55 protein-coding genes, 3 tRNA genes and 1 riboswitch (1 of these 59 running past the window's edge) are annotated in these 57,671 nt (G+C 43.6%); of the genes, 30 read left to right on the top strand and 28 right to left on the bottom strand.

Features of this window, described 5'->3' with window-relative positions; genetic code table 11:
- From lpxB to J3U64_RS09075, 4 genes are all read right to left on the bottom strand, one after another.
- On the bottom strand, positions 1 to 375 hold the 5' portion of the coding sequence (gene lpxB, locus J3U64_RS09090) for a lipid-A-disaccharide synthase (RefSeq protein WP_267409002.1). The gene continues 798 nt to the left of window position 1, outside the view; only the first 375 of its 1,173 coding nucleotides appear in the window; its start codon is at positions 373 to 375; its stop codon lies beyond the left edge, outside the window.
- Between the two features lie 134 nt (positions 376 to 509).
- A tRNA-His gene (locus J3U64_RS09085) sits at positions 510 to 585 on the bottom strand.
- Positions 586 to 604: 19 nt separating this feature from the next.
- A tRNA-Arg gene (locus tag J3U64_RS09080) sits at positions 605 to 681 on the bottom strand.
- 38 nt (positions 682 to 719) lie between these two features.
- A tRNA-Pro gene (locus J3U64_RS09075) sits at positions 720 to 797 on the bottom strand.
- 220 nt (positions 798 to 1,017) lie between these two features.
- Between J3U64_RS09075 and folD the strand changes: the two genes are divergently transcribed.
- From folD to murA, 16 genes are all read left to right on the top strand, one after another.
- Positions 1,018 to 1,881, top strand: coding sequence for a bifunctional methylenetetrahydrofolate dehydrogenase/methenyltetrahydrofolate cyclohydrolase FolD (gene folD, locus J3U64_RS09070; RefSeq protein ID WP_267392013.1), 864 nt, complete (start codon positions 1,018 to 1,020; stop codon positions 1,879 to 1,881).
- A 285-nt stretch (positions 1,882 to 2,166) separates the two neighbouring features.
- On the top strand, positions 2,167 to 2,745 hold the full coding sequence (locus J3U64_RS09065) for a hypothetical protein (RefSeq protein ID WP_267409001.1): 579 nt from the start codon (positions 2,167 to 2,169) through the stop codon (positions 2,743 to 2,745).
- A gap of 138 nt (positions 2,746 to 2,883) precedes the next feature.
- Positions 2,884 to 3,912, top strand: coding sequence for a type I glyceraldehyde-3-phosphate dehydrogenase (gene gap, locus J3U64_RS09060; RefSeq protein ID WP_267409000.1), 1,029 nt, complete (start codon positions 2,884 to 2,886; stop codon positions 3,910 to 3,912).
- Positions 3,913 to 4,132: 220 nt separating this feature from the next.
- Complete coding sequence (locus J3U64_RS09055; protein ID WP_267408998.1) at positions 4,133 to 5,899, top strand: M61 family metallopeptidase; 1,767 nt, start codon at positions 4,133 to 4,135, stop codon at positions 5,897 to 5,899.
- A 48-nt stretch (positions 5,900 to 5,947) separates the two neighbouring features.
- A complete protein-coding gene (locus tag J3U64_RS09050) occupies positions 5,948 to 6,922 on the top strand; it encodes a hypothetical protein (RefSeq protein ID WP_267408997.1) in 975 nt (324 codons plus the stop codon).
- Positions 6,919 to 8,616, top strand: a complete 1,698-nt coding sequence (gene recJ, locus J3U64_RS09045; RefSeq protein WP_267408995.1) for a single-stranded-DNA-specific exonuclease RecJ — start codon at positions 6,919 to 6,921, stop codon at positions 8,614 to 8,616. Before J3U64_RS09050 ends, recJ begins: the two co-directional genes overlap by 4 nt.
- Positions 8,617 to 8,815: 199 nt before the next feature.
- Complete coding sequence (gene pilB, locus J3U64_RS09040) at positions 8,816 to 10,495, top strand: type IV-A pilus assembly ATPase PilB (RefSeq protein ID WP_267408994.1); 1,680 nt, start codon at positions 8,816 to 8,818, stop codon at positions 10,493 to 10,495.
- 46 nt (positions 10,496 to 10,541) lie between these two features.
- Complete coding sequence (locus tag J3U64_RS09035; protein WP_100156468.1) at positions 10,542 to 11,774, top strand: type II secretion system F family protein; 1,233 nt, start codon at positions 10,542 to 10,544, stop codon at positions 11,772 to 11,774.
- Positions 11,775 to 11,780: 6 nt separating this feature from the next.
- The gene (locus J3U64_RS09030) at positions 11,781 to 12,632 is read left to right on the top strand and encodes a prepilin peptidase (RefSeq protein ID WP_267408993.1); all 852 of its coding nucleotides are present in this window, start codon (positions 11,781 to 11,783) and stop codon (positions 12,630 to 12,632) included.
- Complete coding sequence (coaE, locus tag J3U64_RS09025; protein WP_267408992.1) at positions 12,629 to 13,243, top strand: dephospho-CoA kinase; 615 nt, start codon at positions 12,629 to 12,631, stop codon at positions 13,241 to 13,243. The genes J3U64_RS09030 and coaE overlap by 4 nt, the downstream gene beginning before the upstream one ends.
- A 5-nt stretch (positions 13,244 to 13,248) precedes the next feature.
- Positions 13,249 to 14,001 (top strand): cell division protein ZapD, encoded by a 753-nt coding sequence (gene zapD, locus J3U64_RS09020; protein ID WP_267409017.1) that lies wholly within the window; start codon positions 13,249 to 13,251, stop codon positions 13,999 to 14,001.
- Positions 14,001 to 14,198, top strand: a complete 198-nt coding sequence (gene yacG, locus J3U64_RS09015) for a DNA gyrase inhibitor YacG (protein ID WP_267392005.1) — start codon at positions 14,001 to 14,003, stop codon at positions 14,196 to 14,198. The genes zapD and yacG overlap by 1 nt, the downstream gene beginning before the upstream one ends.
- A 49-nt stretch (positions 14,199 to 14,247) precedes the next feature.
- Positions 14,248 to 15,165, top strand: coding sequence for an ABC transporter ATP-binding protein (locus tag J3U64_RS09010; RefSeq protein WP_100140842.1), 918 nt, complete (start codon positions 14,248 to 14,250; stop codon positions 15,163 to 15,165).
- 2 nt (positions 15,166 to 15,167) lie between these two features.
- Positions 15,168 to 15,923, top strand: a complete 756-nt coding sequence (locus tag J3U64_RS09005; protein ID WP_100140882.1) for an ABC transporter permease — start codon at positions 15,168 to 15,170, stop codon at positions 15,921 to 15,923.
- Between the two features lie 56 nt (positions 15,924 to 15,979).
- Positions 15,980 to 16,228, top strand: coding sequence for a BolA family protein (locus J3U64_RS09000; protein ID WP_100140843.1), 249 nt, complete (start codon positions 15,980 to 15,982; stop codon positions 16,226 to 16,228).
- A 43-nt stretch (positions 16,229 to 16,271) separates the two neighbouring features.
- Positions 16,272 to 17,528 (top strand): UDP-N-acetylglucosamine 1-carboxyvinyltransferase, encoded by a 1,257-nt coding sequence (murA, locus tag J3U64_RS08995; RefSeq protein ID WP_267408990.1) that lies wholly within the window; start codon positions 16,272 to 16,274, stop codon positions 17,526 to 17,528.
- Positions 17,529 to 18,003: 475 nt separating this feature from the next.
- On the opposite strand, the gene J3U64_RS08990 is transcribed toward murA, so the two are convergent.
- The 3 genes from J3U64_RS08990 to cysT are packed head-to-tail and all read right to left on the bottom strand — an operon-like array spanning position 18,004 to position 20,826.
- Complete coding sequence (locus J3U64_RS08990) at positions 18,004 to 19,086, bottom strand: sulfate/molybdate ABC transporter ATP-binding protein (RefSeq protein ID WP_267408989.1); 1,083 nt, start codon at positions 19,084 to 19,086, stop codon at positions 18,004 to 18,006.
- Between the two features lie 31 nt (positions 19,087 to 19,117).
- A complete protein-coding gene (cysW, locus tag J3U64_RS08985; RefSeq protein ID WP_267408988.1) occupies positions 19,118 to 19,990 on the bottom strand; it encodes a sulfate ABC transporter permease subunit CysW in 873 nt (290 codons plus the stop codon).
- Positions 19,990 to 20,826: a sulfate ABC transporter permease subunit CysT gene (gene cysT, locus J3U64_RS08980; protein ID WP_267392000.1), complete on the bottom strand. Its 837-nt coding sequence runs from the start codon at positions 20,824 to 20,826 to the stop codon at positions 19,990 to 19,992. The genes cysW and cysT overlap by 1 nt, the downstream gene beginning before the upstream one ends.
- Positions 20,827 to 21,172: 346 nt before the next feature.
- On the opposite strand from cysT, the gene ppc reads away from it, so the two are divergent.
- From ppc to J3U64_RS08965, 3 genes are all read left to right on the top strand, one after another.
- A complete protein-coding gene (gene ppc, locus J3U64_RS08975; protein WP_267408987.1) occupies positions 21,173 to 23,875 on the top strand; it encodes a phosphoenolpyruvate carboxylase in 2,703 nt (900 codons plus the stop codon).
- A 268-nt stretch (positions 23,876 to 24,143) separates the two neighbouring features.
- Positions 24,144 to 24,692: a nucleotide exchange factor GrpE gene (gene grpE, locus J3U64_RS08970; RefSeq protein ID WP_100140849.1), complete on the top strand. Its 549-nt coding sequence runs from the start codon at positions 24,144 to 24,146 to the stop codon at positions 24,690 to 24,692.
- A 228-nt stretch (positions 24,693 to 24,920) separates the two neighbouring features.
- Entirely contained in the window at positions 24,921 to 25,835 is a 915-nt protein-coding gene (locus J3U64_RS08965) for an aspartyl protease family protein (protein ID WP_267408986.1), read from the top strand.
- A 107-nt stretch (positions 25,836 to 25,942) separates the two neighbouring features.
- On the opposite strand, the gene J3U64_RS08960 is transcribed toward J3U64_RS08965, so the two are convergent.
- The 8 genes from J3U64_RS08960 to J3U64_RS08925 all read right to left on the bottom strand — a co-directional run bounded on the left by J3U64_RS08960 (position 25,943) and on the right by J3U64_RS08925 (position 34,669).
- Positions 25,943 to 26,698, bottom strand: a complete 756-nt coding sequence (locus J3U64_RS08960) for an amino acid ABC transporter ATP-binding protein (RefSeq protein ID WP_100140883.1) — start codon at positions 26,696 to 26,698, stop codon at positions 25,943 to 25,945.
- Between the two features lie 4 nt (positions 26,699 to 26,702).
- Positions 26,703 to 27,347: an amino acid ABC transporter permease gene (locus J3U64_RS08955; protein ID WP_100140851.1), complete on the bottom strand. Its 645-nt coding sequence runs from the start codon at positions 27,345 to 27,347 to the stop codon at positions 26,703 to 26,705.
- A gap of 79 nt (positions 27,348 to 27,426) precedes the next feature.
- Complete coding sequence (locus J3U64_RS08950) at positions 27,427 to 28,227, bottom strand: amino acid ABC transporter substrate-binding protein (RefSeq protein WP_218966446.1); 801 nt, start codon at positions 28,225 to 28,227, stop codon at positions 27,427 to 27,429.
- A 458-nt stretch (positions 28,228 to 28,685) separates the two neighbouring features.
- On the bottom strand, positions 28,686 to 29,456 hold the full coding sequence (locus tag J3U64_RS08945) for an ABC transporter ATP-binding protein (protein ID WP_267408985.1): 771 nt from the start codon (positions 29,454 to 29,456) through the stop codon (positions 28,686 to 28,688).
- A gap of 9 nt (positions 29,457 to 29,465) precedes the next feature.
- Positions 29,466 to 30,332, bottom strand: a complete 867-nt coding sequence (locus tag J3U64_RS08940; RefSeq protein ID WP_416384993.1) for a FecCD family ABC transporter permease — start codon at positions 30,330 to 30,332, stop codon at positions 29,466 to 29,468.
- Positions 30,333 to 30,469: 137 nt separating this feature from the next.
- Positions 30,470 to 31,258, bottom strand: coding sequence for a heme/hemin ABC transporter substrate-binding protein (locus J3U64_RS08935; RefSeq protein ID WP_100151400.1), 789 nt, complete (start codon positions 31,256 to 31,258; stop codon positions 30,470 to 30,472).
- 103 nt (positions 31,259 to 31,361) lie between these two features.
- The gene (locus J3U64_RS08930; RefSeq protein WP_267408984.1) at positions 31,362 to 32,402 is read right to left on the bottom strand and encodes a ChuX/HutX family heme-like substrate-binding protein; all 1,041 of its coding nucleotides are present in this window, start codon (positions 32,400 to 32,402) and stop codon (positions 31,362 to 31,364) included.
- A gap of 38 nt (positions 32,403 to 32,440) precedes the next feature.
- On the bottom strand, positions 32,441 to 34,669 hold the full coding sequence (locus tag J3U64_RS08925) for a TonB-dependent hemoglobin/transferrin/lactoferrin family receptor (RefSeq protein ID WP_267408983.1): 2,229 nt from the start codon (positions 34,667 to 34,669) through the stop codon (positions 32,441 to 32,443).
- Positions 34,670 to 35,363: 694 nt separating this feature from the next.
- On the opposite strand from J3U64_RS08925, the gene J3U64_RS08920 reads away from it, so the two are divergent.
- Both J3U64_RS08920 and tenA read left to right on the top strand, forming a co-directional pair.
- Positions 35,364 to 37,247, top strand: coding sequence for a hypothetical protein (locus tag J3U64_RS08920; protein ID WP_267408982.1), 1,884 nt, complete (start codon positions 35,364 to 35,366; stop codon positions 37,245 to 37,247).
- 957 nt (positions 37,248 to 38,204) lie between these two features.
- Positions 38,205 to 38,294: riboswitch (TPP riboswitch) on the top strand.
- A gap of 55 nt (positions 38,295 to 38,349) precedes the next feature.
- Entirely contained in the window at positions 38,350 to 39,012 is a 663-nt protein-coding gene (gene tenA, locus J3U64_RS08915; RefSeq protein ID WP_267408981.1) for a thiaminase II, read from the top strand.
- Positions 39,013 to 39,291: 279 nt separating this feature from the next.
- Here tenA and J3U64_RS08910 read toward each other — a convergent pair whose 3' ends face one another.
- The 6 genes from J3U64_RS08910 to J3U64_RS08885 all read right to left on the bottom strand — a co-directional run bounded on the left by J3U64_RS08910 (position 39,292) and on the right by J3U64_RS08885 (position 46,260).
- Positions 39,292 to 39,528 carry a SlyX family protein gene (locus tag J3U64_RS08910; protein ID WP_100156453.1) on the bottom strand — a complete coding sequence of 79 codons (237 nt, stop codon included), beginning with the start codon at positions 39,526 to 39,528 and terminating at the stop codon, positions 39,292 to 39,294.
- A gap of 104 nt (positions 39,529 to 39,632) precedes the next feature.
- Positions 39,633 to 39,788, bottom strand: coding sequence for a 50S ribosomal protein L33 (rpmG, locus tag J3U64_RS08905; RefSeq protein ID WP_025329834.1), 156 nt, complete (start codon positions 39,786 to 39,788; stop codon positions 39,633 to 39,635).
- Positions 39,789 to 39,814: 26 nt separating this feature from the next.
- Complete coding sequence (gene rpmB / locus J3U64_RS08900) at positions 39,815 to 40,048, bottom strand: 50S ribosomal protein L28 (RefSeq protein WP_002216391.1); 234 nt, start codon at positions 40,046 to 40,048, stop codon at positions 39,815 to 39,817.
- A gap of 258 nt (positions 40,049 to 40,306) precedes the next feature.
- Positions 40,307 to 41,809: an efflux transporter outer membrane subunit gene (locus J3U64_RS08895; RefSeq protein ID WP_267408980.1), complete on the bottom strand. Its 1,503-nt coding sequence runs from the start codon at positions 41,807 to 41,809 to the stop codon at positions 40,307 to 40,309.
- Positions 41,806 to 45,018, bottom strand: coding sequence for an efflux RND transporter permease subunit (locus J3U64_RS08890; protein WP_267408979.1), 3,213 nt, complete (start codon positions 45,016 to 45,018; stop codon positions 41,806 to 41,808). The genes J3U64_RS08895 and J3U64_RS08890 overlap by 4 nt, the downstream gene beginning before the upstream one ends.
- 12 nt (positions 45,019 to 45,030) lie before the next feature.
- Positions 45,031 to 46,260 carry an efflux RND transporter periplasmic adaptor subunit gene (locus tag J3U64_RS08885; RefSeq protein WP_267408978.1) on the bottom strand — a complete coding sequence of 410 codons (1,230 nt, stop codon included), beginning with the start codon at positions 46,258 to 46,260 and terminating at the stop codon, positions 45,031 to 45,033.
- Positions 46,261 to 46,570: 310 nt separating this feature from the next.
- On the opposite strand from J3U64_RS08885, the gene J3U64_RS08880 reads away from it, so the two are divergent.
- On the top strand, positions 46,571 to 47,200 hold the full coding sequence (locus J3U64_RS08880) for a TetR family transcriptional regulator (RefSeq protein ID WP_267391876.1): 630 nt from the start codon (positions 46,571 to 46,573) through the stop codon (positions 47,198 to 47,200).
- Between the two features lie 84 nt (positions 47,201 to 47,284).
- Here J3U64_RS08880 and J3U64_RS08875 read toward each other — a convergent pair whose 3' ends face one another.
- Entirely contained in the window at positions 47,285 to 47,740 is a 456-nt protein-coding gene (locus J3U64_RS08875) for a universal stress protein (protein ID WP_100140865.1), read from the bottom strand.
- Between the two features lie 176 nt (positions 47,741 to 47,916).
- On the opposite strand from J3U64_RS08875, the gene J3U64_RS08870 reads away from it, so the two are divergent.
- From J3U64_RS08870 to J3U64_RS08860, 3 genes are read left to right on the top strand one after another with little or no spacing between them, the layout of a single operon-like run.
- Positions 47,917 to 48,351 carry an acyl-CoA thioesterase gene (locus J3U64_RS08870; RefSeq protein WP_267408977.1) on the top strand — a complete coding sequence of 145 codons (435 nt, stop codon included), beginning with the start codon at positions 47,917 to 47,919 and terminating at the stop codon, positions 48,349 to 48,351.
- Positions 48,348 to 49,250, top strand: coding sequence for a tyrosine-type recombinase/integrase (locus tag J3U64_RS08865; protein WP_267408976.1), 903 nt, complete (start codon positions 48,348 to 48,350; stop codon positions 49,248 to 49,250). The genes J3U64_RS08870 and J3U64_RS08865 overlap by 4 nt, the downstream gene beginning before the upstream one ends.
- Before the next feature lie 23 nt (positions 49,251 to 49,273).
- Complete coding sequence (locus J3U64_RS08860; protein WP_267408975.1) at positions 49,274 to 49,912, top strand: LysE family transporter; 639 nt, start codon at positions 49,274 to 49,276, stop codon at positions 49,910 to 49,912.
- A 59-nt stretch (positions 49,913 to 49,971) separates the two neighbouring features.
- Here the strand turns inward: J3U64_RS08860 and J3U64_RS08855 are convergent, their stop codons facing one another.
- The gene (locus tag J3U64_RS08855; RefSeq protein WP_267408974.1) at positions 49,972 to 51,117 is read right to left on the bottom strand and encodes a methionine aminotransferase; all 1,146 of its coding nucleotides are present in this window, start codon (positions 51,115 to 51,117) and stop codon (positions 49,972 to 49,974) included.
- A 138-nt stretch (positions 51,118 to 51,255) separates the two neighbouring features.
- On the opposite strand from J3U64_RS08855, the gene J3U64_RS08850 reads away from it, so the two are divergent.
- Positions 51,256 to 51,993, top strand: coding sequence for a carbonic anhydrase (locus J3U64_RS08850; protein ID WP_267408973.1), 738 nt, complete (start codon positions 51,256 to 51,258; stop codon positions 51,991 to 51,993).
- A 67-nt stretch (positions 51,994 to 52,060) separates the two neighbouring features.
- On the opposite strand, the gene J3U64_RS08845 is transcribed toward J3U64_RS08850, so the two are convergent.
- From J3U64_RS08845 to J3U64_RS08835, 3 genes are read right to left on the bottom strand one after another with little or no spacing between them, the layout of a single operon-like run.
- Positions 52,061 to 52,228 carry a hypothetical protein gene (locus J3U64_RS08845; RefSeq protein ID WP_267408972.1) on the bottom strand — a complete coding sequence of 56 codons (168 nt, stop codon included), beginning with the start codon at positions 52,226 to 52,228 and terminating at the stop codon, positions 52,061 to 52,063.
- Positions 52,229 to 52,272: 44 nt separating this feature from the next.
- Positions 52,273 to 52,788 carry a ClbS/DfsB family four-helix bundle protein gene (locus J3U64_RS08840; protein WP_267408971.1) on the bottom strand — a complete coding sequence of 172 codons (516 nt, stop codon included), beginning with the start codon at positions 52,786 to 52,788 and terminating at the stop codon, positions 52,273 to 52,275.
- On the bottom strand, positions 52,772 to 52,933 hold the full coding sequence (locus tag J3U64_RS08835) for a hypothetical protein (RefSeq protein WP_267408970.1): 162 nt from the start codon (positions 52,931 to 52,933) through the stop codon (positions 52,772 to 52,774). The genes J3U64_RS08840 and J3U64_RS08835 overlap by 17 nt, the downstream gene beginning before the upstream one ends.
- Before the next feature lie 325 nt (positions 52,934 to 53,258).
- Here J3U64_RS08835 and J3U64_RS08830 point away from each other — a divergent pair, with 325 nt between their 5' ends.
- The 4 genes from J3U64_RS08830 to J3U64_RS08815 all read left to right on the top strand — a co-directional run bounded on the left by J3U64_RS08830 (position 53,259) and on the right by J3U64_RS08815 (position 55,933).
- Entirely contained in the window at positions 53,259 to 53,468 is a 210-nt protein-coding gene (locus tag J3U64_RS08830) for a hypothetical protein (RefSeq protein ID WP_267408969.1), read from the top strand.
- 25 nt (positions 53,469 to 53,493) lie between these two features.
- Positions 53,494 to 53,685, top strand: coding sequence for a hypothetical protein (locus J3U64_RS08825; RefSeq protein WP_267408968.1), 192 nt, complete (start codon positions 53,494 to 53,496; stop codon positions 53,683 to 53,685).
- Between the two features lie 442 nt (positions 53,686 to 54,127).
- On the top strand, positions 54,128 to 54,730 hold the full coding sequence (locus J3U64_RS08820) for a DJ-1/PfpI family protein (RefSeq protein WP_267408967.1): 603 nt from the start codon (positions 54,128 to 54,130) through the stop codon (positions 54,728 to 54,730).
- Between the two features lie 171 nt (positions 54,731 to 54,901).
- Positions 54,902 to 55,933, top strand: coding sequence for an AI-2E family transporter (locus J3U64_RS08815; RefSeq protein ID WP_100140875.1), 1,032 nt, complete (start codon positions 54,902 to 54,904; stop codon positions 55,931 to 55,933).
- A gap of 54 nt (positions 55,934 to 55,987) precedes the next feature.
- Here J3U64_RS08815 and J3U64_RS08810 read toward each other — a convergent pair whose 3' ends face one another.
- A complete protein-coding gene (locus J3U64_RS08810) occupies positions 55,988 to 57,187 on the bottom strand; it encodes an MFS transporter (RefSeq protein ID WP_267408966.1) in 1,200 nt (399 codons plus the stop codon).
- Positions 57,188 to 57,260: 73 nt separating this feature from the next.
- On the bottom strand, positions 57,261 to 57,671 hold a 411-nt coding region (locus tag J3U64_RS08805; RefSeq protein WP_267408965.1), incomplete at its 5' end, for a hypothetical protein.

Genomic DNA, 57,671 nt, shown 5'->3' with positions numbered 1-57,671 from the left:
AACATAATGCATAGTGGCAATACCGGCATGTTTTAAACTTTCTGCCACACCCAGATTAAAATCCGGTGCATCTATTCCTACAAACACCTGCGGTCGAATCGTTTTCAGTGCATGAATTAGGCCTCGGCGAATGGCCAGAATTTCCGGAAGTTTTTTTACAACTTCTACAAAACCACGTACCGCCAGCTTTTCCTGATCATATAAACTGCGAATACCTGCAGCAAGCATACGCGGCCCACCGATACCCACAAATTGCACATTTGGATAACGGGCACGTATGGCATTCATCAGATGGGCGCCAAGCAAGTCACCGGACGCCTCCCCAGCACACAAGGCTATGGTTAACGAGGGCAGTTCAGTTTCAGTTTTATTCATAGCGGGATAGCATAGTGATAAACAGCTCGCAGAGTCAGGCTTTAAAGATTACCAGTTTAACAGGCGATATCTGCCTGTTAAAGGATAAAGCTATAAAAGCTAAAAGCCCAAGCAAAGGGCTTGGGCTTTTAATCTGGGGTGGCTGATGGGGCTCGAACCCACGACAACTGGAATCACAATCCAGGGCTCTACCAACTGAGCTACAGCCACCATTAAAACTTTTCAAACTTGGTGCGCCCGACAGGAATCGAACCTGTAACCCCCGGCTTAGAAGGCCGGTGCTCTATCCGGTTGAGCTACGGGCGCGTACTCTCAAATCTATCCGGATAAGGATTCAGTCGATGTGGTCGGGGTGGTGGGATTCGAACTCACGACCCTCTGCTCCCAAAGCAGATGCGCTAACCAGGCTGCGCTACACCCCGACGAGAGAGGCGAACTATACAGCTCTGAAAAACCATCGTCAAGAGGTAAACCTAATTTTTTTGCCATATTTTTGAAATATTGCCGATTTATGGTTGCACACAATCAATAAAAGCAGATGAAAGCAAGGCTAAAAAATGCGACAATGCCATTTTTCTGAGTTTCAGCTGCTGGTTGCCCGCCAACAGCCTCTTTATTCATCTTTCTGTCTGGAATTAGCTAATGACCGCTCAACTCATTGATGGCAAAAAAATTTCCGAACAAATTCTGCAAAAACTCGCGGGTCGTGTGCAGCAGCGGCTGGATAATCAGTTACGCCGTCCTTGCCTAGCGGTCGTACTGGTAGGCGAGGACCCAGCCAGTGCTGTATATGTGCGCAATAAAAAACGTGCCTGCGAAACCATCGGCTTTGAATCACGCAGTTATGAACTACCTACTCAGACCAGTGAATCAGAATTGCTGGCACTCATTGATGAAATGAATGCCGACAAGGGCGTAGATGGTATTCTGGTACAGCTACCTTTACCAAAACATATAAATGGTCAGCTTGTACTAGAGCGGATTGTGCCGCATAAAGATGTCGACGGATTTCATCCGTATAATGTAGGCCGTCTGGCAGTAAAGATGCCGCTAATGCGTCCGTGCACACCTAAAGGTGTAATGACCTTACTGGAAGCTTATCAAATTGATGTAGCCGGTAAAAAAGCTGTAGTAGTAGGTGCATCAAATATCGTTGGCAGACCGCAGGCTTTAGAGCTTCTGCTGGCTCGAGCCACGGTTACAGTTTGTCACAGCGCGACGCAGAATCTGGCACAGGAAGTCGCGGCAGCTGATATTGTTGTAGTGGGTGTAGGCCAGCCGAATTTCGTCAAAGGTGAATGGATTAAACCTGGCGCAATCGTCATAGATGTAGGAATAAATCGGTTGGAAAACGGCCAGTTATGCGGTGATGTAGCATTCGCCAACGCTAGAGAGCGTGCAGCAATGATAACTCCAGTGCCAGGTGGCGTCGGCCCCATGACAATCGCCTCTTTGATGGAAAATACGCTGCAAGCTGCCGAACTACACGATACTCAACTAAACTGAATTTCCTTCAGGTCTGATTCGGAAATCAAATGAGCAGCAAACCTGTACAGACAGCAATCAATTTTGCAAAACTGATCTGAAAACTCAGGTTAGCATTAACATTTTACCAATCAGTCCATTAGCCAACATATCTTCGTATAAACAACAGAATAAAACCAAATGACGTAAAAAACGCCATCATAACCGGAAAACTCTGCCAAATAGCATGCGAATCCAGACAATGCTGGCACGATTAATGAAATGGCTGTTATGGTTTATTCAACAACATAAAGTGATATTGATTCAATGTATCAGTTTTTCATCGACACTTGGGCTGCACTGCGTATGCAGTTTTACCCTAAAACGCATTATCGTTATTCGCCGTTTATCTTTATTGCCGTACTCTTGGCATTAGGCCTAATGAGTATTGCGAACATGTCACCCTTTCTCGGACATCAACCGGGTATCAGTGCTTTTATTATGGTATTAACAGTATTGCGCTGGGCGGTTCTGAGTTTTTCCATGCAATCCATTCTTAGCTACTACAACCGGCAGCCCGGACAATGGTATGGTTACATACTGGTCACGGAAGCGCTAACTCTGCCTATGGTAGCTATACTGTACTTTCCACACGCATTAGCCATGCCCGGAATGGCGTGGATGATCTGGACCATAGTGGTTCAAGTAGGTGGTTTTGTCCGCATTAGCCAGCAGAATGTATTTAAAGTAGCCTTGGCTTATATTGTCTATTGTTTCATCACTTGTCTAGCCGGCAGTGTAATTCTATTAATTTTCAGCGGCATGGGTTGGTTAGATTTAAACACTATGGCACAGTCTTTCCAGCAAATGGTCACACTGCCTGCTGCCGAAAACGGCTTACGCTGAATAGATGAGGAATTAAGCTGGTTCAGCTATAATAATACATGGTGTTTTTAATGCGAATCAGATAATTGAATTAACCAATTTTGCATTCCAAACTTGAAATTTACCTAATCAGTTTTGTTGATTTGAAAAGGAATAAGCATGACGTTAAAAGTTGCCATTAATGGTTATGGCCGCATCGGCCGCCAGATATTGCGTGCCATCTATGACTATAACCTGCGCAACCAGTTTGAAATTGTCGCGATAAATGCCAGTGGCACATTGGAAACCAGTGCCCATCTGACAAAATTCGATACCGTTCATGGCCGTTTCACCGCAGATGTTTCATTTGATGATGATGCTTTAATTATCAACGGCGACCGCATCCGCTTTTTCGCTACTCGCAATCCGGCAGAACTGCCCTGGGGTGAATTAGGTATTGATCTGGTACTGGAATGTACTGGTGCATTTACCAGCAAAGAAAAAGCTAGCGTCCATATACAGAGCGGAGCTAAGAAAGTTTTGATATCCGCTCCCGGTGGTTCTGATGTAGATGCCACTGTAGTATACGGCGTGAATCATCAGGTACTCACAACAGAAATGACTGTAGTATCCAATGGTTCCTGCACAACCAACTGTCTGGCTCCGGTAGCCAAAGCTATTAATGACGGACTGGGCATGGTGAAAGGTTTGATGACAACCATTCATGCATTTACCAACGATCAGGTTCTGACCGATGTACGGCATAAAGATTTACGTCGTGCCCGTAGTGCAGTGGAAAACCTGATTCCAACCAAAACCGGTGCTGCCAAAGCTTTAGGACTGGTACTGCCGGAATTACAGGGCAAATTCGACGGCTTCTCTGTGCGTGTACCAACTATTAATGTTTCACTGGTAGATTTAACTTTTGAGGCAGCTCGCGACACCAGCATTGAAGAAGTGAATGCCATCGTTAAAGCGGCCAGTGAAGGCAGTATGCAGCATATTCTGGGCTATAATAGCCTACCATTGGTTTCAAGCGATTTCAATCACTTACCTCAGGCATCCGTATTTGACAGTACCCTCACCAAAGTTACCAACGGCAATATGGTAAAAGTACTGGCATGGTACGATAATGAATGGGGCTTTAGCTGCCAGATGCTGAATACCGCCCGCGCTATGTTCAACATGGAAGTGACACCGTTCGCCTGAGCTATGCTCAGCATAATGGCAGGCTGTCTGAAACCATGTAGTTTTCAGGCAGCCTGAATACATTTATGTATGTCCTAACTCATAAACAAAATCACAAAACTTAGCGTATCACTATCCACGTAATATTAAGATCTGGTCGCTAAACCTGACACTTTTATTAGTTTAAATTCCAAGCAAACAAATCGCTGATTCTCCATTTTGCTTCCTTGAGGCACAGATTATGCTTAACTATCATTTGCAACCCCACTCACTGACCCAGCATTTGTGGCATGTTCGTCTCAGTTTCACTCAGCTCGATAATCAGAATTTCACCTTAAGCCTACCCAACTGGCTACCCGGTAGCTATATGATTCGAGACTTTGCCCGCCATATCGTTACTTTAACGGCCAGTTGCAACAACTCCCCCGCAACATCAGAGCAGATAAACAAAAATACATGGTCTTGTAAAGGACTGGCAGGTAAATGGGAAATCAGCTATCTGGTTTATGCTTTTGACAGTTCTGTACGTGGATCATTTTTAAATACCGAGCGTGGCTTCTTCGATGGTGCATGCCTGTTTTTACGCCACAATCAACGCCAGCAGGAGGCCTGCCAGTTAATTATCAGCGGTCTGCCGGAAAACTGGGATATTGCTACCACCATGCCCGCAGCTTCACTGCCACGGGTATATCAGACTGGCAACTATCGTGCCTTGATAGATTATCCGGTGGAAATGGGCTATCTGCTGCGTCTGCCCTTCACTGCGGCAGGCATCGAACATGAGATTGTCATTAGCGGACATTTTTCTCAGTTTGATCAGCAACGTCTCGTCCAAGATGTTGCTAGAATATGCGCCTGTGAAATAGCTATGTTTGACGCACCGCCACCTTTTGAGCGTTACAGCTTTCTATTGCACGTCGGCAATGGCATTTACGGCGGGTTGGAACATAGATCATCATCTGCACTGATGGCCGACCGGCATGATCTGCCTCAGACAAATGGCAAAAACAGCGAAGCTTACATTACTTTATTGGGATTATTCAGCCACGAATATTTCCATGCATGGAACGTAAAATCCATCATTCCAGCTGCATTTGCCAATAATGAATTGAACACCGAAGCCTATACCCATCTCTTATGGGCTTTCGAGGGCATCACTTCCTACTATGATGATTTGTTTCTGGTGCGCAGCGGCGTCATTACACCAGCTCAATATCTGCATTTATTAGCCAAAACTATTACACGAGTGCAGCAGGGAGCGGGACGACTTAAGCAAACTCTGGCTGAATCCAGCCTTACCGCGTGGACCAAATACTACAAACAGAATGAGAACAGCGCCAATGCCATTGTCAGCTATTACCAGAAAGGGGCTTTGGCTGCCATGTGCCTGGATCACCATATTCGCCAGCACACCAACCAGCAGAAAAATCTAGACGACGTGATGCGCGCACTGTATCAAGACTGGCGGCAGCGAGGATTAGGTCTGGCTGAAAATGAGTGGCTCAAAATCGCGCGCGAGACCACTGGTATTGATTTAACACAAGTTTATCAGCAGTACATCATGACCACAGCTGATTTACCTATAGCTGAAAAATTACATCAGACTGGTGTATCACTGCATTGGGCTGCTCTGCCACTCCAGCATGGGGGCGCTTACACAGAGGAGCCAACAGCCTGCGAACAGACTTGCGCCGATTTAGGTGCACGGTTTAAGCCTGCAACACTCGGAATTACCCTGCAACAAGTATTCAATCAGGGTAGTGCAGAAAATGCTGGCCTGAGTGCCGGTGATCAGCTCATCGCACTCAATGATGAAATCATTACGGACTTTAGCACGCAGTGGACACGTATCCATATCGGCGAAACGGTACGGATTCACTTTATCCGAGATGGCCTGCTGCGACAATCCAGCTTATTGGCCCAACCGGCAATAAACGATACAGCCCTGCTCAGTATTGAGAATACTCAGCTGTTACAACAATGGTTGCAACCACAACCCCGAAAATAACCGCCAGACTAAAACAATAATTCTGTTTTTACAAATATTTTAGATTTCATGCCAGCTGATTTACATCTGACTCTTGTCCTGCCCGGTTTACTGTGGCCGCATCAGGATATTATCGTGCCGGTATTACCATTACCGGCATTGGATAAGTTACGCCATTGGGGTCAATTTTCCGCACAAACCTGTAGTAGAAGCCAGCTTTTCCGGCAGTACCTATGGCAAGGTTCGTGGGCACAACAGGTATGTAGGCAGTATAGCCTTGATTCGAGTGGTGACAACCTGATTGCCACACCCATCAGTCAGATAGCCGGAATGCATCAACTGCAATACATTGATGGAAAATCTCTTTCTTTATCCATAGAAGAAGCAAGCGCTTTCTGTAGTGTATTGAATAAATGGTTACAGGCAGAAAATTGGCAGTTTCATCCAGTTAAAGCCAATTTGTGGCTGTTGACCTCCTCACAAAGAATGGCATTTAGCGTGCCATCGATACTGGATCTCGGTGGCAGCATTAACGCAGAAGCAAAACCAATTGGTACCGATGCACCCTTAATTTTACAACGACAGACCGAACTACAAATGCTGCTGTATCAGCACCCGATCAATCAGCAACGCAGTGCCCGCGGCCTGCCTACTATCAACAGCTTATGGTTTGAGCCAGACAGCACAGGCACAGCAGACAGCAAAATTGCGTTGTATACCAATAGCTCTTGGGCAGTTAATACACATGAGCTACCCGCTAATTATGCTGCATTAGCAAATACCGTGTTTGGCAAAGATAAAGATAAAATTGTGTTGTTTAATGATGTATTATGCACAGCCGTCAATCAGGGCGATGTATACCTTTATACCCAGATACTGCAACAATGGGAGCAGGACTGGTGGCAACCCTTGTTAAACGCAATGCAAAACAAGCAAATCCGGCAGCTAAATATTCATTGCGAAAACGGCCTGCTTCAAATCCGTAAACCCTGGCTAAACTTTTTCCGGCACAAAGCCAAACCATTTAACGGACTAAGTCTATGAAGCCCGCCTGCATTGTTACCCGACCGGTAGATACCCATGCCGAACAAACCCTACTAGCACAGGGCGTTGAACCCTTACTGGCAAGATTGTATGCCACACGCGCCATTAAAAATAAACTTGAAACGGAATCCAGCCTGTCTGCCCTGCTGCCATTTCATAATCTAAAGAATATTCATGCTGCCAGTGAACGCTTGGCACAAGCAATCACACACCAAGAAAAAATTCTGATTGTGGCTGATTATGATGCCGATGGCGCTACTGCCTGTGCTCTGGCTATGCGAGGCTTACAGGCCATGGGCGCCATAACTGACTTTTTCGTACCAAATCGTTTTGAGCATGGATACGGACTGACAGCAGAAATTGCTGAGCTTGCTGCTCAGGCCGGCGCCGATTTGCTGCTAACAGTGGACAATGGTATAGCCAGTGTAGATGGTGTACAGCGTGCACACCAACTGGGTATGGATGTATTGATTACCGACCATCACTTACCCGCCGAGCAATTGCCTGAATGCATTATTGTTAATCCTAACCAGCCCGGTGATGAATTTCCCAGCAAAGCACTGGCCGGTGTCGGCGTGATGTTTTACGTACTGATGGCCTTGCGTCACCATTTGCGTCAGCACAACCAGTTCAGCCAAGTTCCCGAACCAAATCTGGCACAATGGCTTGATCTAGTTGCATTAGGTACCGTTGCCGATGTCGTCCCCCTTGATCAGAATAACCGTATTCTGGTCGCACAGGGGCTCAAGCGCATGCGTGCCGATAAAATGCAACCCGGTATACGCGCCCTATTTCAGGTAGCCAAACGTAAAATACATCAGGCTCAGGCATTCGATCTGGGCTTTGCCATTGGTCCGCGGCTAAATGCTGCCGGCCGGCTGGATGATATGAGTTTAGGCATAGCCTGCCTTTTATCAGATGATATACACAACGCAGCAAACTTAGCGGAACAACTAAACGATTTAAACCAGGAGCGCCGGCAAATACAACGCAGCATGCAAGATGAGGCCAATTTGCAGCTAGCAGACATTAATACCGAAAGTAGTTTCAGTATTGTCGCCTATCACAACAGCTGGCATCAGGGCGTCACCGGCATTGTTGCTGGCCGTTTGCGCGAAACCTTTCATCGACCGAGCATTGTGTTTGCACAAGCTGAAAACGGCATACTACGCGGATCTGGTCGCTCCATCTCTGGTCTACATTTGCGTGATGCTTTAGATATGATCAGCAAAAGACAACCGGAAATCATCCAGAAATTCGGCGGCCATGCCATGGCTGCTGGATTAAGCATTGCCGAAACACAATTACCCGCTTTCCGGCGTGAATTTGAAACAGTATGCCGGCAACTTATCCAGCCAGCCGATCTGAATCAAACATACCAGACCGATGGTTCATTAGAACCCCAGCATCTGAATTTAGCCACAGCCCAGCAACTGGCAGCGTTGGTGTGGGGGCAAAGCTTTCCCCCACCCTCTTTCTGCGACGAATTCAACGTTGTCAGCCAGCAAATCGTTGGCACTGGTCACGTAAAGGCAGTGTTACGCAAGAGCAACTGCGAATGTGAAGCCATGTTTTTTCGGTGCAACGTCACTTTGCCTGAACGTATTCGCGTGGTTTATCGGCTTATTGCCAATGAATGGCGCCAGCAACTTGAATTACAGCTATATGCAGATTACTGGGAAAATTGTACCTGAAGAGATATTCAGGCTGTTTAAATACATAAATTCACTTATAATTAGCACAATCAAACATTAACATGGCTTTTTTTCCGCTCCTGTATCTGTAATTGGCCATTACGCCACAAACAGATAGGCTAAAAGGAGGGGCAGCCAGATAAATGCACCATTAACTAAGTGTAAACTTAAAAAGAGATAAAGACAGGAATTAACTGGTATGAGTGTAGGATTGATTCGAGTTTTATATAAGCACCAGATTATCGATGCAGAAAAAGCTGAAAAACTGCGTCAGGAGCTTGAGCAGAAACGTCCAGTTATACCGATGCTGTTGCAGTCTGGTGTCATCGATGCTGACAAACTGGCCAGCTTCCTGTCCAAGGTATTCAGTATTCCTTACCTCAATCTGGAACTATATAACCAAAGCCTTGTACCGCAGGACTTAATCAATCTGAAAATCATGCAGCAATATATCTGCGTGCCCATTTTCAAACGTGGAAATCGTCTGTTTCTGGCTGTATCTGACCCCACTTCCATTCAGCATTATCAGAAAATTGCCACAGATGCCGGCTGCATACTGAATCTGGTCATTGTACGCGATGATCAGCTTCGTCAGATACTAGAAAATCTCGGACAGGAATCCACCAGCCTACTAGAAGGAATGGACACAGTTGGTGATGCTGAAGCGACAGGCAATAATGCCATGTCTGCCGATGATGAGGAGGGTGAAAACGGCCCTGTGGCCAGATTTGTATTCAAAGTTTTGAATGATGCACTCAACAGCGGCGCCTCAGATATTCACTTTGAATTTTACGAAGAAATGGCACGAGTACGTTTTCGTATTGACGGGCAGCTACGGGAAGTAGTGCGTATGCCACTGAATATTAGAAACCAGATTGCCTCCCGTATTAAAGTGATGGCTAAACTGGACATTTCAGAAAAGCGTATACCTCAGGATGGCCGAATTCAGATTCAATTCCGCAAAGGCGCCAAACCGATTGATTTTCGTGTCAGCACCCTTCCGACCCTGTTTGGTGAAAAAATTGTGATGCGTATTCTGAATTCGGATGCCGCTACCCTGAATATCGAACAGCTCGGCTTCGAACCATTTCAGAAAGAATTACTGCTGGAAGCCATTCACCGGCCGTATGGTATGGTACTGGTTACCGGTCCAACCGGTTCCGGTAAAACTGTATCCCTTTACACCTGCCTGAATATTCTGAATACCGACAGTGTGAACATTTCTACTGCAGAAGATCCTGCGGAAATTAATTTACCCGGTATCAATCAGGTCAATGTAAATGATAAACAGGGACTGACATTTGCCGCAGCTCTAAAATCTTTCCTACGTCAGGATCCAGACATCATCATGGTGGGGGAAATCCGAGATTTAGAAACGGCCGATATTGCCATCAAAGCAGCACAAACCGGTCATATGGTATTTTCTACCCTGCACACCAATAATGCGCCTGCCACCTTATCACGTATGCTGAATATGGGGGTTGCTCCATTCAACATAGCAAGTTCAGTGAATCTGATTATGGCACAGCGTTTGGTTCGACGTTTATGTACCTGCAAAGCGCCAGCCGAACGGCCACCAGAATTCGCACTCAAAAAAGCCGGTTTCTCTGATGAAGATCTAGCTAAAGAATGGACATTTTATCGGCCGGTAGGTTGTGAGCGCTGCAAAGGCAAAGGTTACAAGGGGCGCGCTGGTGTTTATGAAGTAATGCCTATTAGTGATGAAATGCAGCGAATCATCATGAACAATGGTAATGAAGTCGATATCAGTCAGCAGGCGCATAAAGAAGGACTGGTCGATTTGCGTCATGCTGGTCTGCTTAAAGTTATGGAAGGCATCACTTCGCTTGACGAAATTCTAGCCACCACCAACGATTAAATCCATCGCCCATTTATCCAATTAATACAATACTGTGAGAAAAACCATGAACAAACCAGTAGCAGTATCCAAAGCTAAATCTACCGGCATCAGCTACAGCTTTGAAGGAAAAAACATCAAAACTGAGCAGATTGTACGCGGCGAAGTAGTAGCAAAAGATGAGGCAGAAGCCCGTGCCAAACTTAACCGAAGACAGATTCGTGTAATTCAGATTAACAAAGTCAAAAAACAGCGTCAGAAAAAAATCAGTCCGGCGGATATAACAGTCTTTACTCGACAATTATCAACCATGATGAAATCCGGTTTACCGATGATGCAGGCTTTTGATATCGCAGCCAAAGGCCACTCAAACCCTGCTATGACCCAAATGCTGATGCAAATCCGTTCTGATGTTGAGCAGGGTACATCATTAGCTGATTCTTTTGCCAAATATCCAAAGTATTTTGATCGATTTTATTGCAATCTGGTACGTGCAGGCGAAACAGGCGGTGTATTGGAAGCCATATTAGATAAACTGGCCGTATACAAAGAAAAAACTCAAGGAATTAAGAAAAAGGTTAAAAGTGCTTTGACCTATCCGGTAGTAGTGGTAGTTGTCGCAATTGCACTGGTAATCGTCATGATGATGTTCGTTTTACCATCATTCGGTAAAGTTTACGAAGGTATGGGCGTTCCTCTGCCAGGGCTTACACAATTCATGATGAATATTTCTAATTTCTTTGTCCACTTTGGTGTATTTATTATCATTGCACTCATTGCAGGTGTAATTGGACTAATAAAATGGTATCAGAACTCAGATGATTTGAAAAAACGTTTTGATTATATGTTATTGAAGATGCCCATTTTTGGACAGATCGTACGTAAAGCCACAATTGCCCGCTGGGCGCGCACAACAGCAACCTTGTTTGCTGCCGGCGTACCCTTAGTAGAAGTACTTGACTCAGTTGCCGGAGCAGCGGGCAATATCAAATATGAAGAAGCGACACAGGAAATTCGGGCCAAGGTTAATCAGGGTATCTCCCTCACCTCTGCCATGCAGGCTACTGAATTATTTCCCAATATGGTGATGCAAATGGCCTCTATTGGCGAAGAATCCGGATCACTTGATGATATGTTAAATAAATCAGCCGAATTTTATGAAGAAGACGTAGATACTGCTGTTTCACAGCTATCCTCTTTGATGGAACCCATTATCATGGTAGTACTCGGTTTGATCGTCGGTGTTATTCTGGTTGCTATGTATTTACCACTCTTCAACATCGGTAATGCAGTAGGTTAAGATCAGATGTTATCAGATACACTGTTTTTCTCCATCATCGCATTAATAACAGGTTTAGCTGTAGGCAGCTTTCTAAACGTAGTCATCTACCGTCTGCCGATCATGATGGAACGCAGCTGGCAGGCTGAAGCACGAATGGCATTGCAATTACCGGCAGAAAACTTTGCCCGTTTCAATCTTTGCGTACCCCCGTCAGCCTGCCCTCATTGCCAGCATAAAATTCGCTGGTGGCAAAATATACCATTGATAAGCTATCTTAGCTTACATGGTCGTTGTGCTGCTTGTGCAAAACCGATTAGTCCTCGCTATTTCTGTGTTGAATTGCTTACCGGACTAGCGTTTGCCGCAGTAGTATGGCGCTATGATGTAACACCAGTTGCCGCCGGTGGTCTGGTTTTGACAGCTGCGTTGATAACATTAACATTTATCGATGCTGATACTCAGCTCTTGCCAGATCAGATTACTTTGCCATTACTGTGGCTGGGATTACTGTTTAATTGGTATAGTGAATTTGTATCCTTATCTGCAGCTATATGGGGAGCAGTAGCAGGCTATATGAGCTTGTGGTCACTGTTTTGGCTATTCAAGCTCATAACCGGAAAAGATGGCATGGGTTATGGTGATTTTAAACTGCTGGCTGCTCTAGGCGCATGGATGGGTGCTGCTGCATTGCCATTAATTGTATTTATAGCTGCTATTGTTGGCATCATTGCCTCTTTGATACTCAAAGTTGCCCGCAGTCAGCCAATGGCTTTTGGTCCGGCTCTAGCCATCTCCGGCTGGATTGTTTGGATGGCCAACAGCCAAATTAGCAAGCTCATTCACTGGTGGTTGCAACTTTCTGGATTCGATGCATGACAATCTGGGTTGGACTAAGCGGTGGAATTGGTAGCGGTAAAACCACTGTAGCCAGTTGTTTTGCTAGCTTAGGTATACCAGTAATAAATGCCGATGAAATAGCCCATCAGCTTACTGCACCACATGGTTTGGCATTACCTGAAATCAAAAAACAATGTGGCAGCCGGCTATTTCTGGCAGACGGCAGTCTGGATCGGAACCAACTGCGTAACTGGGTATTTGCTGATTCAACTCATCGCCAACGACTGGAAAACATTCTTCATCCGCTCATCTGGCAAGGGTTGCAACAGGCCAAACAGCAAATTTCTCCAGACAAACAATATGGCATTATTGAAATACCATTACTGGCGGAAAAACCCGAATTTCAAAAACTGGTGCAGCGTATACTTATCATCGAAGCTCCTGTTAATCTTTGTATACAAAGAGTTCAGCTACGTAGTGGTCTAGACGAATCCACAATACGTGCTATTATGGCGCAACAGGCTGACAGCAAGAGCAGAAAAGTTATTGCTGATGACACAATTACTAATGATGGCAACCGGCCACAACTTGAGCAGGAAGTCCTGAAGCTCCATCACTTCTATCAGGCTTTATTACCATCCACGTTATGACAGATATAATCCATTTCGAACATCCCTTGTCCGAGCGCGTGCGGAATTTTTTACGTATCGCCTACTTGTTCAGGCACTTTCATGAAGTCGTAGTACGCAAGGAAGTCTGGGCACATCACTGTGCATTGTTTTCACTGTTTGAAATCATGGAAGCTGCCGCGCGTGCCGAGCTCAAATTGGATATTCTACAGGAGCTGGAACGTCAAAAAGGTCTGGCACGACAACGGGGTGAAGATGGTAAGGATGCACTGGAAACCATTCAGACAGCAATATCTAATCTACAGAATGTTCAACAGAAATTTGGACAACATCTGCGTGAAAATGAATGGCTGATGGCCATCAAACAAAGAATATTTGTACCTGGCGGTACCAGCCCATATGATTTACCCTCATATTATTACTGGCAGCAGAAAAATCCAGAAGAACGCGAAAGCCAGCTACGACAATGGATCCAAAGCCTGCTCCCAACTTATGAAGCCATCAGCCTACTACTGGAAATCCTGCGTCACAATAGTCTGTCGGTAGAGTGTGTAGCAAATGCAGGCAGCTATCAGCACAACAGTTTGGGGCAGAATATCCACTTGCTTGGTATTAATGTTGCCCAGCATGAAACAGCTTTGCCAGAAGTTTCTGCTAATAAATATTTCACCCATATTCGCTTTTTACAAGCATCACAACAACAGGCACGCGGATTAGTACTGACCAACGACATTCCGTTCACGCTCGTAATGTGTAGCTTCGATGCAGTAATCAAATAATGACTGAAAAAATCATCACCGTTACTTGTCCTACTTGTGGCCAAAACGTTGCCTGGATTACAGCAAACCGTTTCCGGCCGTTCTGTTGCGAACGCTGTAAAATGATTGATTTGGGAGCATGGGCCAGTGAAGGCTATAACTTGCCGGCAGATGAAGATCAACCTCTGAGCGAAGAACTCAAACCATCAAAGCATTAACCTATATTGATTACATTATCCCAAACACTTACAGATATTCATTCAACCTATGACATCCCCCGCTCTTAGCATTCATCAGGCAGTCAAAACCTACTCCAACGGTTTTACCGCCCTGAAAGGCGTCAGTTTCAGCGTTCAATCAGGTGAGTTTTTTGGCCTTCTTGGCCCTAATGGTGCCGGCAAAACCACCCTTATCTCTGCAATGGCAGGACTCAGCCGTCTGACTTCCGGTCACATCAGCATTTGCGGCCACGATGTACAACGTGAACCCAATACCACCCGTAAACTTCTTGGTGTTGTACCTCAGGAGCTGGTTTTTGATCCATTTTTCAGCGTGCGCGAAGCATTACTGTTTCAATCCGGTTATTTCGGCTTACATAAAAATGATGAATGGATTGATGAAATCATTACCAATCTTGGCTTGGCAGATAAAGCCAACACCAATACCCGTAACCTTTCCGGTGGCATGAAACGCCGTGTTATGGTGGCACTGGCACTGGTACACCGCCCACCCGTTATTGTATTGGATGAACCCACCGCTGGCGTCGACGTAGAATTACGCCAAAACCTGTGGCAATTCATTACCAGACTAAACAAAGCCGGCCATACCATCATTCTAACCACACATTATCTTGAAGAAGCACAATCATTGTGTAATCGCATCGCCATGCTGAAACATGGTGAAATTGTGGCATTAGATAGTACCCAGAATCTGCTGCACGCAGAAACCGATAAACAACTGGCCTTAACACTTGATCAAAAATTACCAGAAAATCTGCGTCAGCAAATCATCAAGGAAGATGGCTACAACTACCTTCTGAAACTAGCAGACTACAGCCAATTGGCCACTATGCTACAAAGCCTGCAAAACCAAAATATAAATGTCAGAAACCTACAAATACTAGAGAATGATCTTGAAAATGTTTTCCTGCGCCTCACCAGCGACCACATGAAAGATGAAAAATGAATATCACTGGTTGCTACACATTATTAAAAAAAGAAGTCTTGCGCTTCTGGAAAGTAGGGTTTCAAACCCTATCTGCACCTATTTTGACCGCTTTACTTTATCAGCTGATATTTGCACAAGTCATGAAAGGACGCCCAGATATCCTGCCTGGAGTTAGCTATACGGCCTTTCTGATACCGGGTTTGGCCATGATGTCCATGCTACAGAATGCCTTTGCCAACTCCTCCTCCAGCCTAATTCAGTCACGTATTACCGGTAATCTTATATTTATCCTATTACCACCTCTGGGTACAGCGGCATTCTTCTGCGCTTATGTTGGCGCCTCAATTTTGCGCGGATTAATGGTTGGCATCGGAGTAATTGCTGTCACTGCCTTTTTCGGTTTACCCATTCCACACCATCTTGGTTGGATAATCATCTTCGCCTTACTGGGCTGCGCCATCATGGGCATGTTTGGTCTGTTAGCAGGCATAGTCGCAGAAAAATTTGACCAATTAGCTGCTTTCCAAAACTTCCTGATTATGCCTTTAACATTTCTTTCAGGTGTATTTTATTCCATTAATAGCCTACCCTCATTCTGGCGAACCCTCAGCCATTTCAATCCGGTTTTTTACATGATTGATGGCTTCAGATATGGCTTTTTTGGCCAGAGTGACTCCTCACCATGGCTAGCACTTACCGTAGTAAGCAGCTTTGCCATTATTCTGTGTATTCTTGTCTGTGCCATCCTAAAATCTGGCTGGAAATTACGCAATTAGACAAACTAAAACGCTATAATAGCCGCCATTTATCACTAGCTTTTCTGGAGCCCGTCATGTTAACACCTGAAGAGGTAAAAGCCATGATTGCCAATCTGTTACCGTGCGAATATCTCGAAGTAGAAGGAGATGGACACCATTTCTTTGCTCGGATTGTGTCTAGTGCCTTTACCGGAAAAAACCGTCTGGCTCGTCATCGCATGATAAAAGATGGTCTCGCACAACAAATTGCCAGTAATGAATTACATGCACTTTCCATCACCACAGCTGCAACACCGTCTGAATGGGCAGAAAAACAGCAATAAACAATATAGAAAAACCTATTTCTGCCAAATCTAGAGAATTAATATGGAAAAATTAAAAATCCGCGCTAATGGCGCATTAAACGGCGAAATCTTTATCTCCGGCGCCAAAAATGCAGCACTTCCCCTGCTGTGCGCGTCTTTACTGACAAGCGAAACACTGCATTTGACCAACGTACCAATGTTGCGCGATGTTAAAACTACCCAAAAGCTATTACAAGGCATGGGGGCACGTGTACTGACCGACAATATAGAGGAATTTGAAATCAACTGTAGCGGTATAAATAATACCTGTGCACCCTACGAATTGGTCAAAACCATGCGCGCCTCCATTTTGGTGCTAGGACCAACACTGGCACACTTTGGTGAAGCTCAAGTCAGCTTGCCGGGCGGATGCGCCATTGGCTCAAGACCAGTAGATCAGCATTTAAAAGGGCTCGAAGCCATGGGTGCCGAAATTACTATTGAACACGGATACGTCAAAGCTCGTGCCCAAAGATTAAAAGGTGCTCATATCGTCATGGATATGGTTACCGTCACTGGTACTGAAAACCTGCTGATGGCAGCCACCCTTGCAGAGGGTACTACCATTCTAGAAAATGCAGCTATGGAGCCTGAAGTCACCGACCTTGCCGATTGTCTCGTAAAAATGGGCGCCAACATTCATGGCATCGGTACACCTACTCTGACCATTACCGGAGTGGAAAAACTGCATGGTTGCACACACCGCGTTGTGCCTGACCGCATTGAAGCCGGAACATTTTTATGTGCCGTAGCCATGACCGGCGGTAAAGTCGTACTACGAAACGCTGCCCCTAAAACCATGCAAGCGATTCTGGAAAAACTGAGTGAAGCTGGAGCCATTATAGAAGCCGGTGATGATTGGATCAGCATCGATATGCAACAGCCCCCCCGCGCCGTTGATATCCGTACCCTTCCTTATCCCGCATTTCCCACCGATATGCAGGCACAGTTTATGGTTATGAATACCATAGCCAACGGTAACAGCAAAGTGGTGGAAACCATTTTTGAAAACCGATTCATGCACGTACCCGAACTCAATCGCATGGGTGCCAGAATATCAGCTGAAGGCAACACAGCCATTGTAGAAGGTGTTGAGCAGCTATCCGGCACCACCGTTATGGCTACCGACCTGCGCGCATCAGCCAGTCTGGTATTGGCCGGACTGGTGGCCAGTGGTGAAACCATTGTAGAGCGTATTTACCATCTGGATCGCGGTTATGAAAATATCGAACAAAAACTGGGTGGAGTAGGCGCCATTATTGAGCGCGTCAGCGATTAAAAATTCACGAATATTTAAAGGGTGTACGGAAATTTTCGCACACCCTTTTTTTATCCGAATCGTTAAATAGCTCAATTACACCACATTAATATTAATACTCTATAAAATATTTATAGAGTAAGCTTTTCATCAGAAATTACAGGATCTAATTATCTGTATTTATAGCATGTTAAGAGAATTATAAAATATTGAGTTTGAGACTTCTGATTAATGCTAAATAAGAAATAAATCATACTGATACAGATAAATATCCTATTTTCATAAAATTTTCAGCAGTGATACACCAAATATCTGTCTTAAATCAAATAAGTAAAATGAAAACGATTTATCAGCCAACACAATAAAATTAGGATAGGAATGGAGGAAATCATATTTTAATCACTGCACATTTGAATCAACGGTTATAAGTTTTATCCCGCTACCTGTGCAGGATACTTCTGGTTATATCATGGTTGATTTGAATGTCGTGCAAGCTTTAAATCATGAAATCCACCATTTCTGGCAGTCTAAACATGGTCAAACGTAGCGGTTTAAACCAGACTATCTGTTCTGGTTGCAAATTCAGTGTACGGAATTCAGCCGGAGAAAGCCACACTTGAACTCGCTGTTTATTATTATAACGGCACAGCCATAATCTTATTTGTGCACCAATAATATGTATTTCCTCCACTATAGCTGAATCTATGACATTACTTTGGTTTTCCGTTAATATTTGTATTTCTTGCGGACGCACATAGACAGTTACATTCTGGCGTGTCCGCTCACCAGTGGTGACAGGTTCACGATAGTGCCCTAGACACAATTGCCCCTGTTCGATACAAGCATCTTCAAATACATTTACTTCACCCAAAAACTCCGTCACAAAAACATTTTCAGGATGATCATACAAAGAAGCTGCTGCACCGCTTTGCTCGATTTTGCCCTGATTCATCACCACAATCTGATCGGCCATTTCCAGCGCCTCTTCCTGATCATGAGTCACCAGCACACTGGTAATACCCAATTGATGATGTATTTCTACCAGCCACTGGCGCAATTCCTTACGTACCTTAGCATCCAGTGCACCAAAAGGTTCATCTAGCAACAGCAATTTTGGTTTGGTAGCCAGAGCACGTGCCAGTGCAATACGTTGACGTTGGCCGCCGGATAATTGCTGCGGGTACACTTTGGCTAGCCATTCCAACTGTACCAGCTTTAATAACTCTTCCACTCGTGCTGCTATTTGATCTTTATCGGGGCGTATACGTCGGGGCATTACTTTCAATCCGAAAGCAACATTTTCAAACACGGTCATATGGCGAAACAGCGCATAATGCTGAAACATAAAGCCTACCCGCCGTTCCCGTACATGCAGATTGCTGACCTCCTCATCCCCGAAAAAAAGTTCACCGGAATCTGCATATTCCAACCCCGCAATGATACGCAGCAACGTGGTTTTGCCACAACCTGAAGGTCCCAGTAAAGCAGTTAATGAACCATTAGGCACCTGTAGATTGATATCCTGTAAGGCAGGATATTCGCCATAAGATTTATTCAAATGCTGGATACGGATACTCATAATCGCTACTCAATGCTATGTACCTGACTGTTTAATTGGTTACTGCTATACGTGCACGTTGTGCATCCCTATACATACGTGTCTGGCGCCAGTCGAGATACTTTTGCAACAGTAGTGTACATAAGGCCAGTAAGGCCAAAAGGCTGGATACAGCAAACGCACCTACCATGTTGTATTCGTTGTACATCATCTCTACCAGCAACGGCATAGTATTGGTTTCGCCACGAATATGTCCGGAAACCATACTTACTGCGCCAAACTCTCCCATTGCACGAGCATTTGTCAGGATAATGCCGTATACCAGCGCCCATTTCAGATTCGGTAAGGTGACACGCCAAAACATCTGCCAACCACTGGCACCGAGTATCAGTGCTGCCTGCTCTTCACTACTACCCTGAGCCTGCATTAATGGAATTAATTCCCGCGCCACAAACGGAAAAGTAACGAACAAAGTAGCCAATATCATGCCGGGAATAGCAAAGATAACTTGCACACTATGTGCTTCCATCCAGCTTCCAAGCCAGCTATTGCTGCCAAACAACAATACAAACATCAGACCAGCCACAACTGGAGAAACAGCGAATGGTAGATCCAGTAATGTTGTCCACAACTGCTTACCCCGAAATGTAAAATGGGTTAACAGCCATGCCATAGCCACACCCAATACCACATTAATCGGTACCACAATCAGGGTAATCAACAGTGACAAACGCATAGCAGCCAGAGCTTCATCATCCAGCAAAGCAGCCATATATAGTTCCCAGCCCTTTGCCAGCGCATAACTAAATACGGATAATAAGGGTAGAAGCAGCAATACACTCAGACACAATAAAGTTATGCCAATAAGTAAATAACGCAACCATTTTGGCTCAGTGAGCAATGCATTGGTCTTCACGATACTCATCAGTAGCGCCCCTGTGTACGGCTGCTTAAACGCCATTGCCATAAATTTAGTGTTAATAAAATAACAAAAGATATTATCAACATAAATAGCGCCACAGCCGCTGCGGCCGGTAAATCAAAAAGCTCAAATTTACTAACAATAATGAGAGGCAGAATTTCTGATTTAAACGGTACATTACCTGCGATAAAAATGACAGAACCATATTCCCCCGTTGCCCTTGCAAATGCCATTCCTGCCCCCATCACCAGTGCTGGCAATACTTCCGGCAATAATACCCGAAACACTATAGTGAATCTGGATGCGCCTAGAATTGCTGCGGCCTCTTCATATTCGCCCGATAATTCAGCCAGCACAGGTTGTACTGCTCGTACCACAAACGGCAGGCTAACCAGCAATAAAGCCAGCCAAATACCTGTGGGGGTAAAAGCTACCTGTAAGCCCATATTAGTAAATATTCTGCCTATCCAGCCTGTAGGAGCATATAAAGTAGCCAGCGCCACCCCCGTTACTGCTGTTGGTAAAGCAAAAGGCAAATCGACCAATGCATTAACCATATCCTTGCCCCAGAACTGATAGCGTACCAGTACCCAAGCAACTAAAGTTCCTAGCAACACACTGGCTAGCATAGCCAGTAATGACATTTTCAGAGTGAGCCACACAGCTGCAAGTGTGCGTGGCTCAGAAATCACTCGTATAAAGCCAGACCAGCCCAAATCAGTCACAGTCCACACCAGCATGGCAAAAGGCAATAACACCAGTAATGACAGCGATAGTACACTTACACCCAGACTAAGAGAGAATCCGGGCAATACAGATGGCTGTTTCATTAACAGCATAATTTTTCTCCCATATGCCCGACTGCTATAAACATTACCGGCAACATTAAAGAAAAATATACCGGTAAATTGAAATCAGTCCTATTTAGGCTAAATACCTACAATAACGTGGCTAAAAATGACAAACAGAACAAAACAACAAAGACTACCGCATTCTGCTCTGCAATAGGCAGCCAACAATATAAAAGGCCGTACAGACAATTGAGAAAGAATATATTTTTGTAACTTAATAAGTCACAGTTATAACCCATTATCAGAAAAGCAGTATTGCTGACACCTGCACCACGTAATATCATGCAGACAGTTATTCAACATAAACATATCAATCTACAATAGCGAGAACACAATGCCAGCCTTTCTTCTGGATGAACAAAAAGATGCACCCTTGTCGGCTGACATCAGCTTTCTGATCCAAGCATTATTGAATATGCTGGCTCACGAAACCACCGTAGCCGTACAAACAGTATTAAGCCAGCTTATCGACGGCAAAGAACCACAAATTACTATCCAGCAAGCTCTGCCATCGCTTGACTTGCGGCAGCAGCAAGATCTCATTCGCGCATGTAGTCTGTTTGCACAGGTATTGAATATTGCAGAAGATGTACATCATGAACGGCGGCGTCAAACATATGAACAAAACAGTCAGCATTCCGGACGTACCAGCTTTAATCATGTTGTACAGCAGATTCGCCAGCAACAAATACCTACCACAGAATTGGAAACATCCTTACAACAGACCAGCATCAGTGCTGTACTAACTGCCCACCCTACCGAAGTACAACGACAATGTATTTTGTGCTTTCACCGCCATATCCGCAGCATTCTCAATGAACGCAACCATCAGCAACATCCCAACAGCGAACAACTGCAACAGCAGGCTGAAGCCATTATGCTGGCTCTTTGGCAAACCGACGAAACCCGTCATTTTCAGATCAGCGTAAGCGATGAAATTTACAACAGTATCAACTATTTTCCATTAAGTTTTTTTAAAGCCGTACCCGCACTTTACCGTAAACTACAATGCCAGCTTACCAGTATCTATCCGGATGTCAGCCTTCCTAATGTAATCACCATTGATGGCTGGGTAGGAGGTGATCGCGATGGCAATCCATATGTCAATGCAGATACATTACAGGAAGCATTTTCCTTTCAGGCCAAAGCTTTATTTCAACATTACCACCAGTGTCTGGATGAACTGCATCAGCTATTGCCACTATCTTCCCGCCGTGTTCAGGTAAATAGCAGCGTACTACACATGGCAGAACTGTCACCAGATACCGCAACCGCCCACAAGGAAGAGCCGTATCGTCGCGCCATCGCTTACATACAGACTCGCCTTAGTGCTACCGAGCAACAACTCGGTTTACAACCGTACAATCAGCATTACTGCTTACCATTCTATCGACAGTCAGAGGAATTTCTGCAAGAGCTTAATCATCTCGCCAGATCCTTACAGGAAAATGGCAGTGCCCTGCTCGGTGAGGGTAAACTGGCAGATCTGATTCGTTCAGTTTCTTTATTTGGCTTTCATTTAATGTCAGTAGACCTGCGTCAGCATGCGGCCAAACACACAGAGGTAGTGACTGAATTATTTGCTCATGCTGATTTGGAAGATTTTAAAACACTGAGTGAAGCAGCCAAACAACGAGTATTACTACGCGAACTGAGCACTCAACGCCCGCTGTACAGTCCTTACATTCAGTACAGCAACGATGCCATGCGTGAACTGACTATTTTTCAAACGGCTGCCCGCATCAAAAATGATTACGGTGAAACGGCCATTAATCAATGCATCATTTCGAATGCGGAAAGTGTCAGCGACATACTCGTAGTTGCCTTACTGCTGAAAGAAACTGGTCTGCTGAGCATCAACAATGAAAAACCCAGCAGCCGCATCAACATCGTTCCCTTATTTGAAACCATCGACGCCTTGCAGAAAAGCGTAGATATTATGGACAAACTGTTTAGCCTGCCCTGGTATCGCGCATTTCTACACAGCCGCAACAATTTGCAGGAAATCATGCTCGGATATTCCGACAGCAACAAAGATGGCGGTTATGTGACCAGTCAGTGGTCCCTGTATCTGGCGGAGTCCCAGCTAGTCAAACTGTTTGCTCACCATCATATCCGTCTACGTCTATTTCATGGTCGCGGTGGCAGCGTAGGTCGTGGCGGCGGCCCTTCTTTCGACGCCATCATGGCTCAGCCTGCAGGCAGCGTAGCCGGACAAATACGCATTACCGAGCAAGGAGAAGTGATTACCGCCAAATATGCCGACCCCACCAATGCCGAACGCAATCTGGAAGCGCTGGTTGCCGCCACACTTGAAGCCACCCTACTCCCCCCTCAAAATAGCGAGCCGGATAACCAAATCATGGATACCTTATCGGCCAGTGCATTCAGACACTATCGCAAACTAATTACCTGCCCCGGTTTCATAGAATATTTTTTACAAACAAGCCCAATACAAGAAATTGCCAGCCTCAATATCGGCAGCCGTCCTGCCAGCCGTAAAACACTAGCAAGAATTCAGGATTTACGCGCCATTCCATGGGTATTCTCATGGACACAGAATCGCCTCATGCTACCAGCATGGTATGGATTCGGCAGCGCGGTCACCGAACTAATTAATCAGGGCAGCGCCAATCTGCAACGATTGCAACAGCAAGCACAACACAGCCTTTTTTTCCAAACCATGCTTTCCAACATGGATCAGGTAATGGCCAAAGCCGACCTCACCATTGCCCGGGCTTATGTTAATCTGGCTAGCAATCAAGAAGCTGCCCACACTATTTACAGCATGCTGGCTGATGAATTTGAGCGTAGCAAACAAGCACTACTCAGCATTCTGCAACGCCAGCGTTACTTAAGTGACAACCGAACACTCGCACGCTCACTTGCCTTGCGTATCCCCTACCTAAACGCCCTAAATTGGCTTCAGATACATCTGTTGCAACAACTACGTCATCAACCAGATAACAGCGAGCTACTCCAGCTCATCCACCTAACCATTAACGGCATTGCTCAGGGATTACGGAATACAGGCTGAAGCAAAAACCAGCGCAAACAATACACCTTTGTCTTAATTACTGTTCAGCTTTATAAATATTCATCATCGGTATTTCCTTAGTTTGCATTTCTGAGCTGAATAAGGTATTTAAATAAAAAACTGGAAAAACAAAAGGCAATATAGATTACAAAACAGCAATATAGCCAACTCAGAGCAAAATCCGTCATAAACTAGTACTACTGGCTTGAAATAGCAGTATCACGACCCAATTTAATTAAATAATTCACCTTTTTGCAGAGGAAAAAATATGCAACCGGAAAACAACACCGAAAACGAAACTCAGGTAAACGAGAACACCGAAAACACCGAACCAATTATTGCGCCAGAGGCCACCATTGAAGATTTGCAAGAACGCATCAACGAGCTAGAAGGCCAGCTTAAAGATGAACAACTGCGTTCATTGGCCACTGAGCAGAATCTGCGCCGGCGCCATCAGGAAGAATTGGAAAGTGCCCATAAATTTGCCGGTCAGAAATTTGCCACTGCAATGCTGCCTGTTAAAGACTATCTGGAAATGGCTCTGCAAGATCAAAGCGGCAACTTTGATGCTCTTAAAATGGGTGTACAAATGACCCTTACCGAACTGCAAAAAGCTTTTGATCAATCCAATGTCAAAGAAATCGATCCCAAAGCTGGCGATAAACTTGACCCGCATCGTCATCAGGCTTTGCAAAGCGTTGAAAGTGAACAGGAACCCAATACTGTAGTTTCTGTAATGAAAAAAGGATATACCCTATCTGACCGCGTATTGCGTCCAGCTATGGTAACAGTAGCCAAAGCCGCCGACTCAGAATAAATCACCCGAATAAAAACCGCCTGACAGAAATTAATCAGACGGTTTTTATTGAAAAAATATCTGATATTATCTAGTTTTTTCTTATCATCTCCCTTTATTCTTTTCTCACTAATAAAAATTAAATAGATTCATTCATTATTGCTACAATTTGATTTTGCCAAATAAGCTATAAATATAATATAAACAAATCCTCTTAAATATATTCATTATTTTAGAAAGAGGAAAAACATGCGTTTAAAATGTTTTACAAGTCTGGTCATTCTAGCCATCACCAAAACTGCTCTAGCTCAAGAAATTCAATTACCGCTTACTTTCATCAAAGATATTAATATTCCCGAAGTTGTATTAAAAATCAACGGCAAACCAGAAAAATTTATTCTTGATACAGGCTCTCAGACGGCACTGCATTTACCACTCAACACTTTAAAACAGCTTCCAGAAACAATCCAAATACAAACTACAAACAAAAGCTTGGATTTAAGCGGAAAAATTAAAGAATCAGATCAATTTCTGATCAAACATCTGAATATTAACGGACTCGAATTCCAAAACATTGAAGCGATGGAATTAAAGCCTTGGGGTTGGAATTATTCCAGCAATCCAGAACAGAAAAAACCGCCTGTGCCAGATGAAAGCATACCTGTAGTCGGGTTAACACTTTTTCAAGATCACATCCTGACATTGGATATAGCCCACAGAAAAATAATTATTGATGATAGAAACAACACAAACCGATTAAGCCACCAATGGACAGTTTTTCCTTATAAAATACATCCGAAAGAAGGCATGGTTATCAAATTTACCGACCAGAAAAAAACATATAACCTGATTCTTGATACCGGAGCATCAATGTCTTTTCTTAAAGGCACATCAAGGTCGGAAAAACTCAGTAATAGCAAAAATATAACCACCGACAATACGGAAAAAACAACTCTGCGTTTGAATAAACGTGGTTATCCCATAACAGTTAAAATCTACCCAGACAACCCAACCATCCGAAAAATTCCTGTTCGTGCCGCCATTATGGATGGCATGCCGGCAGAATTCGAATCCGACGGCTTGCTTGGCATAGATTTTCTGCAAAAATACAGTGTCCGAATAGATCAAAAAAATCATCAGTTATGGATCAAACCTGCTTTTTGATTTTATGCATGAAGACAAATAATTAAGCAGATAATTTAACCTAAAGAGATGTTAGATACACCCGCAAAAATTTAACACCTCTCATACACACCAGATTTAACGCGTAATTATTTCAACATCGAGCTTAAAAACGCCTGTGTCCTTGCATGTTGGGGATTAGCGAAAAAACTGCTGGCTTCACCAGACTCTACAATTACACCTTTGTCCATAAACAACACTTGGTTAGCTACTTCCCGCGCAAAACCCATTTCATGGGTGACCACCACCATAGTCATTTTGTCTTCAGCCAGCTGCTGCATGGTTTTTAAAACTTCACCGGTTAATTCAGGATCAAGCGCAGAGGTTGGCTCATCAAACAGCATAATTTGTGGCTGCATCGCCAGTGCACGGGCAATGGCCACACGCTGTTTTTGCCCACCCGATAACTGTGACGGATAACAATCCTGTTTGTTTTCTAAACCTACTTTACGCAACAGTTCTTGTGCCAATGGCACAATTTCGTCACGTTTCAATTTTTTCACCGTAATCGGTGCTTCAATCACGTTCTGTAACACCGTCATGTGCGGAAAAAGATTAAACTGCTGAAACACCATTCCCATACGGGCACAGATATTTTTTATTGTACGTTCAGGCGCATAATGAGCACGGTTGTGAATATTATTCTGTACCAGAAAATCATTTTCAATAGCAATGCTACCAGCATCGATTTTTTCCAGATAATTCAGACACCTTAATAAAGTAGATTTACCCGAACCAGAAGAACCGATGATAGCCACCACCTCTGAACGTGCCACCTGTATATCCACACCTTTAAGCACTTCTACATTTCCAAAGGCCTTATAAATGCCCCGAGCGTCTATCATCAAATCAGTCATCGTAGCGTGCATAGCGCTTCTCCGCTTTCTGGAATCCCCAGGTCAGAATCAGGGTCATAATCAGATAGAATGCAGCCGCTACAAAAAACGGCATCAGATTAAATTCACGCTGTACCAGCTGATAAGTAACCCGCATTACATCCTGTAATGCCAACACATACACCAGCGAAGTATCCTTAACCAACGTAATGGTTTCATTACTCAGTGGCGGTAAGATTTTTTTCCACATCTGCGGCAACACAATGCGGCGCATGGTCTGGCCATAACTCATACCCAATGTTTTTGCCGCCTCATACTGCCCTTTACCTACACCCTGAATACCGGCACGGAAAATCTCGGCAAAATAAGCTGCATAGTTCAGCACAAATGCAACAATCGCAGTGGTGTAGGCAGGCAGCAAAATATTGACAGCCGGCAGAGCAAAATAAATAAAGAAGATTTGCAACATCAACGGCGTGCCACGCATCACCCAGATGTAAAAATTAACAAGGTAATCCAGCACCTTGACACCGGATAAGCGCAATAGCGCCAATACCAGCCCCAATGGAATAGACAGCAACAGGGTAATAGCAAACAGACTCAGGGTAATTTTTGCCCCAGTCCATAATTCAGGCAACATATTGAACACATAGTTCATGTGTATTCCTTAAAACAACAATAACGCTGCCTGAACAAACTCTATTCAGGCAGCGTTGATTCCAAGGCAAAGACAACATTTATTTGACGATGTCTTTACCGAACCATTTAGTTGCAATTTTAGCAGATGTACCATCGACTTTCATACTATCCAAGGCACTCTGAATTTTCTGTTCCAATGCCTGATCATTTTTTCGGAAAGCCACTGCGTATTGCTCTGTACCAAAGTTATCACTCAGCACTTTGTATTCATTAGGCTTTTTGGATACATAATAACGGCCAACCACTTCATCCACCACCAAAGCATCTACTCTTTTGGCTGAAACATCCATTAATGCTGTCACATTATCCGCATACTTTTTCAATTCTTTGAATGATTTGGCCACATTCGGTTCTGCTTCCACAGCATCAACCGCACTGCTGCCATCCTGTACGCCGACAACTTTGCCGGCCAGATCAGCTTTGGTATTAATACCACCATCAGGACGAACCACAATAATCTGATGATTATCCATATATGGCTTAGACAATAATAACTGCTGCTGCCGCTGTGGAGTAATAGTCAACCCATTCCATAACATATCTACACGCTTACTATTGAGCTCAGATTCTTTGGCACTCCAGTCAATCGGTTTCAGCTCGACAGTCAGACCGGCACGTTTGGCTGCTTCACGTGCCATATCAATGTCAAAACCTACCAGCTCATTTTTTTCGTTACGAAAACCCATAGGCGGAAAGCTATCATCCAGTCCCATAACCACTGTTTTACCATTGCGCTCAGTTGAGTCAGAAGCTGTACCGGAAGCGGATTCTCCGCCACAGGCAGCAAGCGCCACCGCAACCACAGAGCCCAGTAAAAATTTACGCATGGCGTTGTGCATATAATATTCCTGATTCAATATAAATAGATATTTGTGTCATACACTATACCGGAATTTCTTTACACTTTCATCAGTACGTGATAAATGTATTCTCTACGGCAAAACAACCTTAGGCTAATACACCAATCTTAAAATTTAACCAAATGAATAATATATATAATTTTTCAAATTATAGCTATTTCAAAACTCTTTTAATCCAAATCAGATAAATTTTTTCACTCAAAAGATTCAAGTAGTTAGACAAACAGCATTTATATTTAATATGCTTTTTTAGAAAATCATTCCAAAATCATATTGATTGTATTCATCCTAGCTGAAGCTGTTCATAACCTTCTATGGATTTTTCCATATCAATATCTATCCCTTTTCTCAAACATATGATTTAAAAAATTTTTCCAAACCAAAAGCAACCTTTATGTAATCAAGCAGTTCAGAGCATGATTTAATTTTCTGTGTTCTCAGGCAGCGGCTGATTGCACCGGATGATGTGCCATACGGAAAAACATTTTCCCTTCTTCTTCGATGCGGCGGATCGGCCATTGATACACCTCACTGAGTATATCGGAATGCATCACATTTTCAGGCGTACCTGAAACCACTATCTGGCCTTCATTCATCAGCACAATATAGTCTGAATGATTTGCAGCCATCGTCAGATCATGCAATACCATTACCACCGAAAAATCGGCATGATGCTCGCGCAGATAATGCATTAAACGGTGCTGATGACGAATATCCAGATGATTACACGGTTCATCTAGTAATAATACAGGTGCATTTTGTAGTAATGCTCGTACCACATTGGCACGCTGCTGTTCACCGCCAGACAAGCTGCCAATCCGTTGCTGCGCCAGTGCCCGCAAATCGAATACCTCTAGCAAATGATGTAATTTTTCAACCGGTGCCTGAGCTTTTTTAAACCAGCCACTGTGTGGATAACAACCAAGCTGAACATATTCTGTGACCGTCAGTGGCAAACTATATTGTCCATGCTGACCTACCCATGCAATCTGGCCACGTTTTAAATGACTGCTTACGGACTCACCGTGTACAGCTACTCCTGCTCCATGCAAACCTAACAATGCGCGCAACAGTGTAGATTTACCTGCACCATTTGGCCCAATAATGCTGGTATGTCGATTTGCCGGTATATCCAGATGTGGTACTGATAAAATGCAGCGGCCACGTGGCTGCACCTGCACATTACGCACAGTAAACAAATTTTCCATATTTTGTTCCTAACGCCGTAACGGCTGTAAAAACAGCCACAGGAAAAACGGTCCGCCCAGTAAAGCAATCACAATACCTACTGGTAAATCCACCGGATAACTTAGCCATCGAGCGACACTGTCTACCAATAATAAAAATATGGCACCCAACCAGGCTGACAACACCATAATCCGACGCCTACTGCCACCGCGGCTGCGAGCCACCACATTCGGTACCATCATACCCAGAAAACCAATAATACCGGCCAGTGAAACTGCGGCTCCTGTTAGTAGTGCGGCGCCGACCACAGTCCACATACGGGTACTGCCTACCGCCACACCCATACTAATAGCAGTTTCTTCGCCCAGCATTAAAATATCCAGCCGACGCCCGACCACCACCAGTAAGCCCAAACCCAGCACCATCACTGCCAGCGCATACCAAGGTGAAGTAAACCCCGATTCAGCCAAACTGCCGGCCAGCCAGTTAGTAGCACTACGTAACACCATATCATCCGACATAAACAAAATTAGGCTCACCAGCGCGCCGCAAAAAGCACTGATTACAAAACCCATTACCAGCAAACCCAGCGTACCGCCGCCAAGCAGACGATGTACCGTCAGTATCAGCAAGCATACCAAAAGTGCACCGATAAAAGCCGCGAAAGGTACCGTTACTGCACCCCAACCAAAAGCCAACACGGCTATTACCCCGAGTGCGGCACCGCCTGAAGTACCAATCAGACTTGGATCTGCCAGCGGATTATCAAATAAGGCCTGTAATGCTGCGCCGGAAGCAGACAATGCGGCACCTACAATCAGCGCCACCAGAACCCGCGGCAGTCGGATTCCAAGAGTGGTTTCATCCAGAGATTGTGGCCATTGCCAGCCGCCCATGCCTAGCCCGAGGCAAAACCAGCTCAGAAGCAGGCTGAATGTCACAGCAACGATAAACCAAACTAATTTAGGCCAGAACACATCCCTGACAATCATTGAGTCAGGTGTGCTGGCCGTTTGCTGCACTTGCATCATAATTATTGTGCCAGTTGATAAAGTTTAGGAATCACTTGCGGCGTATTCAGACCGTAACGAAAAAGGTCATTAGAAGGCAGGAAAAAGATTTTCTGCTTTTTAGCTGCGGGAGAAGCTGCAATTTCCGGCCGTTTAGTTAATCCCTGTACTCCACCAACCAGTTTCTGATTACGGTCTGCAATTAAAATAATATCCGGTTTTGCTGCTAGCCAAGCTTCTCGCGACATCGGCTTCATTCCTTCAATTGCCGCTGCTGCATTCACTCCGCCAGCTCTTTTAATCAGCTCATCTGCTGCGGTATTACGTCCGGATACAAAGCGTCCGTCGTAGCTTATCAGATAGCGTTTACCGGTTTTTGGCATCTGCTTTACCTGACTCAGCCAGCGGTCAGCCAAAGCATTAGCTTCTTTGTTTTTTCCAATCAATTGGCCAATCTGCCGAATACCGGCAGCATAGCCGTTTAAATCATCTTTGGGCGCAACATTGATAGCTTTAACCCCTACTCGATTTAAATTGGCATAAATACTGGCGGGCTGTGCCATCCATGAACCCAGAACGAGTGTAGGTTTTTTGGCCGCAATTGGCTCCACGCTCAGCCCGTGAAACAAACCGATACTAGGTACATTTTTTAAGGCCGGATTGGTTGAGGCCATTTCTCTGCCGACTATTTCTTTAGCTCCGCCCAATTCAACCACAACATCCGCTACGTCTGGGGTCAGTGTCACTATACGGGCAGCAAATGCAAACGGAAAAGCAGCGCACATTGCCGCTGCCAACAGTAATTTTTTCATGATTTACCCTTCTGATTACAAGCAGTACATGGGCAGGTAAACTTATTTCTGTATATGGATTGATTCATACTCATATTTAATGCCTGCCTGCCCGAGCAATTTATTAGCCAGCTAGCAGACTATCCATAAGCTGATGCCAAGATTGCATTTCATCATTACCCTCTTCGCGGCGGCCGAAAATCTGTACCACTGTCTGACGATTTTTATCGAAACCTTCAATGCAGGTTACATAACCTTCACTAATCGGGCGACGCACTACCCATGTTTCCACAATATCTGTATCACGCAGATGTAAATCAAAACCTTCTTCCGGTACTTTGGCATCCAGTACATTCAGATACCCATGAGAACGCACCACATTATGCAATTTACCGGTCTGAATTTGTACCAGTCCACGGTTACCAACAAAAATCATAATTTCCTGTTTACTGGCCTGTACATGATTCAGAACCTGTTCCCAAACACTTCGGTCAACCTGTCTGGTACATCCGGCTGGCGCATGACGATAAGACTGTTGCCGGTCTATTTTGAATGTTTCCAGTAAACCGCCAAAATGATGGACATCTTTCAGTTCATTCCAGCGCTCCTGAAAAGCCTGCTCCCGTTCTGGAGATAACGGTTCAGGTACGGTAACATTCACTTCTGGTGCAGGTAAAAATTCGGGCTTACCACTGGTTTTAAATTCATCAATCAAAGCCTGCCATGCGGCCAATCTAGTATCATCCCGCATAAATACCTTTTCGATATTCATGCCATATTCATCATAAAACTGAATAGAGCGCATGGTTTTGTCACCGATAGTCACAGTAGTGGCCAGGGCATGATGCCAGTTGTGCAGGAAAAAACGCAAATCCAGACCACCCACATTCAAAGCCAGCCCGCTACGCGCCGTGAGCGTAACATGCTCATATACGCCGATTTTTTCATGTACAGCAGCATCGTTACGCACCACGCTCAATACTTCGCCTAAAGTTTCCAGCTTCAGTACCAGTTCACGAATCTGGTTACCCAGATAAATTGAATCAGGCGCATCCGCCATTAAAGCACCTTCACTTACACCCAAATCAGCAGCAGCCTGACGCGGGAAATACATTCCTCCCTCGATGGTTGCTTTCTTATCCTGATATTGTTGCCATAAGCTCATGTTCGTTCCTTTACAAAGTTTTTATTGGTAGTAATGATTTAAAACGTGTAGCGCAATCCAACATTAAATGTCCGTCCTGGAGCTGAATAGAAATCTGCATTATCTTTGGTCAATTTGCTGGCATTACCATCACTCTGACCGGAAGTACCAGACTGGCTGTTGACATTTGGCATCATGTAGGCGATATCTGCCCAGTTCCAGTATTTCTTATTAAAGACATTGTTTATACCGGCATGGAAACTCAAGTGCTTAGTAGGTTTCCAGAAGCCGCCCAGATCAACCAATGCATAATTTCTGGATGGGTTGTAATAGCTTGTCCCCTTAGGTACGTCCTGAATATCACTATTGTCTTTTTTAGCTACATAAGTGAAATCCACATTAGCGCCCCAGATTTCCTTATCATAGGCCAGACCCAGCTTCAACTTAACCGGCATTACCGAATTCAGTGGTTGATCCACACCTTCCTGCCGGATAGACCCACGCGAATACGCCAATGATCCATTTACCTTCCAGTCTGGAGCAAATTTCCAACGTGCATAAGCCTCACCACCATAAATATGCGCTTTACTAAAGTTCTGCGCCTGCAATACTAGCGTCTGCGTACTGCCAGGGCGGCTCCATACTGCATCAGCTGGGATTTTTACCTGTCCAGAGATATTCACGTAATCAATGAAGTTTTTATAGTGATTATCAAATCCCGCAATGCCATATTCAAACACATCATTTTTACCGCGCAACCCCAGCTCAAAATTATTAGCGGTTTCAGCCTTTAGATTCGGATTACCCCATGAGCTATAGCTGCCTGGGTTCCATGAAGAAGCCAGTTGCTGTGAAGAAGGAGCGTTAAAGCCACGAGCATACTGGAAATAGGGTACCAATAGTGGATCAAAGCGGTAAGCAATGCCCAGACGCGGAGTCAGCGCACTTTGATGTTTTTTTCGTAATTCACCAATTTCATTGTTGATACCGGTAACAAATCCCTTTGAATCGGGTTTCATATGATAGTAAGACGCAGATAATCCCGGGCTAACAATCAGGTTACCCCATTGCAGATCTCCGTCTACATAAATACTGGCTCGTATGGTTTTGTTATCTGCATTAGGTTTTGAACGAGCATAATAGCCTTGCCAGTCGCTGGTCAGTTCATGATGAGCCACATTCAAACCATAGCGCCAGTCCTGCATCAGCTGAGCGCCATCAAAATGTGATGACCAGTCACTTGTCAGCCCCCATACTTTATCTTTATTGGTAAAGTCGAATACACAGCGATTATTCTGGTCAGGAATCATGCTGGTACAGCCTTTAACATAATCTCGATGCGTAGTGGAGTCGGTTTTAGTCTGCTGCCAGTAAATCTGCGTTTTACCTGAATGAATCAGCCCGTTATCACTGTGATATTCATGCCCGAGTGAAAATCGAGTTTTCTTATTATCATCTACACCCCGTACATCTGTATAGGAGCTATTCGCCTGTGATAAAGAATCAGTCCACTGATTGCGGTTTAGGTACTCTGCCGTAAAACTCAAGGTGTTTTTATCATTGATATCAAATTCATGCTTAGTCAAGAAATAGCGGCTATTGTGATCAACTGGGTCAGATTTGGTACGTAGTGCGCCACGGCCACCGACATTACCACTGTTATCCACCTCATCACCTTTTCGATAAGTGCCCAACACCATGCCGCGCCAGTTGCCACTTCTCAGCGCACCGGCTCCCGTCACTGCCGTAGATTTATCGACACTGTTATACTGAGTATCAATATAGCCGCCCTTATCCTCATCCTGTAAAATTTCTCCCGGTGTCAGAGTATGCATGGCTACAGCACCTCCTAAACCAAATCCGCGGGCATTTTTACTGATATCCACACTACTGAGTGCAGAAACATCCATAAAATTACCCCGCCCGAAAATAGCATATTGTCCTGTATGCTTCATTTCATTCGCTTCAGGCAAATCAATACCGTCAATCGTCATACTGATCCGGTTGCCACTTAGCCCGCGAATATTCACGCTGTCATTTCCTTGCCGCGTACCCTGCGCATCTAGTACCTCCACTCCGGGTATGTCTTTCAGTGCCGTTTTTAAATCTACCGCTCCATGTTTTTCAATGGTTTCAGCCTTAACGGTCGTATCCTTAAACACACTGGGAGTAGCCCGTTTAGCCTCAACATTAATCGTGGGCAAATGAGCCTCGCCCTCCGCATAAACAGCTGCAGGGAAGCCGATACAGGTTACAGCTAGCGCAATTATCTTGGGTGAGCGACACATATAAAGTTAACCCCTTTTGACAAAAATTAATGCAAAGATAGCGCATTGTAATCAATAATGATTCTTTTATACAAGTGGAAATGGGAATTATTCTTATTAATTTACAGTCATATTAACACACGTCTTGGAGAAGATCATGTTGCATAATGCTGCATATAGCTGTTTCACACCTAAATACAGCTAAGCATGCTTTAATATAAGCAATTGAAAAATAGATGATTAAATAAAACCATTGTATATTTTTGTAATATTAATCTTTCTTTGGCGCTAAGTATACGACCACACCGGTGTCTGCGTTTTGGGTCAGGCAAGATTCATTTTCATGCACAGAGAAACCATTCTGCATAAAATCACTTTATACTTTTTACCAAGCCCACTGGCATACATTCGATATTCAAGCTGACAACAAGAGCGCAGCTACGATTATAAAATTTAAAAGAATAAATTAAATATAACACTATTGACTAAACATACTGCTGTTAATTGTAATAATGTGAATATTAAAGTAAAATAATCCAATTGAAATTAGCATTATCTAATATTAATGCTAACAATCTATCTTGCTATCAAATTGACATATGGTGACTTCATTGGAACATCGTACCGATTCACCCAAATTTTCGCTTAGACAAAAAATCGGTCTTTTTTTTTAATTATTTTATTACCTCTTATCAGTATTCGCCTAAGCCTATATTTGTATCCTTCCGCGCATGAACTGAACAACCTTGAGCAACAAAATATACAACTTTCATTGCAGCTGCTGGAAATAGATAATCAGCCTGAAAGCCATGAAAAGGAAAGTAAAATATGTAAAATCAGCCAAGAAATTAAGAGAAATAATTTTTCACTTAAATATGACAGACCGTTTGCCCTAGGCGGTATGCTAAGCGGGGGCATATGTTTGTTTAGTGGTATATTAGCTTTATTTACCATTCAACGTCTGGGCAGGCAAGCCGGCAAATCGGCAAAACAGCTGCACGCTAATTTCAGCAAAGTTTCAAAAAAGATGCGGCTGATTTTTTTAGTATTGCCAACTTCCCTAATCTTGTCTTTTTCATGCAGTCTGTTTATTTTTACAGGTGGGGAAAGAACAATTCATATCATTGGTGCTCTGGTTATATGTATTGGATTATTCATCTCAGACTTGAATAGAAATCTTACAAAACATGATAATGAAATTTCTGAACTAAAAGGCATCCTTGTCACACCAGAAACCAATCCCAGAATCTGGAAGATTGTAACGCAAATTGCACATAAGCTTGAGATAAATACCATACCAAACAATATTGTGTTATGCATCGGTGGCGGTATAAGAGTCAGTGAAAAAGAAACTTATCTCTATCCAGAAGCAATACAATTAAACGGTTATACCTTATATTTAGATAGTACCTATATCAATTATTTCATGTTACCAGAATTGTGTAGTGTGATTGCTCATGAATTAAACCACATTGCTAATAATGATTTGACGTTGTCAGAAGACATCAGCCAACAAGTTGACAAATTAATCGGAACCATCACCACTTTATCCTATTCTAAAATTTTATTTCCGGCGTACTTATTATCAAATTATTTCTATTATTCATTCAGCAAAGCAATTAGAAAATGGAATTACTCTTTAATATACAAAGGTGATTTACAAGCTATCAAAGTGATACCTAAAGAGCATTTAGCTTTAGCCATAAGTAAAATCTACCTTTTACGAACACAAATTGATCAGGCTTTGAAAAATTATTCCTATAAAGCATACTCAACTGACTTACCTTTAGATTACGTAAATCAGTATGTTTCACAAACACAAACACCTCTGCTCAGGCAACTACTGGAGAAACCATCTTCTGCGTGTCAAGCCCAACCGAGTTTAGCGCGAAGACTTTCATGCATTAAATATCGTGAGTTAAACCACCTGAGTGGCCTGCTTGTTAGCATCAGCCCAACCACACTTTTGCGGAACCTTTTTAATCATGAATTGAATGAATTACAAACGGCATATAAGTTATATGTACCCAAAAAAGCTGAAGAAAACATCAATCAATTGAAAAACATTGCTAATCAGCATCAGAAAATCATTACTATTAAACAAGGCGGAATAATCAGATTAATAATGAGAGTATTAATTGCCAGTATATTTATTTTTATAACTTATGCCTTTTATAAAGGTATAAGTAATGATGCAGATCGGCTAAAGGCAGTAATTACTTTTTCTGCATTTAGTCTGTACTTTTTATATCGTTGCTACATTATGTACAGATATATTGGTTCAGTATTACTCACTTTAAAACCTCAGGGATTAGCCTTGCCCTGTTTTGATAAAATCATTCCTTGGGAACAAATATCTTTGTATTATGTAAAGAGTAATTATCACACACAGCTCGAACTTTTTCTCTCCCCAAATTATCAAATAGGTAAAATCAAACCTTGCTATGCAGATATAATATATAATCCCCAAAAAAAACAAATCAAGATAACAGCTTATGAAATCAGAGGTAAAATAAAACTAGCAGATTGCTACCAGTTAATCACGGAGTATAAAGAAATTGCTGAAGCAAGAAGAGAATTGCAACAATATAGTCAGTAAAAAATATGAAATGGTCTTTTATTAAATAGTATTATCGAGCAGAGTATCCTGTCATTACTGAGAAATTTGTTTTAAAAACAAATTTCTGCTTTACACAAATAATAATCTTAAATTACCTATGGGAACTGCAATCTATATATTTGTCCAGCACGTCCCATAGGTAATATCTTAAATACCAACTTTACCTAACTTATGCATATTTTAACCATACTACAAAGTCAATTGTCACTACAAAATAATTAGCCATTAGTAGCCTAAAGCAGTTGAAACTACGAAAGACTCAGTTATATCGGCCGACGCTACAGGATGTAGGCAATTTAAAGCATTACGCATATTCAGATTTATAACTGAATTATTCTATAAGCCGAATAAGAATTATAGATAAACACCCATTTTTTATAAGACCAAATTTATTCAAATAAATAGCATATTTTGATTAGAAGTTATATTTTGTTGATTATTAGGTTTTAAGTTTAATTTATGCTTAAACCGATAATTTATTCATAGTAAGAGAAGTTTTATTAACAGTGATACAAATAAAAAACGAGTATTAAGCTAAACAGATGAAGTTACTGGCAGAATTCTGATAGTGATTATGGACAAAAGTAGAATAAAATAGAAGAAAAAGATTATTATAAAAGAATAAAAAATAACCACATAAAACTTTAAATCAGTTAAGTCGATATCAAAACCTGATTCTGATAAATTTTAGATAATGACATAAAATTTTGAACATTTTATGCTGCTTTTCAAAATCATTTTGGAAAGAGAAAACAGAAGTGTAAAGATTTCTGCTGTAATACTGTAAAGAATTTTATGTGTCTACTATAAAGATACATCTTCGACAGATTAAAAATCATTTTATATTTATTGAAACCAAATGTAAATTAAGGTACATTTTTTATTTTATGTATCAGCTATTAACGATAGCCTGACAAAATTTTCATACTTTGCTGGTTAATTTATCCGGGGTGCCATTGGCTGAGATTACACCCGTTGAACCTGATGCGGTTAATGCCGCCGAAGGGAGTATAAAACAAGCTTTTTGAAAGATAAGTCTGTTTTATTACTCCTTAATATATTATTTATTAAAGGAGCTCATATGTCATCATTTGAATCACTGATTGAATATTGCAAGGATGACTGGAATCGTTATATTCAGCATGATTTTGTGCAGCAGCTTGGCAAGGGAATTTTAGATAAATCATGTTTTCAGCATTATTTAAAGCAGGACTATCTTTTTTTAATCCAGTTTTCCCGTGCATGGGGTCTAGCGGTATACAAAAGCCATGATATTTTGGAGATAAGACAGGCTTTAGCCAGTCTGAAAGCAATTGTTGAAGTTGAATTGGATTTGCATGTTCAGTACTGCAAAGAATGGGGTATCAGCAAACAGGAGCTTGATAATCTGCCTGAAGCCGAAGCAAATGTTGCTTATACACGTTATATGCTGGATGCGGGTCAGCAGGGTGATTTATTAGATTTACATATTGCCCTTGCACCGTGTTTGATTGGTTATGGGGTGCTGGCACGCTGGATTGAACAACAATCATGGCATCAGGCACACAATAACCCATACCAAAGCTGGATTGATATGTATACTGGTGAAGAATTTCATGCGGCTATGGAAGCTGAAATTGAATGGATTAATCAGCGATTAGCTAATATTGATTCGCAACGTTTTCAGAAACTAGTTGAAATTTTTTCTAAAGCAACGCAGTTGGAAGCTGATTTCTGGCAGATGGGACTAAATAAGAGCTATTGAATACTTTTTATGGTAATTTCCCGTCAAAAAAAATGATGGGAAAGATTCAATATGAACTGGCATTATAGGATGCCTTTATTTAGTCGGATGAATCTTAAAATAAATTTGATTCATTCTGTAAACGCCAGCTATATTCACAGTTTGCGGTTTTGGGGTGGATAGCCATGCTCCGTTCAGTGTATCTATCAGAGATATTTAAAACGATACATGATTGAATAATTATCGCTTTTTCCGAAAAGCAGTAGACAGCTTTTCCCTACTTTGGCTCTTAACTGTGTTTTAATAATGCGGCGGAATTTCATTAGCTGGATTAAACGGTTCATTATTGCTGTCTGCTTTATCCGGTAAACGTTGATACAGCAGGCGTAGTTGTGCCTGTTGTAAGTCAATAGTTTGTTGCAGCCGTGCTATGGTATCGCTTAAGCTTTGAACGGTTTCTTCTTGTAGGGCACTTTGTATTTCCAGTTCTTCGATGCGATGCTGCCATTGCATTAAGTTGTTGGTGATATTGTCCATGGTACGGCTTTTCGTAAGTAATGGGTTCAGGCTTTGGGTTCAATAAATATGAAAAAAACCTGAGCAATTAGGCTGCTCAGGTTTTTCAAACCAGTATGAAACAATTATTTCAGTTTGGTTTCTTTGTACAGTACATGTTTACGCACTACTGGATCAAATTTTTTGATTTCAAATTTGCCAGACATGGTGCGTTTGTTTTTGGTAGTGGTGTAAAAATGGCCAGTACCAGCAGAGGATTCCAGTTTGATTTTGTCGCGCATTGCTCTATCCTTAAATCACAATATGATTAAGCTTCACCGCGAGCGCGCAGGTCGGCCAATACTACATCAATACCTACCTTGTCGATGGTGCGCAAGGCAGCGTTAGAAACGCGCAGGCGTACCCAACGGTTTTCACTTTCAACCCAGAAACGACGTGATTGCAGGTTAGGCAAGAAACGGCGTTTGGTTTTGTTGTTGGCGTGTGACACGTTGTTGCCACTCATCGGGCGCTTACCGGTCACTTTACATACACGTGCCATGGTTAACTCCAAACTTCTAATAATTTTGTAAAACGCGATTTATACCATGAAAAGCAGAATCTATTCAAGGGTTAAATCATTCTGTATAGCATGTACAGGTGAAATTGTTGCGCTTGAAGCAAGGACTGGTAGCCTGAGCCTTGACTCGAAAACGGCTGGCTGAACGCTTAAGTTGCAGCCAATGGTTATATTTTCAGCATATTTCCTGTACAGCTACAGGATGGCTGAGGTAATGCAGCCATCCTGACTAAGACACCATTAATGCACGGTGGTTGTGCTTGTGGTGGTCGTAGTAGTTACGGTGGTGCTGGCAGCAGGTTCTGCTGTTTGTTGGTTCAGGCCACCACCCAAAGCTTTATAGATATCTGCACGGTTTTCCAGTAGGGTTTGCTGGGTACTGAGCAATGCCTGCTGTGCTGCATAGCTGTCACGCTCAGCATCCAGCTGCTCAAGCGAGCTGGCGATACCGTGTTTATAACGCAGTTGGGTTAGTTTGTAACGGTTGGTCTGAGCTTGCTCGCCACGACGTTTCGCTTCGTACTGTTTTTTCAGCGAATCACGTGCCACCAGTGCATCGGCCACATCGCGGAAAGCAGCCTGTACGGTTTGTTCATACTGAGCTACGGCGATGTTTTTGCGTGCGGTTGCTAAATCCAGATTACCTTTGTTCTGTCCCCATGTGAAAATTGGTAGGGTAATCTGTGGGGTGAAGCTCCATGTGCGATTCGGGCCGTTAAACAGGTGACCGATGTCATTGCTGCCTGAGCCGATGCTGCCAATCAAACTAATGCGTGGGAAAAAGGCTGCTCGAGCTGCGCCTATGTTGGCATTGGCTGATTTAAGAGCAAACTCTGCCGCACGCACATCAGGCCGCTGGTACAGGATGGTTGATGGCAAACCAACTGGTAATTCAGCATTCACAAACTGCTGGCTTAATGGAGCCGCGGCAGGCAGGTCATCTGGAAGAGGTTTACCAACCAGCAGGGTTAAGGCATTGTGTGCCTGATCCCGTGCCTGCTTAGCAGCTGCATAATCTGCACGCGCGGTTTCGATTTGTGCTTCAGCTACATCTACGTCTACCTGTGAAATCACGCCGGATTTGAATTGCAAATCAGTAAGACGCTTGCTTTCTTCACGTGATGTCAATACGCGGCTGGATAAGTCCATTTGAGCTTGGGCGATGCGTTCATCAAAATAAGCTTTAGCCACACTGGCAATTAGACTTATCTGGGTAGAATCGCGCACCTGCTTTTGCTGGAAGTATTGATTCAGTGCAGCATCAGAAAGGCTTTTCACTCGCCCAAACAGATCCAGCTCGAAAGCGGTTACGCCTAAACCCACGTTATATGATTCAGCAATATAGCTTGTTTGGCGGCCACTTGCATCACGCATAGCACTTAAATCCTGTGCTACACGAGAGCGGCCACCATTACCGGTGGCACTTAGAGCCGGCAAACGATCTGCCCGTTGGATCACGTATTGTGCGCGCACAGCTTCGACATTCAATGCCGCGACGCGTAAATCACGGTTATTGGCCAAAGCCAGACTGATTATCTGTTTCAGGCGTTCATCAGCAAAGTAATCCTGCCAACCCAGATTGGCAGCCGCTACTTCACCGGCCCGCTGATTGTTGGCTGCTGCACCAGGAAAGGTTTCTGCCATTTCAACTTTTGGCTGGTGATAGCGTGGCGCCATCGAACAGGCAGACATAACCCCGGCAATTAATACAGCCAACAGGGTAGGTTTTACAATGTGTTTCATGCTTTATCCTCTTTGTCTGTCTGGTTGCCGGACTGTATGCTGGCACCGCCATCACTGTTTACTGCAATTGGCAGGTTTTTGCTATTGTCAGGCGTGTTGCCATTTTGGTCGTTCTTTTTTCTGCTGAACAGACTACGTACAGTTGAATAGAACACAGGCACAAAGAATAAGGCCAGACAGGTGCCAACTAACATGCCCCACAATACACTGGTACCGATTGCACGCTGACTGGCAGAAGAAGCGCCATTGGCAAAATACAACGGTACTACACCCATGATGAAGGCAATAGAAGTCATCAGAATTGGACGGAAACGCAGATGAGCGGCAGCTAGTGCTGCTTCGAGCGGTGTTTTACCCTGCTCTTGCAGGTCTTTGGCAAATTCCACAATCAGAATGGCGTTTTTGGCACTCAGACCAATTACGGTAATTAGCCCCACTTGAAAATAAACGTCGTTTTCCATGCCACGCAACCACGTCCCCAGAACAACACCTAGCAAACCCAGAGGTACCACTAACATCACTGATAATGGAATGGTCCAACTTTCATACAAAGCGGCCAGACACAAAAACACTGCCAGTAGTGAGAACATATAGAGGATAGTAGACTGGTTACCTGCATCTTTTTCCTCTTTAGACAATCCTGTCCACTCATAACCAAAACCATCAGGCAGTTTGCTGGCAATTTTTTCCATTTCAGCCATAGCGTCACCGGTACTGTACCCAGGTGCAGCATTACCCGTAATAGACATCGCGGTGTAACCGTTATAACGGATGGTCTGAGCCGGACCAGTAATCCAGCGGGTTTTGATAATGCCGGCCAATGGTACGAGCTGACCTTGCGCATTGTTAACGGTTAGTTTGTTCAGGTCTTCCGGAGTCATACGTGAAGCAACATCAGCCTGCACAATCACCCGCTGCATACGACCTTTATTCGGGAAATCATTTACGTAGTTGGAACCCAGTGCCGTGCTTAGTACAGTAGCGATATCGCCAAACGATACGCCTTGTGCATTGGCTGCATCACGGTCGATATCAATTTGCAATTGCGGTTCATCTTCCATGCCATCTGGCCGTACCTGAGTCAATACCTTGCTTTCACGCGCCATTCCCAATAGCTGATTACGCGCAGCCAACAATGCTTCATGGCCTTTACCGCCACGATCCTGCAGACGGAAGCTAAAGCCAGTACTGGTACCCAGCTCAGGAATGGATGGTGGTACCAGCGCGAAGATGTAACCATCACGTACGGATGCCATCATGGCTCCGGTAATGCGGTTGGCCAGTGCATTGGCACTGTGTTGTGCCCCACTGCGTTCTGACCAGTCTTTCAACACGAGGAAGCTCAAACCTACGTTCTGTCCCTGGCCGGTCATACTGAAACCAAGTACAGATACCATGTTTTTCACTTCAGGCTGCCGGAGGGTGAAGTCTTCCATCTTTTTGAAGGTATCCAGCGTACGGTGCTGAGTAGCGCCCGGTGGCAATTGAACCAGAGCAATGGAATAGCCCTGATCTTCTTCCGGCAGGAATGAAGTAGGCAGACGCAGCATGACAAACAGTGCACAGCCGGCAATAACCACATAGATGATAAACATGCGTACACTGCGATGCAGTACATAGGCTACTTTGGATTCATATTTTTTGGTACCGCTGGTAAATTTGCGGTTAAACCAACCAAAGAAACCTTTTTTCTCTTCTTCATGCTCGGTAATCGGTTTGAGCAGTGTGGCGCATAGAGCCGGTGTCAGCGACAAAGCAAGGAATGCGGAGAAGAAGATGGCTACAGACATCACCACAGAAAACTGCCGATAAATATTACCGGTAGACCCAGAAAAGAACGCCATCGGGATAAATACGGTAATGAGTACGACAGTAATACCCACCACGGCACCTGAAATCTGTCCCATAGCTTTTTCGGTAGCTGGCTTTGGTGGTAAATGTTCGTCTGCCATGATACGTTCGACGTTTTCTACCACCACAATGGCATCATCAACCACGATACCAATTACCAACACCATCGCAAACATGGTAAGTACGTTAATCGACAGGCCGGCAAAATACATGATGGTAAATGCACCCAGCAATGCAATCGGCACCACGATGGTCGGTATCAGGGTATAGCGAATGTTTTGCAGGAACAGCAGCATTACCAAGAATACCAGTACGATGGCTTCTACCAGTGTATGTACTACTTTTTCAATAGAAATGCTGACGAAAGTAGAACTATCATACGGTGCAGACCAGCTCATGCCGGCTGGGAAATATTTCTGTAATTCCGCTAGCTTGGCTTTAACTGCATTGGCAGTGGCCAGCGCATTACCTTTGGTAGTCAGCTGAATACCAGCACCGACTACGTCTTTACCATTCAAACGGGCGCCAGTTGAGTAATCCTGTTTACCCAGCTCTACGCGGGCAACGTCTTTCAGGCGTACCAGCGAGCCATCAGTATTGGCTTTAACAATGATATTCTCGAACTGTTCAACTGTTTTTAGCTGTCCAGGAACAACAATAGTTGCAGTGGTCTGAATATTGTCTGGAGAGGGTAAGGCACCTAGGCTACCGGCAGAAATCTGCTGATTCTGTGCTGCCACAGCAGCATTAACTGCAGCTGGTGTCAGATTCACACTGCGCAGTTTGTCTGAATCCAGCCAAATTCGGATGGCACGTTCGGAGCCGAACACCATCACGTTACCCACCCCATCGATACGTTGCAGCTCTGGCTGAATATTACGTGCCACATAGTCCGCCATATCTGCCGGTGTCAGATTGGGATTATCGCTGGTATACATGGTTACCATCAGGAAGTTACTGCGTGATTTAGCAATCTGTACACCGGTTTGTTTTACCATAGCCGGCAGACGCGGCTCAGCACGCGACAAAGCGTTTTGCACATTCATCTGCGCAATATCGTCATCAGTGCCTGGATAGAAGGTTAAGGTTAAGGTACCGGTACCATTGGACAAAGATTTAGCTTCCATGTAGTCCAAATTTTCCAGACCGTTCATCTCACGTTCGATACGTGACAACACCGTATCTTCAATAGTCTGGGCATCAGCACCTGGATAGGAAATAGTAAGAGTAATAGAAGGAGGGGCTACTGTCGGATACTGTGCAACAGGTAGCTTGGTAATACACACTATACCGGCAATGATGATGAACAAAGCCACCACCCATGCAAAAATCGGTCGGTTAATAAAAAATCGTGACATATTACTTAATCCTTACTTGGCTTGTGAGGCAGATGCCGCAGAAGCCTTAGGTGCGGAAGCGGTTGTGGCTGATGGCGCACTTGGTGCACTGGCTGCGGTCGCTTTCCATGGCTGAGTTTGTACTTTCTTGGCTCCGGTTAACTGCACCAGTGCTAGGCCATCCATTGCAACTTTATCCCCTGCGCGGAGACCACCACTGATTACCCAGTTTGTGCCTTTCTGCTGTACAACGGTTACCGGACGAACAGCCAAACTACCATCGGCATTAACTACTGTAACCGTATCGCCATTGGCACCACGGGTTACCGCCTGTTGTGGCAATACAATAGCGTTCTGAATTTCAGCTTGCGGAATTTCTACCCGTACAAATTGCCCAGGCAGTAACATATCATCATCATTTGGAATTTCCGCACGCACTTTCACTTCGCCCGTGCCTTCGTCTACTGTCATATCAGTAAACAGCAGACGTCCTTTTTGAGGATATTCACTGCCATCATCCAGTTTGATAGCTACTTCCACTGCACCATTGATAGTTTTCATTTTGCCAGAAGCAATATCCTGACGGATTTTCATAGCCTGAGCTGCAGTCTGGGTCAGATCCACATATAAAGTATGTGTTTGCTGAATCAGCGCCAGCTGCGTTACATCGCCCTGCCCGACCAATGCGCCTTCAGTCACCAAAGCTTTGCCGATACGGCCAGAAATTGGTGCGCGTACATAAGCATAACCTACATTTATCTGCGCAGTTTTTATCGCAGCCTGTGCACTTTCAATCTGTGCATGTGCCAGACGCTGCTGAGCTATGGCCTGATCAAATTCCTGTTTACTGATGGCATTGGCGGCTACCAGCGGACGATAGCGAACCACGTCTGCATCAGCTTTTACTGCATTGGCTTGTGCTGTAGCCAAACTTGCACGGGCAGACTGTAATGAAGCTAGGTAAGGTGCATTGTCAATCTGGAACAATGGCTGCCCTTCCTTAACATAAGTGCCTTCTGTAAATAAGCGTTTCAGCAGAATACCGGCCACACGAGCACGCACTTCTGATTCGCGAATCGGCTTTAAACGGCCGGTCAACTCAGTGTCTACTGTAACCGTCTGTGGTTGTACCGTCAGCACGCTGACCATTGGCGCCTGTGGTGCTGGTCCGTTGTCTTTTTTGCCACATGCAGCTAAAGCCAGCGCACTGGCCAGCACTATCGCACTGATGCGCCATTTATCTGCTCTTCGATTCGTTCCCATACTCACCTCAATATGTGCATATATAATTAAAAATTAAATGAATTTTTACTCTGCTGCGCTATAAATATGACACAAATAGCGCTGGTGACGCCATTGCGGGCTGTCAGATAAAAATATCCGACAACCTGCTTATGCGACAACAGACGATTTAATCAGGAATAACTTTACGCTGCGCATTATACATGCAACAATGTATGTATACCAGATGCAATAAATTTATAACTTAGTTATTTTAATCAAAAATACATGTGTCAATCTGGATTAAATACAGATTTGCCTAATTTAATGTACAGATAAACGGAAATTTATTATGCGCAAGACCAAAGAGGAAGCTTTGCAAACCAGAGATGACCTCATGGCCGCTGCTTTGGATATTTTTTACCGGCGCGGCGTCAGCCGTGCATCTTTACAGGAAATCGCCAGCGCGGCCGGTGTCACACGTGGTGCGCTCTATTGGCATTTTAAAAATAAGGAAGACTTGTTTGACGCGTTATTCCAACAGGTTTTCAGTAAACTGAGTGAGCAGCTGCGCCATGATATTGACACCAGCTCGCCGGATGCACTACACAACCTTATGCGGGCACTGAATCAGATGTTCCAACGTATGGCCAATGATGAGCGTTATCGAAAATTCTGCTATATCCTGCATTTAAATTGTGAGCATACTGAAGACAACCGCGCAATTGTGGCGTTGTTGCAAAAATACCAAAATCTATGGTGGCAGAATTTATGTGCTGTGTTTCAGGTATGTTGCCAACAACATATTCTGCCAGAAAACATTAATATACGGCAGGCAGCCTTGTATTTTCAGGCACTATTTATCGGATTGACCAACCTGTGGCTAACAGACCCGCACAATATCGATATCACCAGCATTGCACCAAACTTTATCAATATTGCACTCGAATCACTGCACCATAATCCAAACCTGCGCCAATAGCGGATAGTGTTTTGCTAGTATGATTAAAACATAAAATTATTGTCACCAGCTCGTTTCAGAATGGGAAACACTAGCTTGTCAGTTTTAATCATCTTCCCGTACCCGTAACAGCATCACCGGAATATCAGATTGCCGCAATACCCCTTCTGCTACCGAACCCATTAGAATATGCATGAAGCCACTGAATCCATGGGTACCCATCACTAGTAAATCAACATTATGCTCCGTGGCTTCCTGAATCAACATATCAGCCACCTTATCACCTGCACTCTCAATCACCTCAACCTCGTATTGCAGACCGGATTCCTGAAGCATTTTTTCTGCTTGCTCCAGTCCTTTCTTACCGGCGGCATTGACTGCTTTACGCACTTCTTCAGATGGCAAAGCACCAACACCTCCCCAGCTAAACTGTGCTAGATCCACCACATTGACTACTCGTAAAACAGCATTTTGGCACAATCTGGCCAGCATGATGGCTTCCTGTAAGGCTCGTTTCGCAGCCGCACTTTCATCTACCGGTACCATAATTTTGTGATACATCGTTATTCTCCCTGCTCAACAAACCATAACCTGATTTGAATTAAACTGAAAAACATCAATATAACCAGAAAACTACTGGCAAAGCTTAGCACAAATTTGCCTGAAGTAAATGCCAGTCCATCAACGTTTCTTTTAAAACCTGCTACCATCTAGCTTGCATTCATAAAGGATAACCCATGAGTCGCATTCAAATTGAAACGCCAGAAAAATGGTTGTTTCACACGCGCATCAAAGTACAGATAGGCGATATTAATTACGGCAATCATCTTTCAAACGATGCCATACTACGCCTTTGTCATGAAGCGCGTATGCGTCTACTTTCAAGTTACGGATTCAACGAAATAGATATTGGCGGTACCGGCCTGATTATGCTGGATGCCGCTCTGCAATTTCAGGGACAGGGATTTTATGGCGATGAACTGGATTTTGACTTAGGAATTACCAACCTAAGCAATACAGGTTTTACCCTGATATACAAATTGCATCGCACCCGTGATGGTGCCGCCATTGCAATGGTAAAAACCGGCATGGCTTTCTTTAATTACAAGCGCCAGCGCATTAGCCGCACACCTGAAATTTTTCGCAGCGCCATCGCTGGGGTAATTGAATGAAGCAAGCTTCTACCTCTTACTGGACATTATGGGATGAGTTTTTCCAGCATTTACAACAGCGCGGATTATCTCCCTTAACCAGCACTGCCTACGAGCGTGATTTAATTCAGCTGAGTCAGCTTTTACCGGAAAATCTTAGCCCATTGAATATCACTCGTCTGCATCTGGTAGGCGCTCTAAAAAAACTCAGTGGTCTGGGAGATAAGCCTGCCTCACTGGCACGCAAACTCAGTACATGGCGGACTTACTTTAACTTTCTGCAACAACAGGGATACATCAGCGCCAACCCTACCAGCAACATCAAAGCACCTAAAGCCGGTGCTCGCTTGCCTAAAGCAGTACCGGCCGAAAAACTCAATCAGGCTTTTGACCATGCTTGTGCCAGCGACCCGCTGTCCCTACGGGATCAGGCTATTTTCGAATTATTGTATGGCAGCGGATTACGTCTGAGCGAATTGGTGCAACTAGACTTACACCATCTAATGCTGAAAGAAAATTGGGTACATGTGCGAGGTAAAGGCAATAAGCAACGTCAGGTCCCTTTAGGACAAAAAAGTATCGAAGCTTTACAGAATTATCTACCGCACCGCTACGCAGTTTCTGGAGAAAATGCAGTATTTACTAGCCGGCGTGGCACCCGTCTGAGCGCACGTCAAATTCAGAATCGTCTGAATATCTGGTCCATTACTCACGGTAGCGACCGCCATTTATCCCCGCATATGCTGCGGCACAGTTTTGCCAGCCATGTATTACAAAGCGCCCACGACATCCGCGCGGTACAGGAACTGCTCGGACACAAATCCATCAGCACAACTCAGCAATATACCAAACTCGATTTCAACCATTTGGCACAGATTTACGACAATACACATCCACGTGCCAAACGCCGTAACAAATAGCCGTTTTTATCTGAATCTGTATTATGCTTAGTCAAACCCAATCCATGATTGTCAGCATCGTGTTACTTAACCTGCTCGGCCAGCTGTCCCCTGGGCCGGATATGCTGATAATCAGCAAAACCGCTCTAAACCACTCACGACGGGCAGCATTCTGCGTTGCGCTGGGCATCACCACCGGAGTGGCTTTCTGGCTGACTCTGACCATTGAAGGCTATAGTGCCATACTGCACCAGCTACCATGGCTGCAAAACACTCTTATGCTGGCCGGCGGCTCCTACCTCATTTATTGCGGCTGGCAAATGTTACAAACCGCTATTCCTAAAAATAACGTTACTGTTCAACCCCTACAAGAAAAACATTTTTTTTGGAAAGGCCTGATTACCAACCTATCCAATCCCAAAATCGTTCTTTATCTTGGCAGCGTTATGTCTATGGCCATGGCAGATGTTCATAAGCCAACTTTAAAATATGAAATTATGATTATTTTGCTGGTACAAGTACTTCTTACCTTGTGCTTGATGTTGTGGCTGTTTTCTTTACCCGTGGTCAAACGCAACTACTTGAACTGGTGCCTGATTATCGACCGTATCGGCGGCTTTGCGTTTATTGGCTTTGGCGGCTGGCTATATTTACAGGTCTTTAGCAGCTGGCTCCACCACTAATACTAAGCAACAAGACAGATTCAAAAATCTGTCTTTTCCCCCATCTCAAAGTATTCTTCTCACACCGCACACAGCAACTCTACCGCCTGCTCCAACGTTTCCTGCCGCTTAGCAAAACATACCCGTATACATTGCTGGCTAAAACCATCATGATAAAACGCAGCCAAAGGTATTGTCGCCACTTTATATTTAGCCACTAGCTCACGCACAAACTCAGTTTCACATGCAGTACTAATAGCACTATAATCCAAAAGCATAAAATACGTACCCTGCGGCACATAAACTTTAAAACGTGAATTGCTTAAACCCGCCAGCAGAAAATCGCGTTTTTGCTGAAAAAAGTGTCCCAGATTCTCGTAGTGAGACGCATCGGCCAGATAATCAGCAATTGCATATTGCGTAGGAGTATGCACACTAAATACATTAAACTGATGCACCTTACGAAACTCAGCCATCAAGGCTGGTGCAGCCACACAGTAGCCCACTTTCCAGCCTGTAGCATGCAACAATTTGCCAAACGAGCCCACAACAAAAGTTCTCTCCCGTAACAGCGACTGTGTCAGCAATGTTTGTGGTCGGGCATCATCAAACACCAGATGTTCATATACTTCATCACTTAACACAAAAATATCATTACTCTGCACTATTTCAGCCAAAGCCGTCACATCAGCTTTATTGAATACCCGACAGGCCGGATTGTTTGGATTATTCACAATAATCAACCGTGTACGCGCCGTAACCAACGATCGGACGAAATCCCAGTCTATTGAAAAATTTGGTGCAGCCAGCTGTACCGGAACCACTTTACCCCCAAACAATGAAACCGCAGGTGCATAGCAATCATAAGCTGGCTCAAAAATGATTACTTCATCATCCGGACGAATCAGCGCTGCAATAGTGGTAAAAATCGCCTGCGTTCCGCCTGCCGTAACCGTAATTTCCTGTTCCGCATCCACACTCAGCCCATGCACCCGCTGAAACTTTTCCTGGATACGCAGTCGCAAACCCACCACACCAGCCATAGGCGCATATTGATTATTTCCCGCACGCAGATAATGCTCTACCAGTTCGATTAATTGCTTATCTACCGTATAGTCAGGAAAACCCTGAGACAAATTTAGCGCATCATACTTTGCGGACAAAGCCGACATGACACTGAAAATCGTTGTTCCTACATTGGGCAGCTTAGATTGCAGATTCAGCATAATTTTCACCTACGAAAAAATCATCATATAACCATCCAACCAAATTTAACAATTAGTTTTTATTAACCAACACAAGTATTCACATCACCAACAAAGAAGACTAAACTATTCGCATAATTTACAAAAGGAAACTAAATCATGAAAAAAAGCATTTTAGGATTATGTCTCACCCTTGGACTCGCTGGCTCTGCCATGGCTCAGACTCACTGGGGTTATCAAGGTGACTATGCACCGGATAATTGGGGAAAAATGTCTGACGCGCAAACCTGCTCCACAGGTAAAACCCAATCCCCGATAGACATCTTTAATAGCAAAACCAACCATAAACTTCCACCTCTGAATTTCGACTATCGCCATGCCGATATCAAACAGATAGTCGACAACGGCCATTCCCTTCAGTTCAATTTCGACTCAAACAGCAATTTGACCTACAACAATAAAACTTACACACTGGTTCAGTTCCATGCCCACGAACCAGCTGAACACACTATCAACGGCATACGCTATCCTCTTGAGCTGCATTTTGTACATCAGGCCGCTGACCACAGCAATTTAGTTGTAGCAGTATTTGTACAAGAAGGTCAGCAAAACTCCTATTTTGAAAAATTGTCTGTATTCAAAAAACTGGCTAAAAATGGTAGCGAAAACACTGATATCTTATTTAATCCCGAACACCTCTACCCGCACAATCATAGCTATTACCGCTATACCGGCTCTTTGACCACTCCACCATGCAGCGAACCCGTAACATGGATATTATTCCGCCAACCGATTACGTTATCCAAAGCAGAAATTGCAGAAATCGCACAATACCTACCTAAAAATAACAACCGCCCCGTGCAACAACTGAACAACCGCATAATAGAAAACAACTGATCCCATCCTCTTATGCAAGCAGTCAGGCCACAAATAGCCTGACTGTAAATTTTTCAGTACACCACAATCAAAAGCGCACAAACATAACGAATCCATTGCTTAGAATTTCATCTAAAGTGGCATGGCGTAATTTATCAAAAGAATCAAGTTCCATTTGTTCAAGTCTGTCAATAATTTCGCTACCCACAAATTTTAGTTGTAATAATAGTTGTGGCTCTGTTTCTGAAAAAGCCATATCAATTCCTAATTGATTACATTGATATTAATTTTAAGTTACGTTTAAACTAGTTCACTTAACTTTTTCCACTTTCTGATTTTGGTTCGAAATGATTTAAACGGTGCCACAGAATTGATATGAATAAAGCGCGCTACCGTCCAAGATTCAGGGAAAGGTTTAGTCCAATTACGTGTGTCTTTAATAAATAACGTATCATCATCCAAAGATTCAATCCAATTATTCCAGATAACAAGTTTCTCGTTAAATAATGTAATCAATTCTTGTAATGAATAATCCTGATAAATCTTATAAAAGTGTTGATATAATGTGCCTAACTGATTCCATTTGTAGCCTTCTGCAGGTAATGTTGGGATTTTTCCTGCAAGTTCATCATCATCCCAAGACTTAACAAGATCCAGCCATCCTAACTGATAAGCAATCATTTGCGCAGGAGTACGATCTACACCATGAATTAACTCATCTTTTTGAGATTCTGTTAACGTATCAAATTCTTCAATAAACAATTTAGCGGTTTTGTTTATTTCATTCAATAACTGTTGTTTACTGGTATAAGCCATAGGGCAAACTATCCTTATTTTCTTTATTTTTAAACTGCTTTAATTCTTCATCAATAAAATAACGAACCAAATTTGTATATAACTCTTTAATAATATCGCCATTTAGTCCTAACTCATTGGCCCAAAGCTTCCGTTGTTCAAGCATAGTGTCAAAACGGGCCTTGGCTTGTACAGCACTAGCACTTTTTTAAATTCACTAGCAGCATTATCATATTCAAAGCGAGCCCAATAGCTTAATAACAGTGTGATCAATCTGATCTATCTCTAAACGAATATCTTCCATATTACAACTCCATTCCAAAATATTTTTCAATTAACAAAAAGCTTCATATTCAGCACAAAACCCAGCATTAAAACCATAATTTGAGTTTAAAATTAGAATAAATATACACCCATAACAAATTAAATTAAAATACTAATAAGAAAGATTATAATTTTAATTTATCTTAACCTTTACCAGTCAGGCTCTCATGCAACCCGCCTGTCATACCCGTTTTCTCTCTCCAGTTTGTACTGTTTACGCCAGCTTATTTATTATGCAGCCGGTTCTGGCCGAGGATCAAAGTGAACACAACAACCTTAACAGCTGCGCCCTGCCCACCATTACCGTCATCGCCAGCAAACCTAACAAAGATTTAGTTGGCATCAACAACCCAAGTCAGCAACATCCGTCCGAATAGCGACCATAAAATAAGTTGGTCAATAATGAACAGCAATCACAGCGGCTGGGAACCATTTGCCGCCATGCGCGACGAAATGCCCTACCCCAGTGAGGCTGAAATCAAAAAATACGGACTAGATGGCGCATGGAAACGCAAACTGGTGTACCGCATCAAAACGACAAAAGCGCCAATCTCACCTATGAATACACGTCCGATAGCCCACTCATTATCCTAAGTAAGTGCTTTAATTACTCAAAACCCACCAGCATGATACCCGTCCCGAAAACGCCTCCAATTTTGCCTCCAGCAATATGGGCAATGAAAGCTGGAAGGCTCAATATTTTGCAACGTTAGCTCTAACTACTTCCCAGTATGTGCGCTTAACAGCAAATATTGGCTGTCCATTCTATGCTTATTTTTTTGCAGAAATATTTTTTATCCTGATTAAAAAATTTTTTTCTGATTTATCTGTTTTACTAAAACCTGCGTTAAATAATTATTATGCATATTAACCAACGGAGACTATGCTACAAAATTCAAAAAAATTTTTTACATTTTATCTGATTAAAAATTTTTCAGAAAACTCAGAGAACTCTGCTATTCTGTTAGTACAACAAATTGCTTATTATGTCCAGCAACTTAATATATCCCTACCACAGATGACAAAGGAAAATCAGATGCAAATTACCATTTTGCTTTACCCAGACTTTGAAACACTAGATGTATTCGGGCCAGTAGAAATATTTGGCAAAGTACCGGACTGGCGCATACAGTATTATTCACAAAACGGTGGTCTTATCTGCAATCAGGATAACATCAGTATCTCAACTGAAAACTTTGCATCCATTCCCCAAAATATAGATACCCTTTTTATACCCGGTGGGCCCGGCACACGTAGCCTGATACAGCAAACTGATTTTATCCAGCAACTAAAATCACTAGCACAAAAAAGCACGTATGTGCTCACCGTTTGCACCGGCAGCGCCCTGCTGGCCAAAACCGAATTACTCGATGGACGCAAGGCAACATCCAACAAACGCGTCTTTGACTGGGTAAAAACCTCATCAGCAAAAACCAAATGGATAGAAAAAGCCCGCTGGATTACAGACGGCAAATACTACACCTCTTCCGGTATCAGTGCAGGAATGGACATGGCATTAGCATTTGTGCAAAACAGAACGGATAAAAATACCGCCGAAAAAATTGCCACCAGAATCGAATACCACTGGCAGCAGGACAGCCAGCAAGATGCATTTTGTTCGAACAATCAACTAAATTAGAAACAGCCTAATAATAGCTAAATCATTACACAATCAAGCTCATAAAAGATGCTGCGAATTTGTGCGCAAAGTTAGCTCATCCCGTTTACACAGAATAACACCAGCAAACGGTATGATATTCAGCACAAAGTCACCCCATAAGCCCTATCAGAATCGGATTAAAAATCAACCATGCTGTTAAACGAACAACAAAAAATCGGCCTGTTTTTCGTCGTATTGTATTCAATATTTTTTATCATATTTATGCAAATACACCTGATGTCTGGCGTAATTTCCGGCCTCCTTACCTATACTCTTACCCAGAAATTGGAAGATTATCTGGCCACCAGAATGCAGCGCTGGGGTAGCAAAGCCAAAATTTTTTCAGTACTTTTGCTCTCACTGCTCATCATGATCTTACTCATAGGCGGTTTCAGCTATCTTATCAGCTGGGTAATCAGCGTAGCCAAAGACCCCCAGCAGACTCTTACTCACATACAGAATCTCTTTAACAGCATCGCCAGTGCCTTGCCAAAAGAATTAAGTAATTACCTTCCGGATGACCTCGTAGAATTACGCGCCAATGCTCTTAACTTCATAAAAGAGCATGTACTTTACTTGCAATCAGTCATTAAACAACTTTTTCACTCCCTACTTATCATTATAATTGGCATGATAATCGGTTTAATCGCCGGCTATCAGCAGAACAAGCGCAGTATCAACGAAACCTCAACCTCTCCCACCATCTACATGCAGGCACTCAAAGATGGCCTCGACCGTCTGGTGCTGGTTTTCCAATACGTTGCTTTCTCTCAGGTAGTCATTGCATTATTCAATGCCATCATGACAGCCATCTTCCTATTAATTGTTCTACCCATCTTCGGCATACACCTGCCCTTCAGTAAAAGCCTAATACTTGCCACTTTCGTACTCGGCCTCATACCCATCATCGGCAACTTAATTGTCAATACCATTATGTGTCTGGTTGGCTTCACAGTTTCCTTCTGGATAGCAGTAATTGTACTCATCTATTTAATTATCATTCACAAAGTCGAATATGTACTCAATGCCAAAATTGTTGGCAGCAAAATACATGCAGGCATCTGCGAATTATTGATTGCCATGGTATTTTCTGAAACTTTGTTTGGTGTAATTGGGCTTGTATTTGCCCCCATTTTTTACGCCTTTCTAAAACTGTCTCTCAAGCAGCTAAAAATCATTTAACTCAGTTCATCAGCAGACAACAAAAAAGGCCATCAACCATGGCCTTTAATCATTTCAGCGTTTATAGTGCTCCACATCCGGTAACAAAACCGTCAGCATGCCCAGCAACGGCAAAAAAGAGCAGAACTTAAAAATAAGCTGCAAACTGGTTTTATCGGCCACATAACCCAACACCGCAGCCGCAATACCACTCATACCGAACATCAGACCAAAAAACAGTCCAGCAATCAAACCTACCCGTCCCGGTATCAACTCCTGTGCATACACGATAATAGCCGCAAAAGCTGAAGAAATAATCAGACCAATCAAACAGCTCAGCACCGCCGTACCCCAGAGATTGGCATACGGCAAAGCCAGCGTAAATGGCGCAGCCCCAAGAATAGAAAACCAAATAACATACTTGCGTCCGACACGATCACCAATCGGTCCGCCGGCAAACGTTCCAATCGCCACACAGGCCAGAAACAAGAACAGAAACAGCACCGCCGTTTGCTTTGGTAAAGCAAATTTTTCTATCAAATAAAAACTGTAATAATTACTCATACTGGCCATATAAAAATACTTGGAAAAAATCAGCACAGCCAGAATAAATAATGCTAAAACCGTCTTATTATGGTCATAAGGTAAAACCATGCTTACTGCCTTCTTGTGTTTGCTAGCCGCCAAATGATGAGCACTCCATGCACTTATCCGACTGAGCAAAGCAATAGCCAAAACACCAATACACACAAACCACAGAATATTAGCTTGACGGTTATATCTCAGAACCACAAAACTCACCAGCAAAGGCCCCAGCGACGAACCCAGATTACCCCCTACCTGAAACGCCGATTGAGCCAGACCATAACGGCCTGCCGAAGCATTACGCGCCACACGCGAAGCTTCCGGATGGAAAGTAGACGAACCAACACCTAGAAAAGCGGCTGCTACCAGCAACAAATAAAATTGATTTGCTAGACCCAGCAGACACAAACCAAATGTCGTCGAAACCATTCCCAAAGGGAGCAAATAGGGCTTCGGATGCTTATCCGTATAAAAACCAATCGCTGGCTGTAAAATCGAAGCCGTGAATTGATAAACCAGACTAATACAGCCCACCTGTGCAAAAGTTAAGCGGTACTTTTCTTCCAGTAAAGGATAAGTGGCCGTGAGCATTGACTGAATCAAGTCATTACACAAATGCGCACCGGCCACCATCAAAATGACTGAAAGAAACAACTGATTAGAAGATAACTGCTTATCCTGATGATTCATAACATTCAATTCACGACGATTACTAAAATAATAACAACTAATTTATCTACAAACAGAAGTTTGCAGATAATCACTAATCTTCTTCGTTTCCTGTCCGATTCACTCCAGACAGTAACTCAAACCACCGATTAGCATATTCAGATTTCATGCAAAAAAATACCAATTCTACCGCATCGACCATAGCCATACTGCTCAGACCATCACGTTCAGCCAGCAGCTTACCCAGCGCCTGTAATATATCAGTAAAATTTAACTGTTCCGATTCACAACAATACAATAAACAAGTCAAATTTTCATGACTGAGCAAATTTGCTTTTTTAACCAGCGGCACAGAATTATCCTCTTTTACCGTAACAAATTTTGTATTCAGTAATAACACGCCCGTTCGCTTTTGGTCGGGAAACCACCGGCCTGCCGCAGGAGTTCGCACAGGCCAGATCAGATCACTGCCTGCGTATCCCTCAGACTTCCCATATCCGCTCAT

This window comes from Snodgrassella sp. B3800 (assembly GCF_026535865.1).
In the GTDB taxonomy this organism is placed as follows: Bacteria; Pseudomonadota; Gammaproteobacteria; order Burkholderiales; family Neisseriaceae; genus Snodgrassella; species Snodgrassella alvi_E.
The sequence above is the reverse complement of the archived record's forward strand: the minus strand, read 5'-3'. Positions and strand labels throughout refer to the sequence as shown.

Excerpts from the sequence above, each read along its gene's own strand:
- J3U64_RS08860 (WP_267408975.1), top strand. The coding sequence starts at position 49,274 with ATGCTTAGTCAAACCCAATCCATGATTGTCAGCATCGTGTTACTTAAC.
- tenA (WP_267408981.1), top strand. The coding sequence starts at position 38,350 with ATGTCATCATTTGAATCACTGATTGAATATTGCAAGGATGACTGGAAT.
- coaE (WP_267408992.1), top strand. The coding sequence starts at position 12,629 with ATGACAATCTGGGTTGGACTAAGCGGTGGAATTGGTAGCGGTAAAACC.
- J3U64_RS08960 (WP_100140883.1), bottom strand. The coding sequence starts at position 26,698 with ATGATAGACGCTCGGGGCATTTATAAGGCCTTTGGAAATGTAGAAGTG.
- J3U64_RS08945 (WP_267408985.1), bottom strand. The coding sequence starts at position 29,456 with ATGGAAAATTTGTTTACTGTGCGTAATGTGCAGGTGCAGCCACGTGGC.
- yacG (WP_267392005.1), top strand. The coding sequence starts at position 14,001 with ATGACTGAAAAAATCATCACCGTTACTTGTCCTACTTGTGGCCAAAAC.
- J3U64_RS08880 (WP_267391876.1), top strand. The coding sequence starts at position 46,571 with ATGCGCAAGACCAAAGAGGAAGCTTTGCAAACCAGAGATGACCTCATG.
- cysT (WP_267392000.1), bottom strand. The coding sequence starts at position 20,826 with ATGCTGTTAATGAAACAGCCATCTGTATTGCCCGGATTCTCTCTTAGT.
- J3U64_RS08850 (WP_267408973.1), top strand. The coding sequence starts at position 51,256 with ATGAAAAAAAGCATTTTAGGATTATGTCTCACCCTTGGACTCGCTGGC.
- recJ (WP_267408995.1), top strand. The coding sequence starts at position 6,919 with ATGAAGCCCGCCTGCATTGTTACCCGACCGGTAGATACCCATGCCGAA.
- ppc (WP_267408987.1), top strand. The coding sequence starts at position 21,173 with ATGCCAGCCTTTCTTCTGGATGAACAAAAAGATGCACCCTTGTCGGCT.
- rpmB (WP_002216391.1), bottom strand. The coding sequence starts at position 40,048 with ATGGCACGTGTATGTAAAGTGACCGGTAAGCGCCCGATGAGTGGCAAC.
- J3U64_RS08830 (WP_267408969.1), top strand. The coding sequence starts at position 53,259 with ATGCAACCCGCCTGTCATACCCGTTTTCTCTCTCCAGTTTGTACTGTT.
- J3U64_RS08815 (WP_100140875.1), top strand. The coding sequence starts at position 54,902 with ATGCTGTTAAACGAACAACAAAAAATCGGCCTGTTTTTCGTCGTATTG.
- J3U64_RS08935 (WP_100151400.1), bottom strand. The coding sequence starts at position 31,258 with ATGAAAAAATTACTGTTGGCAGCGGCAATGTGCGCTGCTTTTCCGTTT.
- J3U64_RS08875 (WP_100140865.1), bottom strand. The coding sequence starts at position 47,740 with ATGTATCACAAAATTATGGTACCGGTAGATGAAAGTGCGGCTGCGAAA.
- J3U64_RS08940 (WP_416384993.1), bottom strand. The coding sequence starts at position 30,332 with ATGGGCGGCTGGCAATGGCCACAATCTCTGGATGAAACCACTCTTGGA.
- folD (WP_267392013.1), top strand. The coding sequence starts at position 1,018 with ATGACCGCTCAACTCATTGATGGCAAAAAAATTTCCGAACAAATTCTG.
- J3U64_RS08895 (WP_267408980.1), bottom strand. The coding sequence starts at position 41,809 with ATGAAACACATTGTAAAACCTACCCTGTTGGCTGTATTAATTGCCGGG.
- J3U64_RS08825 (WP_267408968.1), top strand. The coding sequence starts at position 53,494 with ATGAACAGCAATCACAGCGGCTGGGAACCATTTGCCGCCATGCGCGAC.
- J3U64_RS08845 (WP_267408972.1), bottom strand. The coding sequence starts at position 52,228 with ATGGCTTTTTCAGAAACAGAGCCACAACTATTATTACAACTAAAATTT.
- J3U64_RS08810 (WP_267408966.1), bottom strand. The coding sequence starts at position 57,187 with ATGAATCATCAGGATAAGCAGTTATCTTCTAATCAGTTGTTTCTTTCA.
- pilB (WP_267408994.1), top strand. The coding sequence starts at position 8,816 with ATGAGTGTAGGATTGATTCGAGTTTTATATAAGCACCAGATTATCGAT.
- J3U64_RS09050 (WP_267408997.1), top strand. The coding sequence starts at position 5,948 with ATGCCAGCTGATTTACATCTGACTCTTGTCCTGCCCGGTTTACTGTGG.
- J3U64_RS08965 (WP_267408986.1), top strand. The coding sequence starts at position 24,921 with ATGCGTTTAAAATGTTTTACAAGTCTGGTCATTCTAGCCATCACCAAA.
- J3U64_RS08865 (WP_267408976.1), top strand. The coding sequence starts at position 48,348 with ATGAAGCAAGCTTCTACCTCTTACTGGACATTATGGGATGAGTTTTTC.
- grpE (WP_100140849.1), top strand. The coding sequence starts at position 24,144 with ATGCAACCGGAAAACAACACCGAAAACGAAACTCAGGTAAACGAGAAC.
- J3U64_RS08855 (WP_267408974.1), bottom strand. The coding sequence starts at position 51,117 with ATGCTGAATCTGCAATCTAAGCTGCCCAATGTAGGAACAACGATTTTC.
- J3U64_RS09000 (WP_100140843.1), top strand. The coding sequence starts at position 15,980 with ATGTTAACACCTGAAGAGGTAAAAGCCATGATTGCCAATCTGTTACCG.
- rpmG (WP_025329834.1), bottom strand. The coding sequence starts at position 39,788 with ATGCGCGACAAAATCAAACTGGAATCCTCTGCTGGTACTGGCCATTTT.
- J3U64_RS09055 (WP_267408998.1), top strand. The coding sequence starts at position 4,133 with ATGCTTAACTATCATTTGCAACCCCACTCACTGACCCAGCATTTGTGG.
- J3U64_RS08910 (WP_100156453.1), bottom strand. The coding sequence starts at position 39,528 with ATGGACAATATCACCAACAACTTAATGCAATGGCAGCATCGCATCGAA.
- J3U64_RS09065 (WP_267409001.1), top strand. The coding sequence starts at position 2,167 with ATGTATCAGTTTTTCATCGACACTTGGGCTGCACTGCGTATGCAGTTT.
- J3U64_RS08930 (WP_267408984.1), bottom strand. The coding sequence starts at position 32,402 with ATGAGCTTATGGCAACAATATCAGGATAAGAAAGCAACCATCGAGGGA.
- J3U64_RS08840 (WP_267408971.1), bottom strand. The coding sequence starts at position 52,788 with ATGGCTTATACCAGTAAACAACAGTTATTGAATGAAATAAACAAAACC.
- J3U64_RS08835 (WP_267408970.1), bottom strand. The coding sequence starts at position 52,933 with ATGCTTGAACAACGGAAGCTTTGGGCCAATGAGTTAGGACTAAATGGC.
- J3U64_RS08870 (WP_267408977.1), top strand. The coding sequence starts at position 47,917 with ATGAGTCGCATTCAAATTGAAACGCCAGAAAAATGGTTGTTTCACACG.
- cysW (WP_267408988.1), bottom strand. The coding sequence starts at position 19,990 with ATGAGTATCGTGAAGACCAATGCATTGCTCACTGAGCCAAAATGGTTG.
- gap (WP_267409000.1), top strand. The coding sequence starts at position 2,884 with ATGACGTTAAAAGTTGCCATTAATGGTTATGGCCGCATCGGCCGCCAG.
- J3U64_RS09035 (WP_100156468.1), top strand. The coding sequence starts at position 10,542 with ATGAACAAACCAGTAGCAGTATCCAAAGCTAAATCTACCGGCATCAGC.
- J3U64_RS08885 (WP_267408978.1), bottom strand. The coding sequence starts at position 46,260 with ATGGGAACGAATCGAAGAGCAGATAAATGGCGCATCAGTGCGATAGTG.
- J3U64_RS08820 (WP_267408967.1), top strand. The coding sequence starts at position 54,128 with ATGCAAATTACCATTTTGCTTTACCCAGACTTTGAAACACTAGATGTA.
- J3U64_RS08990 (WP_267408989.1), bottom strand. The coding sequence starts at position 19,086 with ATGAGTATCCGTATCCAGCATTTGAATAAATCTTATGGCGAATATCCT.
- J3U64_RS08925 (WP_267408983.1), bottom strand. The coding sequence starts at position 34,669 with ATGTGTCGCTCACCCAAGATAATTGCGCTAGCTGTAACCTGTATCGGC.
- J3U64_RS09030 (WP_267408993.1), top strand. The coding sequence starts at position 11,781 with ATGTTATCAGATACACTGTTTTTCTCCATCATCGCATTAATAACAGGT.
- J3U64_RS08890 (WP_267408979.1), bottom strand. The coding sequence starts at position 45,018 with ATGTCACGATTTTTTATTAACCGACCGATTTTTGCATGGGTGGTGGCT.
- J3U64_RS08955 (WP_100140851.1), bottom strand. The coding sequence starts at position 27,347 with ATGAACTATGTGTTCAATATGTTGCCTGAATTATGGACTGGGGCAAAA.
- murA (WP_267408990.1), top strand. The coding sequence starts at position 16,272 with ATGGAAAAATTAAAAATCCGCGCTAATGGCGCATTAAACGGCGAAATC.
- J3U64_RS08950 (WP_218966446.1), bottom strand. The coding sequence starts at position 28,227 with ATGCACAACGCCATGCGTAAATTTTTACTGGGCTCTGTGGTTGCGGTG.
- J3U64_RS09010 (WP_100140842.1), top strand. The coding sequence starts at position 14,248 with ATGACATCCCCCGCTCTTAGCATTCATCAGGCAGTCAAAACCTACTCC.